Source organism: Croceitalea dokdonensis DOKDO 023, from assembly GCF_001306415.1.
Taxonomy (GTDB): domain Bacteria; phylum Bacteroidota; class Bacteroidia; order Flavobacteriales; family Flavobacteriaceae; genus Croceitalea; species Croceitalea dokdonensis.
This window is the reverse complement of sequence record NZ_LDJX01000007.1, coordinates 1-57,671: the sequence shown is the minus strand read 5'-3', so window position 1 is coordinate 57,671 and position 57,671 is coordinate 1. Positions and strand designations below refer to the sequence as shown.

50 protein-coding genes, 2 tRNA genes and 1 other RNA gene (1 of these 53 running past the window's edge) are annotated in these 57,671 nt (G+C 42.3%); 29 read left to right on the top strand and 24 right to left on the bottom strand.

The features are described from left to right. Both I595_RS14370 and truA read right to left on the bottom strand, forming a co-directional pair. Positions 1-648 carry the start of an ABC transporter ATP-binding protein gene (locus tag I595_RS14370; protein ID WP_054560145.1) on the bottom strand. It extends 1,125 nt beyond the left edge of the window, so 648 of the gene's 1,773 nt are visible here — the first part of the coding sequence; its start codon is at positions 646-648; the stop codon falls past the left edge of the window. Then, positions 645-1,388 (bottom strand): tRNA pseudouridine(38-40) synthase TruA, encoded by a 744-nt coding sequence (truA, locus tag I595_RS14365; RefSeq protein ID WP_054560144.1) that lies wholly within the window; start codon positions 1,386-1,388, stop codon positions 645-647. The genes I595_RS14370 and truA overlap by 4 nt, the downstream gene beginning before the upstream one ends. An 85-nt stretch (positions 1,389-1,473) precedes the next feature. Here truA and I595_RS14360 point away from each other — a divergent pair, with 85 nt between their 5' ends. Further along, complete coding sequence (locus I595_RS14360) at positions 1,474-1,968, top strand: metallophosphoesterase family protein (RefSeq protein ID WP_054560143.1); 495 nt, start codon at positions 1,474-1,476, stop codon at positions 1,966-1,968. Positions 1,969-1,972: 4 nt separating this feature from the next. Then, entirely contained in the window at positions 1,973-2,899 is a 927-nt protein-coding gene (locus I595_RS14355; RefSeq protein ID WP_083467620.1) for an MBL fold metallo-hydrolase, read from the top strand. An 87-nt stretch (positions 2,900-2,986) separates the two neighbouring features. On the opposite strand, the gene I595_RS14350 is transcribed toward I595_RS14355, so the two are convergent. Further along, positions 2,987-3,397, bottom strand: coding sequence for a DUF4293 family protein (locus I595_RS14350; protein WP_054560141.1), 411 nt, complete (start codon positions 3,395-3,397; stop codon positions 2,987-2,989). A 188-nt stretch (positions 3,398-3,585) separates the two neighbouring features. Between I595_RS14350 and rho the strand changes: the two genes are divergently transcribed. The 4 genes from rho to I595_RS14330 all read left to right on the top strand — a co-directional run bounded on the left by rho (position 3,586) and on the right by I595_RS14330 (position 9,215). Continuing rightward, positions 3,586-5,190, top strand: coding sequence for a transcription termination factor Rho (rho, locus tag I595_RS14345; RefSeq protein WP_054560140.1), 1,605 nt, complete (start codon positions 3,586-3,588; stop codon positions 5,188-5,190). Between the two features lie 265 nt (positions 5,191-5,455). After that, a complete protein-coding gene (locus tag I595_RS14340; RefSeq protein ID WP_157449758.1) occupies positions 5,456-5,986 on the top strand; it encodes a hypothetical protein in 531 nt (176 codons plus the stop codon). Positions 5,987-6,088: 102 nt separating this feature from the next. Next, a complete protein-coding gene (locus tag I595_RS14335; RefSeq protein ID WP_054560138.1) occupies positions 6,089-6,763 on the top strand; it encodes a hypothetical protein in 675 nt (224 codons plus the stop codon). Between the two features lie 373 nt (positions 6,764-7,136). Further along, positions 7,137-9,215 carry an LruC domain-containing protein gene (locus tag I595_RS14330; protein ID WP_054560137.1) on the top strand — a complete coding sequence of 693 codons (2,079 nt, stop codon included), beginning with the start codon at positions 7,137-7,139 and terminating at the stop codon, positions 9,213-9,215. Positions 9,216-9,268: 53 nt separating this feature from the next. Here I595_RS14330 and rpsT read toward each other — a convergent pair whose 3' ends face one another. From rpsT to proS, 4 genes are all read right to left on the bottom strand, one after another. Then, positions 9,269-9,520 carry a 30S ribosomal protein S20 gene (rpsT, locus tag I595_RS14325; protein WP_054560270.1) on the bottom strand — a complete coding sequence of 84 codons (252 nt, stop codon included), beginning with the start codon at positions 9,518-9,520 and terminating at the stop codon, positions 9,269-9,271. A gap of 53 nt (positions 9,521-9,573) precedes the next feature. Then, positions 9,574-9,645 (bottom strand) — tRNA-Glu (locus I595_RS14320). 48 nt (positions 9,646-9,693) lie between these two features. Continuing rightward, a tRNA-Glu gene (locus I595_RS14315) sits at positions 9,694-9,765 on the bottom strand. A 79-nt stretch (positions 9,766-9,844) separates the two neighbouring features. Beyond that, complete coding sequence (proS, locus tag I595_RS14310; RefSeq protein ID WP_054560136.1) at positions 9,845-11,320, bottom strand: proline--tRNA ligase; 1,476 nt, start codon at positions 11,318-11,320, stop codon at positions 9,845-9,847. Between the two features lie 94 nt (positions 11,321-11,414). Between proS and I595_RS14305 the strand changes: the two genes are divergently transcribed. Together I595_RS14305 and I595_RS14300 are read left to right on the top strand one after the other, a co-directional pair. After that, positions 11,415-12,812, top strand: coding sequence for a hypothetical protein (locus I595_RS14305; protein ID WP_157449757.1), 1,398 nt, complete (start codon positions 11,415-11,417; stop codon positions 12,810-12,812). Positions 12,813-12,848: 36 nt separating this feature from the next. Next, the gene (locus I595_RS14300; protein ID WP_054560134.1) at positions 12,849-14,348 is read left to right on the top strand and encodes an OmpP1/FadL family transporter; all 1,500 of its coding nucleotides are present in this window, start codon (positions 12,849-12,851) and stop codon (positions 14,346-14,348) included. 71 nt (positions 14,349-14,419) lie between these two features. On the opposite strand, the gene I595_RS14295 is transcribed toward I595_RS14300, so the two are convergent. Continuing rightward, a complete protein-coding gene (locus I595_RS14295) occupies positions 14,420-15,871 on the bottom strand; it encodes a T9SS type B sorting domain-containing protein (protein ID WP_083467619.1) in 1,452 nt (483 codons plus the stop codon). 237 nt (positions 15,872-16,108) lie between these two features. On the opposite strand from I595_RS14295, the gene folE reads away from it, so the two are divergent. From folE to I595_RS14260, 7 genes are all read left to right on the top strand, one after another. Further along, complete coding sequence (gene folE / locus I595_RS14290; protein ID WP_054560133.1) at positions 16,109-16,789, top strand: GTP cyclohydrolase I FolE; 681 nt, start codon at positions 16,109-16,111, stop codon at positions 16,787-16,789. Beyond that, positions 16,789-18,270: a cysteine--tRNA ligase gene (gene cysS / locus I595_RS14285; RefSeq protein WP_054560132.1), complete on the top strand. Its 1,482-nt coding sequence runs from the start codon at positions 16,789-16,791 to the stop codon at positions 18,268-18,270. The genes folE and cysS overlap by 1 nt, the downstream gene beginning before the upstream one ends. A 19-nt stretch (positions 18,271-18,289) precedes the next feature. Further along, positions 18,290-18,511: a membrane protein insertion efficiency factor YidD gene (gene yidD, locus I595_RS17215; RefSeq protein ID WP_083467618.1), complete on the top strand. Its 222-nt coding sequence runs from the start codon at positions 18,290-18,292 to the stop codon at positions 18,509-18,511. 285 nt (positions 18,512-18,796) lie between these two features. After that, positions 18,797-19,732: a prolipoprotein diacylglyceryl transferase gene (gene lgt, locus I595_RS14275; protein ID WP_054560130.1), complete on the top strand. Its 936-nt coding sequence runs from the start codon at positions 18,797-18,799 to the stop codon at positions 19,730-19,732. Positions 19,733-19,736: 4 nt separating this feature from the next. Then, a complete protein-coding gene (locus I595_RS14270) occupies positions 19,737-20,213 on the top strand; it encodes a DUF192 domain-containing protein (protein ID WP_054560129.1) in 477 nt (158 codons plus the stop codon). After that, positions 20,214-20,738 (top strand): GNAT family N-acetyltransferase, encoded by a 525-nt coding sequence (locus I595_RS14265; protein ID WP_054560128.1) that lies wholly within the window; start codon positions 20,214-20,216, stop codon positions 20,736-20,738. 61 nt (positions 20,739-20,799) lie between these two features. Further along, positions 20,800-22,044 carry an ATP-binding cassette domain-containing protein gene (locus tag I595_RS14260; protein ID WP_054560127.1) on the top strand — a complete coding sequence of 415 codons (1,245 nt, stop codon included), beginning with the start codon at positions 20,800-20,802 and terminating at the stop codon, positions 22,042-22,044. A gap of 407 nt (positions 22,045-22,451) precedes the next feature. Here the strand turns inward: I595_RS14260 and secDF are convergent, their stop codons facing one another. Both secDF and mdh read right to left on the bottom strand, forming a co-directional pair. Next, positions 22,452-25,415 (bottom strand): protein translocase subunit SecDF, encoded by a 2,964-nt coding sequence (gene secDF / locus I595_RS14255; protein ID WP_054560126.1) that lies wholly within the window; start codon positions 25,413-25,415, stop codon positions 22,452-22,454. 191 nt (positions 25,416-25,606) lie between these two features. Then, positions 25,607-26,533, bottom strand: a complete 927-nt coding sequence (gene mdh / locus I595_RS14250; protein ID WP_054560125.1) for a malate dehydrogenase — start codon at positions 26,531-26,533, stop codon at positions 25,607-25,609. 361 nt (positions 26,534-26,894) lie between these two features. Between mdh and I595_RS14245 the strand changes: the two genes are divergently transcribed. Continuing rightward, positions 26,895-27,263, top strand: a complete 369-nt coding sequence (locus I595_RS14245; protein WP_054560124.1) for a hypothetical protein — start codon at positions 26,895-26,897, stop codon at positions 27,261-27,263. A gap of 131 nt (positions 27,264-27,394) precedes the next feature. On the opposite strand, the gene I595_RS14240 is transcribed toward I595_RS14245, so the two are convergent. The 3 genes from I595_RS14240 to asnB form a co-directional block, all read right to left on the bottom strand. After that, positions 27,395-28,399 (bottom strand): DUF6588 family protein, encoded by a 1,005-nt coding sequence (locus I595_RS14240; RefSeq protein WP_054560123.1) that lies wholly within the window; start codon positions 28,397-28,399, stop codon positions 27,395-27,397. An 86-nt stretch (positions 28,400-28,485) separates the two neighbouring features. After that, positions 28,486-30,426, bottom strand: a complete 1,941-nt coding sequence (gyrB, locus tag I595_RS14235) for a DNA topoisomerase (ATP-hydrolyzing) subunit B (RefSeq protein WP_054560122.1) — start codon at positions 30,424-30,426, stop codon at positions 28,486-28,488. 319 nt (positions 30,427-30,745) lie between these two features. Beyond that, positions 30,746-32,416 carry an asparagine synthase B gene (gene asnB / locus I595_RS14230; protein ID WP_054560121.1) on the bottom strand — a complete coding sequence of 557 codons (1,671 nt, stop codon included), beginning with the start codon at positions 32,414-32,416 and terminating at the stop codon, positions 30,746-30,748. A gap of 237 nt (positions 32,417-32,653) precedes the next feature. Between asnB and I595_RS14225 the strand changes: the two genes are divergently transcribed. Then, positions 32,654-33,193, top strand: a complete 540-nt coding sequence (locus I595_RS14225; RefSeq protein ID WP_054560120.1) for a DUF2911 domain-containing protein — start codon at positions 32,654-32,656, stop codon at positions 33,191-33,193. A 102-nt stretch (positions 33,194-33,295) separates the two neighbouring features. Here the strand turns inward: I595_RS14225 and I595_RS14220 are convergent, their stop codons facing one another. Then, entirely contained in the window at positions 33,296-35,113 is a 1,818-nt protein-coding gene (locus I595_RS14220; RefSeq protein ID WP_083467617.1) for a DUF885 domain-containing protein, read from the bottom strand. Between the two features lie 387 nt (positions 35,114-35,500). Further along, positions 35,501-36,589 carry an OmpA family protein gene (locus I595_RS14215; protein WP_083467616.1) on the bottom strand — a complete coding sequence of 363 codons (1,089 nt, stop codon included), beginning with the start codon at positions 36,587-36,589 and terminating at the stop codon, positions 35,501-35,503. 137 nt (positions 36,590-36,726) lie between these two features. On the opposite strand from I595_RS14215, the gene I595_RS14210 reads away from it, so the two are divergent. After that, the gene (locus I595_RS14210; protein WP_157449756.1) at positions 36,727-37,179 is read left to right on the top strand and encodes a carboxypeptidase-like regulatory domain-containing protein; all 453 of its coding nucleotides are present in this window, start codon (positions 36,727-36,729) and stop codon (positions 37,177-37,179) included. On the opposite strand, the gene I595_RS14205 is transcribed toward I595_RS14210, so the two are convergent. The 3 genes from I595_RS14205 to I595_RS14195 form a co-directional block, all read right to left on the bottom strand. Beyond that, the gene (locus I595_RS14205; RefSeq protein ID WP_054560116.1) at positions 37,153-38,238 is read right to left on the bottom strand and encodes an OmpA family protein; all 1,086 of its coding nucleotides are present in this window, start codon (positions 38,236-38,238) and stop codon (positions 37,153-37,155) included. The genes I595_RS14210 and I595_RS14205 overlap by 27 nt on opposite strands. 72 nt (positions 38,239-38,310) lie before the next feature. After that, on the bottom strand, positions 38,311-40,059 hold the full coding sequence (locus I595_RS14200; RefSeq protein ID WP_054560115.1) for a TonB-dependent receptor: 1,749 nt from the start codon (positions 40,057-40,059) through the stop codon (positions 38,311-38,313). Positions 40,060-40,069: 10 nt separating this feature from the next. Continuing rightward, positions 40,070-43,090, bottom strand: a complete 3,021-nt coding sequence (locus I595_RS14195) for a tetratricopeptide repeat protein (protein ID WP_054560114.1) — start codon at positions 43,088-43,090, stop codon at positions 40,070-40,072. Positions 43,091-43,191: 101 nt separating this feature from the next. Here I595_RS14195 and I595_RS14190 point away from each other — a divergent pair, with 101 nt between their 5' ends. The 3 genes from I595_RS14190 (at position 43,192) to ppgK (ending at position 45,144) form a co-directional block, all read left to right on the top strand. After that, positions 43,192-43,875 (top strand): cell division ATP-binding protein FtsE, encoded by a 684-nt coding sequence (locus I595_RS14190; protein ID WP_054560113.1) that lies wholly within the window; start codon positions 43,192-43,194, stop codon positions 43,873-43,875. An 11-nt stretch (positions 43,876-43,886) separates the two neighbouring features. Further along, positions 43,887-44,312: a hypothetical protein gene (locus tag I595_RS14185; protein ID WP_054560112.1), complete on the top strand. Its 426-nt coding sequence runs from the start codon at positions 43,887-43,889 to the stop codon at positions 44,310-44,312. Positions 44,313-44,382: 70 nt separating this feature from the next. Then, the gene (gene ppgK / locus I595_RS14180) at positions 44,383-45,144 is read left to right on the top strand and encodes a polyphosphate--glucose phosphotransferase (RefSeq protein WP_054560111.1); all 762 of its coding nucleotides are present in this window, start codon (positions 44,383-44,385) and stop codon (positions 45,142-45,144) included. Positions 45,145-45,213: 69 nt separating this feature from the next. Here ppgK and typA read toward each other — a convergent pair whose 3' ends face one another. From typA to I595_RS14160, 4 genes are all read right to left on the bottom strand, one after another. Next, positions 45,214-47,013 carry a translational GTPase TypA gene (typA, locus tag I595_RS14175; protein WP_054560110.1) on the bottom strand — a complete coding sequence of 600 codons (1,800 nt, stop codon included), beginning with the start codon at positions 47,011-47,013 and terminating at the stop codon, positions 45,214-45,216. A gap of 90 nt (positions 47,014-47,103) precedes the next feature. Then, a complete protein-coding gene (locus I595_RS14170; RefSeq protein ID WP_054560268.1) occupies positions 47,104-47,637 on the bottom strand; it encodes a hypothetical protein in 534 nt (177 codons plus the stop codon). A gap of 66 nt (positions 47,638-47,703) precedes the next feature. Then, positions 47,704-48,279 (bottom strand): hypothetical protein, encoded by a 576-nt coding sequence (locus I595_RS14165; RefSeq protein WP_054560109.1) that lies wholly within the window; start codon positions 48,277-48,279, stop codon positions 47,704-47,706. Positions 48,280-48,480: 201 nt separating this feature from the next. After that, positions 48,481-49,038 carry a hypothetical protein gene (locus I595_RS14160; RefSeq protein WP_054560108.1) on the bottom strand — a complete coding sequence of 186 codons (558 nt, stop codon included), beginning with the start codon at positions 49,036-49,038 and terminating at the stop codon, positions 48,481-48,483. A 71-nt stretch (positions 49,039-49,109) separates the two neighbouring features. Between I595_RS14160 and kdsA the strand changes: the two genes are divergently transcribed. Further along, entirely contained in the window at positions 49,110-49,928 is an 819-nt protein-coding gene (gene kdsA / locus I595_RS14155) for a 3-deoxy-8-phosphooctulonate synthase (RefSeq protein WP_054560107.1), read from the top strand. Between the two features lie 18 nt (positions 49,929-49,946). Further along, a complete protein-coding gene (locus I595_RS14150) occupies positions 49,947-51,902 on the top strand; it encodes a DUF3857 domain-containing protein (RefSeq protein WP_054560106.1) in 1,956 nt (651 codons plus the stop codon). 3 nt (positions 51,903-51,905) lie between these two features. On the opposite strand, the gene I595_RS14145 is transcribed toward I595_RS14150, so the two are convergent. After that, positions 51,906-52,274, bottom strand: a complete 369-nt coding sequence (locus tag I595_RS14145) for a DUF1801 domain-containing protein (protein WP_054560105.1) — start codon at positions 52,272-52,274, stop codon at positions 51,906-51,908. Positions 52,275-52,368: 94 nt separating this feature from the next. Between I595_RS14145 and I595_RS14140 the strand changes: the two genes are divergently transcribed. From I595_RS14140 to I595_RS14120, 5 genes are read left to right on the top strand one after another with little or no spacing between them, the layout of a single operon-like run. After that, complete coding sequence (locus I595_RS14140; RefSeq protein WP_054560267.1) at positions 52,369-52,977, top strand: hypothetical protein; 609 nt, start codon at positions 52,369-52,371, stop codon at positions 52,975-52,977. A 1-nt stretch (position 52,978) separates the two neighbouring features. Next, positions 52,979-53,275 (top strand): winged helix-turn-helix domain-containing protein, encoded by a 297-nt coding sequence (locus tag I595_RS14135; RefSeq protein WP_054560104.1) that lies wholly within the window; start codon positions 52,979-52,981, stop codon positions 53,273-53,275. Positions 53,276-53,323: 48 nt separating this feature from the next. Then, positions 53,324-54,706, top strand: coding sequence for a cell envelope integrity protein CreD (gene creD, locus I595_RS14130; RefSeq protein WP_054560103.1), 1,383 nt, complete (start codon positions 53,324-53,326; stop codon positions 54,704-54,706). A 56-nt stretch (positions 54,707-54,762) separates the two neighbouring features. After that, positions 54,763-55,077, top strand: a complete 315-nt coding sequence (locus I595_RS14125) for a hypothetical protein (RefSeq protein WP_054560102.1) — start codon at positions 54,763-54,765, stop codon at positions 55,075-55,077. Further along, positions 55,067-55,726, top strand: a complete 660-nt coding sequence (locus I595_RS14120; protein ID WP_054560101.1) for a DUF1361 domain-containing protein — start codon at positions 55,067-55,069, stop codon at positions 55,724-55,726. Before I595_RS14125 ends, I595_RS14120 begins: the two co-directional genes overlap by 11 nt. A gap of 51 nt (positions 55,727-55,777) precedes the next feature. Here I595_RS14120 and I595_RS14115 read toward each other — a convergent pair whose 3' ends face one another. Further along, a complete protein-coding gene (locus I595_RS14115) occupies positions 55,778-56,977 on the bottom strand; it encodes an NAD(P)-dependent oxidoreductase (RefSeq protein WP_054560100.1) in 1,200 nt (399 codons plus the stop codon). Positions 56,978-57,263: 286 nt separating this feature from the next. On the opposite strand from I595_RS14115, the gene ssrA reads away from it, so the two are divergent. Further along, positions 57,264-57,662: a transfer-messenger RNA gene (gene ssrA / locus I595_RS17210) on the top strand. Positions 57,663-57,671 lie beyond the last annotated feature (9 nt).

The following is a 57,671-nucleotide window of genomic DNA, read 5'->3' as shown; positions in this document are numbered from 1 at the left end:
TCCCGTTAGCCGCTCCTGCACAAAGGAATTAAGGTTGGAGACTTGGGCACGAACCTCTATAAATGCCACCTTCATGGCTTTTTGGAAAAGACGGGTAGCCACAAGGATAATGGGCAAGATGGCAAATACGATAAATGCCAGTTTCCAGTTAAAAACAATCATGGCCAGCGCCCCCGCAACCATTTTAAGCAAATCTGATACAATGACAAAAAAACCTTGGCTAAAAATTTCTCCTATCCGCTGCATATCGGCCACGGCGCGGGTGACCAAAACCCCTATGGAAGAATTATCAAAATAGGTCATCTTAAAACCCATCATTTTCTGAAAAAGCTTTACCCTAAGGTCTTTAATGACCGATTCTCCCAAAAGATTCGCAAAATAATTAAAGGTCAACTGCAGGATTACCTGACCTAAAAGTGCAGCCAGCATAAGCCAGACCATGAACACCAAAGATTCACGATCATTGTTTGGCAAGGACTCATTAATGATGGTCTTCACCAAAAAGGGGGTAAAAACAGCAAATGCCGCCAAAAAAATAGCCACAAAAGCAACCAACCAAAAGATACCACGGTAAGGGGTAGTGAACGCAAAGACACGCTTAAAAAGTCCAAAATCAAATGCCCTTCCTGCCTCGTCTTTCTTGCTCATGATCTAATGTTTTCAGGATAGTTTACCTCAGTCAAATATAATCCTTTTGCGGGGGCGGATGCACCTGCCATGCCACGGTCTTTACTTTCTATGACCTTGCGCATCTGTTCAACAGGGAACTTTCCCAGACCAATGGGTAGCAGGGTCCCTACAATGGCACGCACCATATTGCGCAAAAACCTGTTGGCGGTAATCGTAAAGACCAGACGTTCTGGCTCATGTTTCCACTGCGCATGGGTAACATGGCACAAAAAGGTCTTTACATCGGTCTGTGAGCGCGAAAAACACTCAAAATCCGTATACTCCAATAGGATGGACGCCGCCTGGTTCATGGCATCCACATCTAATGGAGTCCAAAGAAAATGGGCAAAATCTGATAAAAATGGATTCTTTTTCTGGGTGATATGATATTCATAGGTTCTAGAAATTGCGTCAAAACGGGCGTGTGCTTCTGGCCCAACCTCAAAGATTTGCTGCACAGCGATGTCCGCGGGTAAAAAGCTGTTTAATTTCTGGACGGTTTCTTTGATGCAGAGCCTGTTTGAGACATCAAAATGAGCAAAAAGCTGCTTGGCATGCACACCGGTATCCGTTCTACCAGCACCTACCAATTTAATATCTGCCCGCAGCAACGTGGACATAGTTTCCTGCAATACCTGCTGCACGGTAAGCGCGTTAGGCTGTACTTGCCACCCGTGGTAGGCTTTTCCAAAAAATGAAAACTGGATAAAATATCTCAAACTAAAAGGCTATTTTTAGCGGAACAAAGATACTGGAATCACAGAAAGCATCGCTCCCAGGTTTCTTTTTAGGATTACTTTAGCAATGACCAGAATTCTGTTACTATCGGACACCCATGGGCATATGGACGATACCATCTTAAAGTACGCCAAACAGGCCGATGAAATCTGGCATGCTGGTGATATTGGCAATTTAAAGGTCACCGACAGTCTTAGCGCACTAAAGCCCTTACGCGCCGTTTATGGAAATATTGATGACCATTTAATGCAACAAGAATTTCCAGAAAACAATCGTTTTTATTGTGAAGAGGTAGACGTTCTTATGACGCATATAGGGGGATATCCACCAAAATACAATCAAAGAACACGGGACAAAATAAGGGCTAATCCACCAAAACTATTTATCTGCGGACACTCTCATATTTTAAAGGTTATGAACGATAAAAACTTAGGGGTACTGCATATGAATCCAGGGGCCTGCGGCAGACATGGTTTTCACCAAGTACGCACCATGTTGCGTTTTGTCATCGATAAAACGGATATTCGGGATTTAGAGGTTATTGAACTTGGCAAAAAATAGCGTAATGAGGCTACTTTATCTATTTTTAGGCATTCTAAGCTTTTTACAACCTTGTGCCCAGGAAAAAACAGGGGTTTCGCTCATCGTATTAGGTACGGCACAGGATGGCGGAAGTCCACACATAGGCTGCACCAAAAGCTGTTGTGCCAGTTTATTTAAAACTCCGGACCACAGCAGAAAAGTTGTGGCGTTGGGAATAATAGATTATGATGCCAAACAAAGCTTTCTTTTTGAGGCAACGCCAGACATGCCAGCGCAACTGCAACTGCTGCAACAGCAAGTGGCAGGTACGGACAACATTCCAAATGCCATTTTTCTCACCCATGCCCATATAGGTCACTATACAGGGCTCATGTATTTGGGAAGGGAAGCCCTGGGCGCTAAGCAGGCACCTGTGTACGCGATGCCCAAAATGGCAGATTTCCTGCAAACCAACGGACCTTGGAGCCAGTTGGTAACCGTTGGGAACATTAAGCTGCTACCGCTAGAGAAGCAGACTGGGATAGCACTTACCAAAAACGTGGAGGTTACCCCCATTACAGTTCCCCATAGGGATGAATATTCAGAAACCGTTGGCTTTAAAATCATGGGGCCAAATGCCTCCGTATTGTTCATTCCTGATATTGATAAATGGGCAAAATGGCAATCTTCCATAATCTCACAAATTAAAGAAGTAGACTATGCTTTTTTGGATGCAACGTTTTATAACGGAGAGGAAATCAATAATAGGGATATTTCAGAAATTCCACATCCGTTTGTCATTGAGAGCATGGAGCTGTTTGCTGCGCTGCCCCGTAGTGAAAAATCAAAAATCCACTTTATCCACCTTAACCATACCAACCCGCTTTGGGACACCAAAAGTGATGCCTACAAAAAAGTAGTGTCAGAAGGATACCGTATTGCCCAATATTTAGAGGAAATTAAACTATAAACTAAGGATATCGTTGTTGGCATGGCACAAAAAATCCCGGAGATAAACTCCCCGGGATTACGCACTAATACTACTAAGATGTTAGGTTCAACGCAAACGATCTACAGATTTTACAAGATCCTCATCCTTTTTGATGGCCCTGTTGGCCAGGACCAATAAAACGATAGAAAATACAGGAATCAACATCCCAATACCCTTCTCAGAAACCGCCGTCTCTCCGGATAAGTTTAGTGATCGGTAAACGAAAAATCCTAGTAAAAAAAGGTTTAGTATCATGTTCAGTCGGTTTACCACGAACTGATTCTTTCTATTTTTATACAGGGTGATGGCAATCACGGCCAATACTGCTGCGGCGTAAAAACAAACGGAAATCAACATATCATTCTTCGCAAACACCCTCCCGTCTTCCGTCGTCACCCACAAGTGGGTAAAAAAGGGAAGCACTGCCGTTAACAACGCTACTAACAACAAATAAATTGTTTGTATCCTTTGTATCATTTTAACCGTACTCTAGAAAGCAAAAATAGGGGTCTTTTGACTAAATCACATAAGTTCTTGAAAATAATTCGTATCATTGCAGGGTTATTATGACACTTACCCCGGGATTCTTTTCCCAACTGTAATATCCAACGATAACAGATACTTCATAAAAAAACCGAATTCAAGTTTAACTTATTGATTATTTAATGTTCGAGATTTCAGATCTAAAAGCAAAAAAGCTACCTGAGCTTCAGGAAATTGCCAAGGAATTAAACATTCCAAAATTCAAATCCATCAAAAAGCTGGATTTGGTTTACCAAATATTGGACGTACAAGCTTCCAATCCCAAAGCTGTAAAGGAAACCTCAACGGATGAGGCAGAAAAAAAGAGTTCCCCACAGCCCCGCAGGCAGCGAGCCGAAAGAAAAGAAGTTACTAAAAAAGCGGTTGTAGCTAAAGAACAGCCCCAGGTAGAAACCAAAGCTGAGGCAGACCAAAAGCCGAAAGAGGAAAAATCTCCGGCCAAAAGGGAGCCCAAGCATAACCAGAAGCGAGACAACCAAAAGCAGGGGCATCCGCACAAAAATCAAAATCAGGGTCGAAAAAATGTGCCCAACCCCAGAGCTCCCCAAGAGAAAAAGAGCAGCAATTTTGATAAAGACCTAAAAAACAGGTATAAAGAACCAGAATTTGAGTTTGATAGCATTATTGCCAGTGAAGGTGTATTAGACATCATGCAAGATGGTTACGGATTCTTAAGGAGTTCTGATTACAATTACCTATCGTCCCCCGATGACATTTATGTATCGCAATCACAGATTCGCCTATTTGGTCTTAAAACAGGGGATACGGTTTTAGGAAATGTAAGGCCTCCCAAAGAAGGAGAAAAATATTTTCCATTGATTAAAGTAAGTAAAATCAATGGTATTGACCCACAGGTGGTTAGAGACCGTGTCTCTTTTGAGCACCTTACCCCTTTATTTCCGCAAGAGCGATTTAAATTGGCAGAGAGACAATCTTCCATTTCTACCCGTATTATTGACCTTTTCTCTCCTATTGGGAAAGGACAACGCGGTATGATCGTATCGCAGCCTAAAACTGGTAAGACCATGTTGCTAAAGGACATCGCCAACGGCATCGCTGCCAACCATCCAGAGGTTTATCAAATTATCCTACTGATTGATGAACGTCCGGAAGAAGTAACTGATATGCAACGCAACGTGCGTGGCGAAGTGGTTGCCTCTACCTTTGACAAGGAAGCGACAGAACATGTTAGGGTTGCCAACATTGTGTTGGAAAAAGCCAAGCGACTCGTAGAATGTGGACATGATGTGGTTATTTTACTAGACTCCATCACCCGTTTGGCCAGGGCCTATAACACGGTACAACCTGCCTCCGGTAAAGTATTGAGCGGTGGTGTTGATGCCAACGCCCTCCATAAACCAAAACGATTCTTTGGGGCGGCCCGTAATATTGAGGGGGGCGGCTCTCTTTCCATAATTGCCACGGCACTTACGGAGACCGGCTCCAAAATGGACGAAGTTATCTTTGAAGAATTCAAAGGAACTGGAAATATGGAACTTCAGTTAGATCGCAAGATTGCCAACCGAAGGATTTTCCCTGCCATTGACCTTACGTCTTCAAGTACAAGACGTGATGATTTGCTGTTGGACGAAACCACTATTCAACGCATGTGGATCATGCGTAAGTACCTCGCAGATATGAACCCGGTTGAAGCCATGGAATTCATTGAGCAACGTTTTAAACAAACAAAAAGTAACGAAGAATTCTTAATGACCATGAACCAATAGCCCGTCTTATAAAAAATATTCTGGTTAAAAACCCTGATGGTACTTCCCATTGGGGTTTTTTATTCGCCGTATTGTAATAAAACCATATCTTTAAGAAGAATTCCCCCACATATTTAACCGTAACCACATAATTTTTATGAAAAGAAGGCCATTTAAATTTTGTAAAGAAGGCATTCCAATGTTTGTTTGCCTATTTTTTGGGTTGTTATCCTGCAATCAGCAGCCCAAACCAACCGATAGAAATAGCCCTGAAACCACCAAAACGGTGGAAACACCCAAGGGGATTATTTCCAAAACACAAGCGCAAGAGCTATTTGATAATTACAGTAATTTTAGGGTTCCGGCGATAGATTCCCTGGAGCAGCAAAGGATGCCCAAAGAAAACTTTAAGGCAACCCGCTTTCTGAGTATTGAATATCAACGCTTAAAAGATTACATCGCTTATGTGGAAAATGAAGCACAACTAGCGAACGTTCCCATCACAAATTTTAGGATTTACTTGGCAACCTATCCAGAAAAGGCAAAGTTTCCAAGGCGCAACACCCTGTTTATTTTACCTACCACTACCAAAAATGGAGCGGAATTTGGTTTTTTTACGCTACCGGGTGAAGGGGATTCAAGGACCGCTGTACCCATAAACGCATCCCTTACGAAAGACCTTGGACTTGCCAGCGGCTTAATGGATAGAAACGAAGCTGGGATAATACCCTCATTAAATTCCAATGTATTGCAAGGTGGCAATAGCCTAATTCTGAATGACATGGGGAATTCACCACCACCTAAATCCGATTTCTAAGTAAGGTAAAACGATGATTCCTTCAATTCAATAGGCCATGGGGCAAAATGGGCATGGAAAAATAGCCTAAGGCTTTGACCAACCTAAAAATTCATTTTTTTGATGACCTGGGATTTTTTAAAACAGAATTATTTTTTAGTTGTCTACGGACTCAGTTTTTTAATGTCCCTTAAAAGTTATCGCCATTATTTTGATAGGCCACTGCGCTTTTTTCCCATGATTCTTGCGTATACTTTTTTTAACGAGCTTTTGGGTACGCTGGTCACTTATTCGCAAGATTTCCAACTCGTATTTAGCACGCAAGACCATTTTAGGACCTCTATCATCTATAACGTCTATCATCTCATTTTCTTTGCCTACTTTTATTGGGTCATTATACAGACCTTTAAACCACACTTAAAAAATAAGTGGCTGTATACCTCCTTGGGGATTTTGTTCTTAGCCAACATCATCAATCCCTTTTACCAGGATTACTTTATTTATTCACAGGTGTACGCCTATATAACAGGTGCCGCGGTTCTTTTAGTACTTTGCGCAGTTTACATGGCAGATTTACTTGGACGAAAAAATTATTCACCAAAGCATAACCTCCTTTTTTGGACTGTCTTGGGCCTGTTTATTTTTCATCTTTTATATATACCAATCAAAATTTGTAAGGAATTTTTCACCAGCATCTATGTGCTACAACTGCGAAACTTTCATGTTTTTTTGGTCCTGGCCATGCATCTGCTATTCTGCGTAGGGTTTGCACGTTCTAGACGTAATGCATATAAATAAAAAACATTACCATTCAGGCTCAAACGATCAGCATACTGCTTCAAAACGGATATAAATAAAGAAAAAATTCTTTCCACGCTTTTTACGTTTCACCACGATTACCTTGTCTTTTACAACATTACAACGTAGTTCATCGATATAATTCATTTAAATTGTAGTCTTTTTCCTTCATTTGTAAGGTAAATAATAACATTCAGGTTTCCCAAATGGAATTCCAGATTGAGATAGTGCAGTCAATATCATTTATGTTTTTAAACTCAAAAATCAAATGAACTATGGAAGACAACCATTGGTCTTTTAGTTTTGAATAGTTATCGAACTGCTATCCAATTCCTATTTAAAAAAAAGAATTTTATCCTAAATCAAACCTACAATGCAACTTTTTAAAACTTCAAAAAACATTATTTCCATTATCGTTCTATTATCCATGTTTTCATGTATCAAGGACAATTTGGACAACAGTGTTTCAGATACTGAAAATGGCGAACAACCAACAGAAGAAACACTCTCGCTCGTTGAACTTCAATTTCCGGAAGGATTCAACTTTGAAACCGCTAAGCAAGTCACAATCACTGTAAACGACCTTAGTACTGATGCCGTCTATACGCTTTGGGCCTATAATGACATGCCATTTAATGCGCAAGAAGTAAATATGCTAACGGATGAGGGCACCATGGAAACTGTCAGTAATTTTGTGACCGATGAATTTAACCAGGTACTATTTACCGGTAAATCTGAGGGTGGAACAACAACGATAAACACAACCATACCCTCATATTACAACAAAATCTATCTAAGAAGAAAAGAGGGTAATTCCTTTGATTCCCAAATTATTGACATCGTAGAAAATAATGCCACTTATACCTACACAATTTCTTCAAATTCTAGAAGAATGAATACGGTAAAGACTTACAAATCCAACAAACAGCTAGAGAGATCACGCGCCAATCGCAACGTTTCAATAGATTCTTTGTATGCGGTTAACGGATCTGGACAATTATTTACCATAAATCCCTTAACCGGTAATATGACCGATCGGGCCGCAATGCCACAAGGAAGCTATACTGCCGCTGTAGACCAAACAAACCAGTACTTATACAGTATTGGTAGGAGCAACCCCTATCCTTTGATGAGATATGACATGATAAATGATACGTGGACCACTATTGGCAATGTTGGCATGGGCGGACCACGATTGGATTATAGAGAAGAAGATGGTTTGCTATATTTTTCTTCTGGCGCCAAAGTGTACACCATTGACGCTAGTAATGCTTCGGTTATTGCTACTTGGGACATCAACAACCTAGACGTAACCGGTGGCGGGGATTTGGCATTCGCAGCGGATGGGACTTTATTTTTAAGCAGCTTTGGTGGTCTGTACCGTTTAGATTTAGATGAGAACAACAGTTATTGGGCAACCCGTATCAGTGCGGACAACCTACCCTTTAACCCTACCTCCATGACATTTGATTCCAACAACGAGTTATGGTTGGCTAGCAACGGTGCTAGCTCCAACTTAATCATCATGGATACGGTTACAGGAGGCTGGGAATATGTATACGGTCCAAATTCTACCTCTGGAATTGACTTTGGCAGAACCATTAATGATTTAACCACGTTTACTTTTGTAGACGAAGACGTAATTGACCCGGACACGGATGGGGATGGTATTACGGACAGTAACGATAGTTTCCCAGATGATGCCGATAAAGCATTTGAACAATTTACACCTAGCAAATATGGCTGGGGAACGATTGCTTTTGAAGATTTGTGGCCTTTCCGGGGTGATTATGATTTTAATGATACCGCAGTAAACTACCGAGTGGTAGCTGTTCTGAACTCTGAGAACGAGGCAGTGCAGCTGGATATATATTACGAAGTAACTTCAGATGGCGCCGGTCTTACCAATGGCTTTGGTATTTCATTGGAAAATGTAAGCCCTGAGAAGATAACATTGGTGACAGGAACTAAACTTACCGAAAACTATATTAATATTGGCCCCAACGGTTTAGAGGAAAATCAAACCGATGCCGTGGTAGTCCTTTTTGATGATCATGAGGGACTCCTCAACGTTCCGGGACTGGTTTCCATAAGCTTTGACCCTCCTATTACCACAGATGAATTGGGCCTGGCCCCTTTTAATCCATTCTTGATTGTTGGAAAGAATAGAGCCCATGAGATTCATTTGCCCAATCAACCTAGAACAGACTTGGGTACTACCATGGAAGGTCTTCCCGGGGTAAACCAAGATGTGGATGGTGATTTTAAAACAGATTCAGGATTACCGTGGGCTATCAGTATTATCCATGATTTTAAGGTTCCAGAAGAACGCGTACCTGTAAACCAAGCTTATAATTTTTTCGAGGAATGGGCAACCTCTGGTGGTAATAATTTTGCGGACTGGTATAAGGATAATCTAGGCTATAGGAACAGCGCCCTGATAAAAGATTAAGCACAAAAAAACCCTTCTAATTGAAGGGTTTTTTGTATAAGGTGTTTTTGTTTTTATAAACCTGCAACTTGAATAGTCAACTTACTTTTTAAGTTAGCGGCCTTGTTAGCGTGTATGATTTTTCTCTTGGCAAGTTTATCAATCATACTAATAACAGATGGCAGCATGGTTTCAGCAGCTTTCTTATCTTCCTCGGAACGTAACTTTTTAATTGCATTACGCACCGTTTTGTGCTGATACCTGTTCCTTAAACGAACAGCCTCATTTCTTCTAATTCTTTTTAATGCTGACTTATGATTCGCCATAATCTCTATCTTAACTTTTATTGGTTGGAAACCAACCCTCATTATTTTTACTGTAGCCCGTAGGGGAATCGAACCCCTGTTACCAGGATGAAAACCTGGCGTCCTAACCCCTAGACGAACGGGCCAAAACAAAACCATAAAAACACAAATGTTTATGGTTCCAAAGAACTTTGTAGCCCGTAGGGGAATCGAACCCCTGTTACCAGGATGAAAACCTGGCGTCCTAACCCCTAGACGAACGGGCCAATAATGGTCGCATTAATGCGGATGCAAAAATACAACTATTTTTAAGTATTGCAAGAGCAAGATATTTTTTTTTATATGCTAGTATGCTTTTGCAAAAAGTACACGATACTTAGACGGTTTTCCCGTGACCATACAGCTTCCCAATTCTTCTTCAACATCAATAGGTATGCATCGTATGGTAGCTTTAGTCTCTTCCTTGATTCTATTTTCCGTTTCTGGGGTACCGTCCCAATGGGCAGCGACAAAGCCACCTTTTTCGGCGATTACCTTCTTAAAATCCCCATAGGAATCTACTTTCGTAATGTGTTGTTGTTGGTGATTTTTTGCCCTTTGATACATAGCATTCTGAATTTCATCCAAAAGTCCCACCACCCTATCCACCACCTCATCAGCCGCAACAACCATCTTTTCCAAGGTATCCCTACGAGCTACTTCAAAAGTACCGTTCTCCATATCCCGCTGCCCAATGGCCAGCCTAATGGGTACGCCCTTTAGCTCATACTCATTAAACTTAAACCCAGGTTTGTGCGTATCCCTGTTATCATATTTCACCGAAACGCCTTTGGCCCGCAATTCTTTGACCAGCGGCCCTACCCTATCTGAAATAGCGCTCAATTGGTCTTCCCCTTTGTAAATGGGTACGATGACCACTTGGATTGGAGCTAATTTTGGAGGTATCACCAAGCCGTTGTCATCACTATGGGTCATGATAAGTGCCCCCATCAAACGGGTAGACACTCCCCAAGATGTGGCCCAAACATACTCCTGTTTTCCTTCCTTAGAGGCATATTTTACATCAAAGGCCTTGGCAAAATTCTGTCCTAAAAAATGGGAGGTTCCTGCTTGCAGTGCCTTTCCATCTTGCATGAGCGCCTCTATACAGTAGGTCTCATCTGCCCCTGCAAAGCGTTCACTTTCTGTCTTTGTGCCCTTGATTACGGGAACCGCCATATGGTTTTCCACAAAATCTGCGTACAGGTGCATGATCATCTTGGCTTCCTCCATGGCTTCCTTTTCGGTAGCATGTGCGGTATGGCCCTCTTGCCATAAAAACTCTGCTGTTCTTAAAAAAAGTCGCGTCCGCATTTCCCAACGCACCACATTGGCCCATTGGTTGATCAATAGCGGTAAATCCCGGTAAGATTGTATCCATTTTCTGTAGGTGTCCCATATAATGGTTTCGGAGGTGGGCCTAACGATTAACTCTTCCTCTAACTTGGCATCTTCATCCACCACAATACCACTGCCGTCCTCGGCATTCTTTAGTCTGTAATGTGTTACTACGGCACATTCCTTGGCGAAACCCTCTACATGACTGGCTTCTTTACTAAGATATGATTTAGGGATAAAAAGTGGGAAATAGGCATTTTGATGACCCGTTTCCTTAAACATCCGATCTAGTTCCGCCTGCATCTTTTCCCAAATGGCAAAACCGTAAGGTTTAATGACCATACAGCCCCTTACCCCAGAATTCTCAGCTAAATCTGCCTTGACCACCAGTTCATTGTACCATTTTGAATAATCTTCCGCTCTACTGGTTAACTTTTTTCCCATCTCATCGAGTTTGGCACAAAACTTGTGACTTGTTTAACAAAAATAAATGGTAAAACTAACTATTTTTACTATGTTCAACAATAAAAATAACGCTATGATACATTCATCACCCCTCCGCAAAATAAGGTTTGTTGCAACACTTGGGTTGGCAACCATTTTCTTGGCCTCCTGTGGGTCTTACCAGCAAGCCTCCTATTATGATGATGATGGCATTTACAATAATGGCAATCGGGAGGTCCTCAATGGAAATCGTGTGGCGGTGGTAGAAAAAAAATCCGAAGCAGCGGTACAGACTGAAGCCTTGGAAAATGATATCTACGGCGAGTACTTTGGAGAAAAGGCCAATCAGTATGATGATATCGTGAATGCAGAAGTGTTTACGGACGTGGACAGTTATTATAGCGGCGCACCAACGGACCAAGAGTCTATAGGTGAGCAAACCGATTATTTTGCCAATAACAACAATTACATTGGAAATCCAGGTTGGGGGGACAATCCTACGAACATTAATATCAACGTAATCGACAACGGCTGGGGCTGGAATAACCCATGGTTATGGGGCGGTGGTCTTGGTTGGGGCTGGGGCGGTGGCTTTGGCTGGGGCTGGAACAATCCTTGGAGATGGAATAGATTTGGCTGGGGCGGTGGTCTTGGCTGGGGCTGGGGCGGTGGCTTTGGTTGGGGGTGGAACGACCCTTTTCTATGGAACGGCGGCTGGGGCTGGGGCGGTGGCCTTGGCTGGAGAGGCGGCTGGGGTTGGAACAACTGGGGTTGGAACAACGGCTTTTATGGTAACAGAAATGTGGCATTCAATAGAACAAGAAGGGGAGCCACAAGAAATTCCTTGGCTACCACAGCACTCAGGGGACGCTCCAACGTATTTAACGACAGTAGGAGAACAACCTCCCGTTTACGCAATAATAGTGGGCGATCAAATCAAGGAAGGAGCTTGGCAACAAGGTCCTCTACCACCAGAAGCAATGCTGCCCGCAGTACAAGGTCTTATCGCAACAATAGTTCCATTTCCAGAAGGTCCATGGGCTCTGATGCCATAGCAAGGAATCAGGCGTATAGAACCAGCAGAAGTACTAGGGCGGTACCCAGATATGACGGTATCACCCGTAGCAACCCAACCGCAAGAAGTTCTTCTTCAAGAAGCGGAAGTACATACAACAGGGGTACCAGAAGCACGAGACCCAGTTATTCCGGTTCTGGACAACGCGCATCAAGGGGATACCAATCTTCTGCCCGGTCCGGCTCTTCTAGGAGCTCTGGATACAGAAGCTCTGGTAGCAGTTCCAGAAGCTCTGGCTATAGAAGCTCAAGGAGTAGTAGTTCCAGAAGCTCCGGTTACCGAAGTTCTGGCAGTAGTTCCAGAAGCTCTAGCTACAGTAGAAGTTCTGGTGGAGGCCGTTCTTACAGTAGTGGCCGCAGCTCGGGTGGCGGAAGATCGTCTGGAGGTGGCCGAAGCGGTGGTGTAAGAAGAAATTAATCCAACAACATTTTTAAGGACTTAAAATAGGAATATATGAAAGTAGCAATAACGTTCATCATGGGCTTGGTATGTATGGGCCTAAGTGCGCAGAACATCAATGATGTGCTACGCTATGGCGGTGAGGATTTACAGGGAACGGCAAGATTTCAGGCCATGGGTGGTGCTTTTGGTGCCCTAGGGGGAGATATGTCTTCCTTAAATATCAACCCTGCCGGTTCTGCCGTGTTCAACTATAGCCAGTTTACCATTACCGGTTCCAACTACAACAGGCTCAATGAGGCTACTTATGGCAATACGTTTACGGGAACCGATGTAAATAATCTTGAAATTAACCAAGCTGGTGGTGTATTTGTATTTAAATCCCCCAACAGTGCATGGAAAAAGCTTGCTTTGGGATTAAATTACGATTTGGCCCAAAATTTTGACGATGACATCTTTATCAACGGCACTACGACAGAAGGTATTGATAATTATTTTCTCAACTTTGCCCAAGGTGTGCCATTTGGGAGTTTAACATTGGCGCCAAACGAATTTATTGAAGATGCCTATTTAGACATAGGTGAACTTCAGGGATTTGGAGACCAACAGGCATTCTTAGGCTACTTTGGTGGGGTGATCAACCCGGTTGATGAAACGGACGGCAATACCAGTTACGTATCTAATGCTTCCTACAACAACCTAACCCAAAACTACAGACAACTTTCCACCGGTTTCAATAGCAAATTCACCGCAAACTTTTCTGGCCAATACCAGGACAATCTGTATATCGGGGCTTCTTTAAATTTCCATTCCATTTTTTACCAGCGAACTACGTTATTGGAGGAATCTGGTTTTAACCCCTCCTCCCCGGTACAAAACATTAGATTTGACAATTTCTTAAATACCGAAGGTGACGGCTTTTCATTTTCACTAGGTGCCATAGCCAAGTTAAATGAAAATATAAGAATTGGCGGTAGCTATCAATCCCCTACATGGTATCGTTTACTGGATGACACTTCCCAACGCATCAACTCCAATGAAGCGGATACGGACATCAACTTTATAGATTTTGATATTGTCAATTTGTTTGAGGAATATAGGATTCAGATACCCTCCAAACTAACGGGTAGCGTCGCAGTGGTCTTTGGAAAATCCGGGCTTATTAGTTTTGACTACAGTTATCAAGACATGTCCAATGCAGAACTCCGTCCGGTTAATGACCCAGTTTTTATCCAGGAGAATGATTTCATTGCCAATCAATTAGGTGTGGTTAACACCTTCCGTTTAGGAGGAGAGTACAGAATTGAGCGGTTTAGCCTCAGAGGTGGGTACCGTTTGGAGCAAAGTCCTTTTGCGAACACTGATCGTATTGGTGAACTTACGGGATATTCTGCCGGCCTTGGTTATGATTTTGGGGGCAGTAGGTTAGACCTTGCCTATGGCAGAACCAACAGGGAGGTAAATCAACTTTTGTTTGATTCTGGCGCAACAAACGCCGCCACGGTAAATAGGCAACTCACCAACATTAATCTATCCTATACTTTAAAGTTTTAAAAAATACCAAGCCATCATGATGACTAACGGAAAATAATACTCAAGGGGCTGGTATCGGCCCTTTTTTAAGCTTATCTAACCAAAGAAAAGTGATTTCTTACGGTTTTGGCCACCACCACCGATTGTTCGGTACGGTCATAATCCAATCTAAACCAATAATCGGATGCCGGTAATTGATTGCCATTATAAGTACCGTCCCAACCATTAATGTTATCCAGTTGCTTTAACAATTTGCCATAACGGTCAAAAATAAAGACTTGGGCATTGGTCAATTCCTCAATTCCCTTAACTTCCCAGGTGTTGTTAAAGGCATCACCATTGGGCGTAAAGAACTTTGGGTAACCAACTACCAAAAATTCAATAGGTTCCGTAATGCCACAGCCGTTTTTATCATTAATAATTACGGTATTAATTCCCGGTGGCACATCCAAGAAAACGGAATCGTCCTGAAAGTCACCGCCATTAATGGCATATTCATATTCGCCATCGCCATCTACCTCAAACTCCACTGCATATTGGTCTGGATCATTGGCATTGGTCAAATCTTCACGGATAATGATGCCATCTTCCCCTGCCAATAATGTGGGCACACCAAAAAAGGTTATGAGGATATCATCCGTTATCAATCCAAAACTGGTCTCAATTTCCACAAAATAACGGCCAGAGTTTGGACTGGTAACCGTGTATTCCGTGCCAGAGGGGGCCACAACCTCGTCAACCGTACCATCATCGTCCCTATCCAGGGACCATGTGATGGTCACAATGTCCGGTCCCGCTGGGGAATTCTGGGCACTAAGAATAATGTCTGGGTCATCTTCGCAAGCAATAATGTCCAAACCTAAAAACTCATCCCGCAAGGTACAGTCCAAAGCCGTGTTTTGGTTGGTATTGACCGAGTTGCCCGTAAACGTCAGTTCAAACGTTTCTGCGTCGCCATCAAAATTTGTATTAAAATTATTGATAAGTAGGTAGTATATCTCTCCTGCCCGTACGTTGATATACTCATCGTAGGTGTTTTGGCTTCCCGTTACGTTGGGGGCCCCAACTTGGCTATTTTCCGGATTAACGCCTATGCCCGTAAAGTTAGTGTCGTTAACTTCATAGTTACAGCGTATAGGCTCTGTGGTTCCGGTCCCGATTGCGGTACAAAAGTTTTCACCTGAGGTCTGATCAAAAGGACCGTACAGTGCAAAATCCCATTCTGCGGTAACCACACCTCCAGGATTCACTGGTAAAGCTTCTATATCAAAACCTATTTGCCCATCGGTACCAGCCCTAAAAACAAACCAGGCCGTATTATTCTCAATATTCGCCGAGGCCACACTTCCCTTTTCCAGACAACCGGTCTGGGTAATCACATCTGGGTCAAAATCGTCAATATCACCACTACCATCTACCACGGCGGTGATGGGGGCGTCTGCACAAACTGGTATTGCAGTTCTACAATCAGGACTGTTCTGTCCTAAAGCATATCCTGTGTAAAGTAAGCAACTGATAGCGAAAGATAGTGTTCGAATGCTCATCATGGGGCTATAAAAAGCTTTTAGATGTTATGATAACACGCTTCAATGGCCATTTAGTATACCTTAATCCGAAAAATTTGCACTTAATCGATGAAATACACTTTACAGACACCCTCCATAAATTTTGGAACGGGAAATAACCAAGCTATCCCCTTAAAGAAATAAAAAGCTTGGGATTCAAAAAAAAGTCCCAATACCCCATTAATGTCTATCTTTGTGCCTCTTTATAAAGAGCTCATGAAACTAAGGGAAACTTTGGACAGCAAAGACGACGCAAGAGGAGACGACCACGTAGGTTCCTCACATGACACACCCATGAGAAAGGATGCTTTTGTGCTTTCTGATATGGAAAAAATAGAGAAGATTCAAGGACACGTTCGTGACATTATGCACACCCTTGGACTGGACCTCAATGATGATAGTTTGCAAGGAACTCCCAGGCGTGTGGCCAAAATGTACGTTAATGAATTGTTTGGCGGCCTGCATCCAGACAAAAAACCTACCTCTTCCACTTTTGACAATAAGTACAAATACGGTGAAATGTTGGTAGAAAAAAATATCACCCTCTACTCCACCTGTGAGCACCACTTGCTGCCCATTGTGGGCAGGGCGCACATAGCCTATATTTCTAACGGAACGGTCGTGGGCTTGTCTAAAATGAACCGCATCGTGGACTATTATGCCAAAAGACCACAGGTACAGGAAAGGCTTAACATTCAAGTTGTGAAGGAACTACAGGCAGTTTTGGGAACAGAGGACGTTGCATGCGTTATGGATGCCAAACATTTATGCGTAAATTCTAGGGGCATACGTGATATTGAGAGTAGCACGGTGACCGCGGAATACGGTGGCAAGTTCAAGGAAGAATCAGTACGCCGGGAATTTTTGGATTATATCAACCTCGACACAGAATTCTAATGCAACCCTTTAAACAGCAAACCTTACGCATTTCCAATTCCCTAACCGGAAAAAAAGAAGTGTTCCAGCCCCTAAAAGAAGGATATGTGGGCATGTATGTATGCGGCCCCACCGTATACAGTAACGTACATCTTGGAAACTGTAGGACCTTTATGTCCTTTGACATGATTTTTAGGTATTTTAAGCACCTAGGCTATAAAGTGAGGTACGTACGGAACATTACGGATGCAGGGCATTTGGAAAACGATGCTGATGATGGCGAGGATAAAATTGCCAAAAAAGCCAAGCTGGAACAAATAGAACCCATGGAAGTAGTGCAACGCTACACAGTAGATTTTCATGAAACACTGCAAAAATTAAATCTGCTTCCGCCAAGCATAGAACCTACGGCAACCGGCCACATTATTGAACAGATAGAGATCATCAAAGAAATATTGGACAAAGGCTTTGCCTACCAAATCAATGGTTCTGTTTATTTTGATGTGGTACATTTTAACAAAACACATGATTACGGAAAGCTTAGTGGCAGAAAGCTGGAGGATATGATCACTAATACCAGGGCGTTGGCGGCGCAGGATGAAAAAAGAAATCCACAAGATTTTGCCCTTTGGAAAAAAGCGGAACCGCAACATATTATGCGTTGGCCCTCCCCATGGGGAGATGGTTTCCCCGGATGGCATTTGGAATGCACGGCAATGAGCACTAAATACCTTGGTGAAACTTTTGATATACACGGCGGTGGCATGGACCTTAAATTCCCACATCATGAATGTGAGATAGCCCAAGCGGAAGCCAGCAATGGAAACTCACCCGTAAATTATTGGTTGCATGCCAATATGCTGACGTTGAACGGAAAAAAAATGTCCAAATCTACGGACAATAATATTTATCCTAATGAAATATTCAGCGGGGAAAACAACATTTTAAGTAAGGCTTTTCAACCATCTGTGGTACGGTTTTTTATGCTTCAGGCCCATTACACCAGTATTTTGGATTTGAGCAATGACGCACTCCTAGCTTCCGAGAAAGGATATTATCGATTAATGGATGGTGTCCGTCTTATTGGCGACCTGCCCACTGGTGCCATCACGCACTTTGATATTACATCTTGGCAGCAGAAATGCTATGATGCGATGAACGATGATTTTAATACTCCTATCTTAATTTCGCATCTTTTTGAGGGAGTAAAGCATATAAACCTCATCAAAGAAGGTAGGGAACAAATAACAGTAGAGGATAAAGTAACCCTAAAAACCATTTTCAGTGCCTTTATCTTTGATGTCTTGGGGCTTGAAGACCAGCAGGGGACGGATAATGACTCCGACACTTTACACGGAGTAGTGAACCTTTTGATTCACCTGCGCAATCAAGCTAGGGCCAATAAAGATTATGCCACTTCTGACCAAATCAGGGATGAATTGATGGCCATGGGCATACAGTTAAAGGATGGAAAGGACGGAACCACCTTTAGTTTAAATTAACTTTCAAAAAGAAAATGTTGTGAGAAATATACTGATTGCCCCTTTCGTTTTTTTGATTCGGGCATATCAGCTTTTTATTTCACCCTACACGCCCGCAACCTGCAGGTACTCCCCCACTTGTTCCGCTTATACCTTGGAAGCGTTGAAAAAACATGGTATTTTCAAAGGGGGTTGGCTTTCCATTAAACGTATCTTTAGCTGTAATCCTTGGGGTGGAAAAGGTTATGATCCCGTTCCTTAAGCCTACCTATGACCTTTGGTTTAAAACCATACTCCGGCGTAATCCTTGGAACAAACTAGCTTTTAAGCGCATGGAATCTACTCCAGCCGCAAGGTATTGGGGCAAATGCATATCCTTTATTATTCCAGTTACCTACCACCAGTGCGCTGATTAACACCCAAGCCTAAAAACTACTTGAATCTTATGCCCTGCTACCAACTGCAAACTATGTCCTCTTAAAAATCACTTTGTAAAAATAAAGCCTGTCTTCCGGCTAATTCTATATCTTAGCCAAAAATAGTTTTTATGCATTTTTTAGGTTTTAATTGGAATCCCGATGGCACCCTTTTTGAACTTGGCTTTCTACAGATCAAATACTACAACCTGCTTTGGATTTTAGCCTTTGTCGCTGGTCTATTTATCATGAAAAAGATTTTTACCAGGGAGAACAAGTCCATGGAAAAGCTGGACTCCTTGTTTATGTACTGTGTAATTTCCATCATGTTGGGAGCGCGTCTGGGACATGTCATCTTTTACCAATCAGAACTCATTACCCAAGATCCATTATCCATACTATTGCCCATACGTACCGTTCCTGAATTTGAATTTACGGGGTTTACGGGGCTTGCCAGCCATGGTGCCACCATTGCGGCTTTTCTTGCGCTCTATCTTTTTTCTAGAAAATATAAGGACATGAAGTTTTTATGGCTGCTGGACAGGGTAGCCGTGGTGAGTTCCATTGGTACCGCTTTTGTTAGGCTCGGAAATTTTTTCAACTCTGAAATCAATGGAAAAATTGTGGACAAATCTTTTGCCTTAGCCACGCGGTTTATACGTGATTCCGATGATATGCCCTCGTATAAGGCCATACAGCTAACCAAAGAAAAAACAGCAAGCGCTGCATATAAGGCCATTGAAACAAAACCAGAGTTTGCTTCCATTCTTGAGAGTATCCCGTACAGGCACCCTGCACAGCTGTACGAAGCGTTCTTGTACTTTATCTTATTTGGCTTGCTTTATTTTACCTACTGGAAAACGGACAAACGGAATAAATCTGGATTCTTGTTCGGTTTATTTATGGTTGGACTATGGACCTCCCGCTTTGTGGTGGAATATTTTAAAAAGAGCCAGGGAGGATTTGAAGACACTTGGGGCACTTTTACCACTGGACAGTGGCTAAGCCTTCCCATGATCCTAGTGGGGCTATACTTTATGTTCCGGCCTAGCTCCAACAAAACCTAAAGACATGAAAATAGGCACCTTTGTTTTGAGCTTTATCCTATTTGTTACCCTTGGCTGCAAAGAAACTCCCAAGCAGGAAATTAAAACGGAATCCATAGGTTTTAAAAAAGAAGGGGAACTCCAAATTTACCAAAGCGATAGTTTATTGGTGGATTTGGACATTGAGCTTGCAGAAACAGCATACGAAATCCAAACTGGTTTAATGTATCGAAGCTCCATGGAAAAAAAACAGGGAATGCTGTTTATTTTTGACGCTCCGGAACCACGTTCCTTTTACATGAAGAATACCGAAATTCCCTTGGATATTATCTACATCAGCGATTCCCTGCGCATTGTGAGCTTCCAAAAAAATGCAAAGCCTTTGGATGAAAAGGGGCTACCCTCTAAACAAGCAGCGCAATATGTACTGGAAATCAATGGTGGTCTGTCAGACTTATGGAACCTACAAATAGGGGATAGTATTTCCTATTCCAAGAATTAAATGTCACGCTATCTTTTAACTGGGGAAACCACGGAACGCCTCATCTTTAGAAACGTTAGGCCAGCAGATTTTGATCATTGGTTGCCCTTTTACCAAAATCCTGCATCTACCCAATACTGGACAGGTATCCCCAGTAACCCCAAATTGGCCTGCACCCAGCAATTTAAAGCTATCTTTAATAGATACGAAAAGAATCTCGGTGGACTTAACGCCCTGATCCACAAGAATACCAAAACATTGATTGGAATGTGTGGCCTACTTCTGCAAGTAGTAGATGATGTTGAAGAGCTTGAAATTGGGTATTCCATACTTCCAACATATTGGCGTAATGGCTATGCCCTTGAGGCCGCACAAAAATGCAAAAGGTTTGCTTTTGGAAACCAACTAGGCAAAACCCTTATTTCCATTATCCATGTAGACAATATTCCCTCGCAAAAAGTAGCACTTAAAAATGGGATGGAAATAGAGAAAACCACAACCTATAAATCCAATCCGGTTGAAATTTGGCGTGTGGGATGCCAGTAACCCAATGTTGAATCTCAAATAGTTGGTATCTTTAACATACATCCTACACTTTTTTATTTTAATGGCCACATTACCCCAAATTACTATTTATAGACCGCTAGAAACCTCACCAGATGATTGGGTAGCATCCCTCATGGCAAAAAATCCCCCCGAGGGTTTCCATTTTCTCCACCAAAAGAAAGGATGTGTGTTCTCCATGGCAACACTGGATAAATATATTGATAACGAGGAGCGTTACGGAATTCAACCGTTGGAGACCCCAAACGATCAGGCCCTAAAAACCATGAGCAGCGGAGAGCAAAAAAAAGCGCTGTTGACACACCTATTACAAATGGAACCGGATTTTATGGTATTGGTAGACCCTTATGATAATTTAGACACCATAAGTACAGAAAGACTTAAACGTTATTTTCATGAGCTTTCCAAGACCATGATATTAATACAAATCATCAGCCGTATTACAGCCGCATTCCACTTTAGTACTCAATTTTATGCATTTCACCATACGCTACTGCAGCCGTTTACATCGGTACAGGAGCTACATCACTACGTATTATCTACTAAAAACATCCAAGCAATTACGATACCTGACCCTTTATTTAGTCCTAAAACCCTAGGTGAGGAGCTGGTATCCTTCCATAAAGTATCCGTAAGTTTTGGCAACAAAAAAGTGCTGCATCAGGTAGACTGGACCGTAAAACATGGTGAATTCTGGCATCTGGTTGGGCCAAACGGTAGCGGGAAATCAACGTTGCTACAGATGATTACCGGAGACAGTACCAAAGCGTATGGCCAAGAGATATATCTGTTTAACAAACAAAAAGGCACAGGTGAAAGTGTTTGGGAGATTAAAAAGCATTTAGGGTACTTTACCGCGTCCATGACCACCACGTTTAGGGGCTATGACAATCTTATCCATATGCTCATTGCGGGTCTGCACGATGCCATTGGCCTTTACGTAAAACCGACTGAAACAGAAATACGGCTAGCCATGTCTTGGCTAAGAACCATTGGCCTATATCCTAAAAGAGAGCAACAATTTAGACAACTGAACGAGGGTGAAAAGCGTTTATTAATGACGGCTAGGGCAATGATAAAACACCCGCCTTTATTAATTTTGGATGAGCCGGCCATTGGCTTGGATGATAGGTATACAAAACTACTTGTGGACTTAATAAACACCTTCGCAGAAAAAAGCAAATCTGCCCTTATTTATGTTTCCCACAAACAAGAAAAGGGCTTAACCCCAAAATATAGGCTTACATTAACTCCAACACCGCAAGGCTCTAAAGCCAAAGTAGGTTAAGCAGCTAAAAACGTTAGATTAAAACCCTTAAACCGAGTGTTGGGGCTAACCATGCCATGGTTGTACCTAAGGCAAAAGTGCATCTATATCTAAAAGGATGCCATTGTTTTAATTGATGGTTTAAGTACTGAATCAATATGCTTAGAACCGGGTATTACCAATGCATCAAAAAGTTTCAATAATAAGCTTTATCCCTTCTGAGGACACAACTTTATAATTGTTAATACCCCATTCTTTAGGTGGTGGTTAGGCCATGACTATCCCAAGAACCTGATAATTCCAACTTCTACGGATGATATTATCAAGTCTGTAAAAAATACCAAAACAGCTTGTTTGTCAGCCTTAATAAAAAAGCCGTCCAATTTATTCTTGAACGGCTATTAGTAATTGAGTTAGTGTATGTGCTGTTATTCCTTGTCGGAACCTATTCTTTTCTTCAAGGAATCGAACATAATAGGGGTTGCAATGAACACAGATGAGTAGGTACCTACAAGCACGCCCACGATCATAGCGAACATGAAGCCTCGTAAAGATTCCCCACCAAAAACAAAGATGGCCAGTAATACGATCAAGGTGGTCAATGAGGTATTTAACGTTCTACTTAACGTACTGTTGAGGGCCTCATTCACGTTGTTTCCATTATTCCACCCTTTTAAACCTATGATTTCCCGGATACGGTCAAACACAACCACGGTATCATTTAATGAATATCCAATTACCGTAAGGATTGCTGCAATAAATGCTTGATCAATTTCCATGTTAAAGGGCATGATGGCACCTGTCAAAGAGAAGATACCCAAGACGATCAGTACATCGTGGAATACCGCCATTACGGCACCTAGGGAAAACTGCCATTTTCTAAATCGGAAAAGGATATACAAGAAAACCACGGCCAATGAACCTAATATGGCCAAAAAGGCATTCTTTTTAATATCATCCGCAATGGTAGGACCTACCTTTACGGACTGCATGATGCCAATGGCCTTATCTGATGCACCCACCGTAAAATCTTCAAAAGAAGTTCCGTCTGGCAAATACTTTAACAAAGCATTGTACAATTTGTCTTGGATTTCCGCATCAACCTCAATCCCTTCAACATCTACCTTGTAAGGCGTGGTAATCTTTATTTGATTAGCGTCCCCAAAGGTCTTTACATTGGTTCCACTGCCAAAAACCGTATTCAACTCCGATGCAATTTCTGAAGGACTTACCGCCTGTTCAAAACGAACCTGGTAAGAACGCCCCCCTACAAAGTCAACCCCTTGTTGCAATCCTGTGGTAAACAAGGAGACAACACCGACGGTAACCAATATTCCTGAAATGACATAGGCAATTTTGCGTTTTCCCAAAAAGTTTATGTTCATGTTCTTGAACAAGCCTTTTGTTGCAGCTGTAGAGAATTGCAAGTCCCTACCCTTTTTAGAAATGTACCAGTCTACCAACAGTCTGGTAATGAAGATAGCGGTAAACAATGAGGTAACGATACCTATCAATAAAGTGGTTGCGAAACCTTTGATGGGTCCTGACCCAAAAATAAACAGAATTATCGCTGTAAGACCTGTGGTAATGTTAGCATCTAAAATAGAGGACAGTGCATTGCTAAAACCATCTGCCACCGCTTGGGCCTTACCTTTACCTCTATCTAATTCTTCCTTGATTCTTTCAAAAATAAGGACATTGGCATCTACGGACATACCTATGGTCAAAACGATACCGGCAATACCGGGCAGGGTCAATACCGCACCCAAACTTGTAAGTACCCCAAAAATCAGGATAATGTTCAACACCAAGGCAATATCTGCAAAAGCACCTGCCTTACCGTAGTAAAAAATCATCCAGACCAAAACAAAGGCCATAGCAATCATAAAAGACATAAAGCCACTATCAATAGCTTCTTGGCCCAATGATGGCCCCACCACCTCTGATTGGATGATTTCTGCCGATGCGGGAAGTTTACCTGCACGTAGTACGTTGGCAATATCTTTAGTCTCGTTTATGGTAAAGGATCCTGTAATTTCAGAACGGCCTCCAGAGATTGGTCCTGTTGAAACGCCAGGTGCGGTGTACACTTTATTGTCCAAGACAATGGCAATCCCAGTTTGGTTATTGAAGGCATCACCGGTCAACTTTTCCCAAAGTTTGGCACCGCGGGTGTTCATGGTCATGCTTACCGCAGGTTTATTAAACTGATCAAACACGTCTTGTGCATCGGAAACGACATCACCGCTAATTCTCGGTGTATTGTCCCTATTGGATTTAAGGGCATACAACTCTGCGACTTCTGCATCCTTTGGTGGTTTTTCAAAAGCAAATTTGGTAAACTGCACATCCGCGGGCAACAGTCTTCTAATCTCAGGCATTTTTAAATATGCGCCAACCTCCGCAGTATCTGTTACCGCAACAACGGCAATTGCGTTACTTCCGGGTGAAGCCGGAATAATTTTTCCCAATAATGGATTGGACTGTGGTGCTGTATCAATAGAATCTTGGGCTACATCGGAAAGTAAGGAATCTATCTCGGACTCTGGCTTTGTTTCCACTTCAGCCTCTTCTTCCGGCTCCAATATTTCCTTTAGCTTTTCATTGGCATCAAAGAAAAATCTTCCTAGACTTTGGTTGCTTTGGGGATAGGTTTCCCAGAATTCCAATTGTGCGGTGCTGGACAACAACTCTTGTGCCCTTGCTACGTCCTTGGCACCGGGGAGCTCTACCAAAATACGGCCAGAATTCCCCTCACGCTGAATGTTGGGCTGGGTGACCCCAAAACCGTCTATACGCTTTCTTAATACCTCAAAGGCGGAGACGATGGACTCATCTATTTTTGTACGGATAATGGGTTTCACCTGGTCATCAGTCATTTGGAAGTTAATGACATCACTCAGCCCCTTGTTCGCAAAAATATCAGGTGAGGCCAGTTTGGTATCGCCCTTTATCGCATCAAAAGCATCAAAGAAAAGATTTAAATAGGTCTCATCACTGCTTTTAGAAGCCTCCTCTGCATCTGCCAATGCCTTATTAAAAACAGGGTTTTTGGTGTTGTTGGCCAGTCCTTTTAAAATATCCTTTACAGAAATCTGTAAGGTAACGTTGATACCTCCCTTTAGGTCAAGCCCCTTGTTCAGTTCCTTGGTTTTTGCATCCTCATAGCTGGTATATCCTAAGATAGGATTGCCTCCAATGGAATCAAGATAAGAAGCTTCTAAAGCTTCTCTTTTGGCCACATAATCTTCCTCGGCCTCGCTTATTTGGGTGATGGCAAACTTTTCTGCGTCACTTTCTACTTTAGCGGTAATGAACGTGTAGGAAAGTTGATAAATGCTCACCAAACCAAACAGCAGTGCAAAAAGCTTTATAAGTCCTTTATTTTGCATGGATTACAGTATTTTTCTTAAACAGCGTGCAAATATATCATTTCAAATAAGATTTGCCAATCTATTTGGTCTAATTATCCATGGTACGCGCTTAAAATAAAAAACCACCGTCACCATTTCCTTGATGGCACCTCCTCTTCACAGAGGCAACATCCAAAATAGGGACAGTGGGTATAAACTTCTAAGTGCTCTTACAGTTCCAGTAAACCGTTGGTCTTGGAAACCCCTTCCGCACTTTCTTTAAGTTTGGCCTTTTCGGCATCGCTGAGTTCAATTTCCACGATACGTTCAATTCCGTTTTTGCCCAAGACTACGGGAACACCAATACAAAGATCGGAAAGGCCATACTCCCCTTCCAACAAGGTAGAGCAAGGATAGATTTTCTTTAAGTCACAAGCAATGGCCTGCACCAGACCGGACACTGCGGCCCCCGGGGCATACCAAGCACTGGTTCCCAACAATTTGGTAAGGGTGGCACCACCTACCTTGGTGTCTTCCACTACCTGTTGCATACGTTCCTCACTCAAAAACTCAGAAACCTTTACACTGTTCCTTGCGGCATGGCCAATCAATGGCACCATACCTTTATCACTGTGGCCGCCAATCACCATACCATCAACATCCGAAATTGGGGCACCCAAAGCCTCTGCCAAACGGTATTTAAAACGTGCAGAATCCAACGCTCCGCCCATACCAATGATTCTGTGTTTTGGAAGGTTGGTGGATTTATGGACCAAATACGTCATGGTATCCATGGGGTTGCTCACCACAATAATGATGGTATTTGGTGAATGTTCTATCAAATTCTTTGAAACCGTTTTTACAATTCCAGCGTTGATGCCTATAAGTTCCTCACGCGTCATCCCAGGTTTTCTGGGGATGCCAGAGGTAATTACTGCAATATCGCTATGGGCAGTTTTTGAATAATCATTGGTGCTCCCAGTTATTTTTGTATCAAAACCGTTCAAAGAAGCAGTCTGCATTAAATCCATGGCCTTGCCCTCTGCATAGCCCTCTTTGATATCCAACAATACCACTTCTGAGGCAAAGTTTTTTATAGCGATATATTCCGCACAACTTGCACCTACAGCTCCGGCTCCTACTACTGTTACTTTCATATTATCCTTAATTTATCAGTTTTAATTAAATCCGCTCAAAAATAGGGATTTTTTACCCCAATGTTTTATGAAAAATATCATGTTCTGAGCCAACATTTTATTAGTGCCGCCACAAGGTTTTAATGTGATTGGGCTGGTCCTATTATCTTAGGCAATTCTTACCTCTTATTCTGGATGATACGGCCCTTGGGTTTTCTTGAATGAAGTTCTGGGATTTGTGGTCCCTTCTGCATTAAATGTTAAAGAAAAGGGACGTTCAACGAAGTTCCTCGATACCTTATGCCATACATCGAATAATTACAATCTTTCCTTTTTTACCAACGTTATCCTTATCCCAAATCGAGTTTAAAATAACCTACTTATGAAAAAGCTATTATCCTTAATGGCGGTCATGGTATTGATTGCGGTGAGCAACTGCACCCAAATACCAGAAAACAACGATCCAATCTTAGGCATATGGTCTAAACTTCCAACCTCCATCATTGAGAAACAAGAGAACATAGAACGGGAAGAATGGATTTTTAATGATGTGTATCTTGGCCGGTACAGGAGGTATTCCCAACAACAGGTTTCTTTGGAAACCGACTTTAAATGGTCTAAGGAAGATGGATTGTACACCTTGGATTACACTGCACCAGAAATGCCAGTACACCTTGTAAAATTAAACAGGGATGGAACTCCCGAAAAACTCGAGGAAGTCACCGGGGCTATCTTTGCCATACGTGAATAATCTTTTTTTATCCGTCTTAATTACTAATGAGTTTTGCCTAGAAACGGTTTTGCATGCATTTTATAGCAACAAAAAAGCCATGAAACTAAACAAACTCATGGCTTTTTTTGATGTTGGAATATCCTCCTATTTTATCTAAAACCAAAATTTACACCTGCTGTAAGAGTGTTGAACTCTCCCATATTATAGTCTACATTGATTCTAAAAAAGCCCAATTTTAATTTAGTGCCCAAGGTAGCCACAACGCCATTGACATCATTGACCAAAGAAAAAGGATCCGTATAGGTTTGTTGAAATGGGCCAGATGTTACTCTATAGGTTCCCAAAACATCAATATTGGAAGTTCCGGTAACATAGCCCAAAGCCCCGTAAAAATTAATCACCGGGATGTTTCTTGTGGACACTACAGCACTAAAATTCCATGTATTAAAGTTGGTTTCCAACCGCTGGTTCTCTCCGTCAACCACATTGGTATCATTAAGGTTAAAATCCCCCGTTAGAGAGGTATAGCCAACAACAGCGGAGATGGCCACGGGCAGCAGTTTGTCTGCCGGAAGCAATTTTGTGAAATCATACTGAAGCCCGGCCCCTAAAAGACCAATGGCAACATCATCATTTTTAACTTTAGGCAGAAAACGGGCTTTTACCTCCAAGCCTTTAAACAATCCAACACTACCTTGGATAAACCCGGACGGCACAAAATCAATACCCTCTGCCGATAGCCCTGCTGGAAGCTCAAACGGTTCACTGAATAAACCATTGCTATCCTCTACAAGAATTTCTACGCCCTCAATATCGCCAAGGGCAGTGGATACTTGTTTGGATTGACTACCATCGGAAAACCTAATATTCTCATAATCGGCAACATTCAGGGTAAAGCTTCTTTTATCCTCTTTATTCTTAAACCCTGTGAAGTTACCAATGACGGATATTTCAAACCCGCCCAGTGGTTTAGCGTCCGCACTGTTATACCATCCACTGGACAGCCCATAAATTACCGCTTCCGTTGCCGGTGCCGTATATGCATTGGCAAAGCGTTCTGCATCATTTAGACCGGATGTCAATAAATCACCTAGGTTTTGTGCACTTACGCTTAGTGTTGTCACCAACAATACTGCGCTAAAAATAGTTTTCATGATTTTCTCTGTTTCATCCAAAACTAAAAAACTCGCCTTTTAAGGGCGAGTTTTTGTTGTGAAATTGTCATTATCAATAGGTTAACCTACACATCAATGTTGGCATAGACTGCATTCTTCTCTATGAACTCCCGTCTTGGTGGTACCTCATCGCCCATCAACATGGAGAAAATACGGTCAGATTCCGTTGCATTGTCAATGGTCACTTGGCGCAGGGTGCGGAATTCAGGATTCATGGTGGTATCCCATAACTGTTCCGCATTCATCTCCCCCAAACCTTTATATCGTTGAATACCAGCGGCCCCTCCCATGGACTCTACAATCGCATCCCGCTCTTCATCATTCCATGCATATCTTTTTTTGGCTCCCTTTTTAACCAGATAGAGCGGTGGAGTGGCAATATACACATGTCCCCCTTCAATGAGCTCCCGCATGTATCGGAAGAAAAACGTCAAAATCAAGGTTTCAATATGGCTTCCATCCACATCGGCATCACACATGATCACTACCTTGTGATAGCGTAATTTTTCCAAATTCAAGGCCTTACTGTCCTCCTCGGTCCCAATTGTGACGCCCAAGGCAGTATAGATATTCTTAATCTCTTCATTTTCAAAAACCTTGTGCTGCATGGCCTTCTCTACATTCAGTATTTTTCCGCGCAGTGGCAAAATGGCCTGAAAATTACGATCACGCCCTTGTTTTGCCGTACCGCCTGCCGAGTCACCCTCCACCAAGAACACCTCACATTTGGTAGGATCCTGTTCCGAACAGTCCGACAATTTCCCAGGTAGGCCGCCTACGCTCATGGGGTTCTTACGTTGCACCATTTCACGCGCTTTGGCAGCAGCATGCCTCGCCTGTGCCGCCAGTTTCACTTTTTCCACAATCTGCTTGGCATCATCTGGATGTTCTTCCAGATAATCACTCAACATCTCTGACACGGCCTGGCTTACGGCACTGGTGACCTCGCGGTTCCCTAATTTGGTCTTAGTCTGCCCTTCAAACTGCGGCTCAGCTACTTTTACGGATACTATGGCCGTTAATCCTTCCCTAAAATCATCTCCCGCAATCTCAAACTTTAACTTGTCCAATAAACCGGAATTATCGGCATATTTCTTTAAGGTACTGGTCAATCCCCTTCTAAAACCGGATAGATGGGTACCTCCCTCGTGGGTGTTGATATTATTCACATACGAATGTAAATTCTCTGAATACCCTGTATTGTAAATCATGGCTACCTCTACGGGTATCCCATTTTTCTCCCCTTCCATGGCGATGACCGACTGGATAAGTGGATCACGGGTCTCATCCAAGAACCTAATAAACTCTTTTAAGCCTTCCTCTGAGTGGAAGGTTTCGCCCACAAATTCACCTTTATCATCCTTGTTCCTTCTATCGGTTAGGGTGATGGTGATTCCTTTGTTCAAATAGGCCAACTCCCGCATTCTGTTGGCCAAGGTTTCATAATTGTATTCTTGGGTCTGGGTAAAAATGACATCATCTGGCGTAAAGGTGACCAATGTTCCGTTTTCTTTGCTTTCACCAACGCTTTTTACGGGATACTGGGCCTTACCGCGCACATATTCCTGCTCCCAGATCTTACCTTCACGAAAAACAGTGGCCTTTAAGTGGCTGGATAGGGCATTTACACAGGAAACCCCTACACCATGGAGTCCTCCGGATACTTTGTAAGAATCTTTATCAAACTTACCCCCGGCACCAATTTTGGTCATGACCACCTCTAGGGCAGAAACACCTTCTTTTTGGTGCATGCCCACCGGAATACCCCTACCGTTATCACGCACGGTGATGGAGTTATTTTCATTTATAATAACGTCTATCGCATCGCAATAGCCACCCATGGCCTCATCAATGGAATTATCTACCACCTCATACACCAAATGGTGCAATCCCCTGACCCCAACATCACCAATATACATGGAAGGACGCATCCTCACATGTTCCATACCTTCAAGGGCTTGGATACTGTCTGCGGAATACTGATTTTTCTTTGCTTCTTCGCTCATAGTTTTTGACTAGGTTACCTTGAAAATTTCAAATCTTACAAATATAACCAAAAGCCAATAGAATTAAGGCTTTACACCATATTGAACAGGCAAGTTATCAACAATATAATGTGGAAAAAATTGCTGTCAAAAGTCTTGAATGGAAGCCCTCTTTGATGCCCAAATTTTAAGGTAGCAACTTAAGCGCATTTAAATGGCTATGGCAAGATACCCTTTAACCAACACCAACCTTTAAAAAAAGCAAAAACCCCTCTTTGGGGAAGGGTTTTTATGGGAGATTATGGTTTACTTAGTCCATCCAAACAACAGATGCTTTTGATTAACTAACATACGCATCATCATGCACATTGGCCACAGCCCTTCCGGATGGGTCGTTCATGTTCTTAAAGGCCTCATCCCACTCTAGCGCAATTTTGGTGCTACATGCCACGGAAGGCTCCTGTGGAACGCTTAACGCAGCGGCATCGGAGGGAAAATGTTCCTCAAAAATGGTCCGGTAATAATATTCTTCTTTTGAGGTTGGGGTCTGTATGGGAAACCTAAAGTTCGCACTTTTTAGTTGCTCATCTGTCACCGCATCTGCAACTACTTCCTTTAATGTATCTATCCAACTGTAGCCAACACCGTCTGAAAATTGTTCTTTTTGCCTCCAAGCGACACTTTGGGGCAGGTAGGCCTCAAAGGCTTTTCTTACCACCCATTTCTCCATGCGTTCCCCATTGATCATTTTATCTTGCGGGTTAATGCGCATGGCCACATCCATAAACTCTTTGTCCAAAAACGGAACCCTGCCCTCTATACCCCAGGCCGCTAAGGATTTGTTGGCACGCAAGCAGTCGTACATATGCAACTTATCCAGCTTACGAACGGTTTCCTCATGAAATTCCCTGGCGTTTGGCGCTTTGTGAAAATAAAGGTATCCACCAAAAAGCTCATCTGCCCCTTCACCGGAAAGCACCATTTTAATGCCCATGGATTTAATGACCCTTGCCATGAGGTACATGGGGGTGGATGCACGTATGGTAGTAATATCATAGGTCTCCAAATTGTAGATGACATCCTTAATGGCATCCAACCCTTCTTGGATGGTAAACTTGATCTCATGGTGCACCGTTCCAATATGGTCTGCCACTTTTTGGGCGGCAGCTAGATCGGGAGAACCTTCCAACCCCACCGAAAAGGAATGCAGTTGTGGCCACCAAGCGTCCGCAGTTCCACCGGACTCCACTCTTTTTTGGGCAAATTTTTTGGCAAGGGCAGATGTAACAGAGGAGTCCAATCCTCCGGAAAGCAGTACTCCATAGGGCACATCGGACATCAATTGTCTTTTGACAGCGGCCTCCAAGGCATCATGTATGGCTTTAATACTGGTTTCATTATCCTTTACGGCCTCATACTCCATCCAATCGCGCTGGTACCAACGTACAAATTCACCGTTGCTACTATGCATATAGTGTCCCGGAGGAAACAACTCAATTTTGGTACAAACACCTTCCAATGCCTTTAATTCTGAGGCTACATAAAAGGTGCCCTGTTTGTCCCATCCAATATACAGGGGAATTATCCCCATATGGTCCCTTGCAATAAAATACTCGTCCTTTTCACTATCATAGATGGCAAAGCCAAAAATGCCATTGAGTTCATCAATGAACTCCACTCCTTTTTCCTTGTACAGGGCTAAAATGACCTCACAATCCGATGCTGTCTGGAATACATAGGAATCTTTAAACTGCTCCCTAAGTTCTTTATGGTTATAAATTTCCCCGTTGGCCGCCAAGACCAATTGACCATCTTTACTGAACAGCGGCTGTTTTCCAGAGGCTGGGTCTACGATAGCCAGGCGTTCATGGGCCAAAATAGCATTTTTATTGGCATAGATTCCGCTCCAATCCGGTCCGCGATGCCTTATTTTTTTTGACATCTCCAAGAGCTGTGGCCTTAAAACCTCACTAGATTCCTTTATATCGAAAGCACATACAATTCCGCACATATTTTTTTGATTTAAAACTTAGGGTCAAAAATGCGTTACTTCTAACAATTATCAAACAATAATTTGAAAAGTGATTTCAAATTAAAACTTTTTTATCTATTTTAATTCGCATATCAACAAATTATTGGATATCATGCTCACTTTTTATCAAATCTGAAAGTTTCCTAAATTTTAACGACTGTTAACAAACTAAAAGGAGCTGGTACCGCTACTTTTGATAACACTAAAAATTTAACGATGAAAAAAATAGTATTACCCTTATGCTTTGCCTTTATGATGGTACTTAGCACCCAGGCAACCGCCCAGAAATTTAGCGGATTGGACAAAAGTCCCGCAGACATTGCATCTTATCCTACCAGTTACCGGGAGTCTAACAAAACCATGCGAATAATCTACAGTCGTCCTCAGTTAAAGGGACGATCATTGGAAGAATTGGCGCCTGCCGGTAAAGTATGGAGAACCGGAGCCAATGAAGCACCCGAGGTCACCTTTTACAAGGACGTAACCTTTGGTGGGGAAAAGATTGCCGCTGGAACCTACTCTTTGTTTACCATTCCTGGAGATGGGGAATGGACGGTGATTTTAAATAAAAACCTCAACCAATGGGGAGCCTATACCTACGATCAAGAGGCAGACGTTGTACGGGTAACTTCGCAGGCAAGTACGGACAATGAATCATTGGAAGCCTTTTCTTTGGCCTATAAAGATGTGGAAGGCGGCGTACATTTAATCATGGGATGGGGAACCACTAGGGTTGCCACACCCATAATGTTTTAAACCCATTATTGCATATTAAAAACCCCTAGGGCCATTGCCTTAGGGGTTTTTTGTTTTTAAGTTAAACGGGGCAAGCCGGGTATGCGCTATTGCCCTGATTCATCAATTTTCTTTTTGTTTAGCTACCCAAGCTTTAATCTTCCGCTCCAATAACGTTAAGGGCAAACTACCAGAATTTAATATTTGGTCATGAAAATTAGCCACATCAAAATCCTTTCCCAAGGATGCTGCCGCCATATTTCTTAATTCCTGAATCTTAAGTTGCCCAATTTTATAGGACAGTGCCTGGCCAGGCGTGGCCATGTACCGCTCTATCTCAGCGGTTATACCCTCTACCGAATCTGCCTCATTATCCAAGGAATATTGAATAGCCTCTTCACGGGTCCATCCTTTGGCGTGTATACCGGTGTCCACGACCAACCGGATGGCACGGTGCATTTCCATACTTAACATGCCAAAATATTGAAGTGGGTCTCCATAAAGCCCCAACTCCTTTCCTAAGGATTCTGAGTAAAGGGCCCAGCCTTCCACAAAAACACCCAAACTTTCTGGGTGCAAAAACTTGGGCAAATCTTTGTTCTCTTGTTGTAGCGAAAGTTGAAAATGGTGGCCGGGTACTGCTTCATGTAAAAATAAGGCCTCACTAGTCAACAAGTTAAATGCCTTTACATCAGGTATTGGAATGTAAAAAACTCCTGGTCTGCTACCATCTTTTGAACCCGGAACATACTCTGCGCTGGCAGAGGCCTCACGGAAAGCCTCAGTCCTCCTAACCTCAAAACCAGCATTGGGCATTAGATGGAACATCTCACCGATGCTCTTGTTTACTCTGGCTTCGATGGATTTATAATGTTGGATAACCGCTTCTGGGTTTTGAAAGGGCATTAGTTCCGAGTTATTCCTTACATGGTCAAAAAAAGCTTTTAAGTCCCCTTTAAACCCCAAAGCCTCCTTTGCCCTAACCATTTCCCCCTGAATGCGTCGTACTTCCCTCTTTCCCAATTCATGGATTTCATCTGCGGTCATATCCGTACTGGTATGCAAACGGACCAAATAATCATATACCGCCTTACCTCCCGGCAAAGCACCTATGCCCGCAGTATCGCGACCTGCAGGAAGGTAAACTTCTTCTAAAAACAAGGTAAGCTCTTGATATTTAGGTATGATTTTAGTCTGGATAATTTGTTTAAAAGCGCTCCTTAACCCTTCTTTCTCTTGATTGGAAAAATGTTTGGGCAAGTTATGTATAGGACGATAAAACAAATGTTGCTCCGCAGCGCCTTTTCCAAATTCCGCCACCTGGGGAATCATTTTAACAATTAGGGATTTAGGCAATACCAATCCCGAATCTACCCCTTTTTCCATGATGGACAAGCTTGTATCCAAAAATTGGATATAATCCTCAAGTCTATGTAGCCAGTCTTCATAATCCTTGGGAGTGCTGAACGGATGTACACTTTCGCCCCCAGCCAATTGTGCCACATATAAGTGTAAGGACTGGATTTGCCCCAGCGGAAATTGCACCAAAGTGGGCAAGTTGTATATTGGGGAGGTTACCACTGGCAGCTTTTGTTCCAGGCCCTGCGCCTTTATCCTACATTCCCATTCCATGGTTCTTAAGGCGAGCTGCCTAGTCTGGCTTAAGCCTGTGGTATCTATTTGCTGTATTCGCTCGCTAAACATCGCATAGTTTTTGGACAAATGCGCCAAATAATTTGTGGATACATAATCGGTAATGGTATCATTTAACTGTGCATATCCAGCTTTGGTGGCTTCAATGGGATTAATGGCCAGCTTAAACTCATTGTAATCTTTGAACAACCCTTCCAATAGGGCCTTATTATCCGGTGTTTTTACACGCGGTTCACAAGAAATCATCAAGCAAAAACAAACCAGGGTACACAGAAGAAATTTAGACATGCTAAAGACGTTTAAACAAAAATAAACAACTTCCAAGCAAGTTTTAGGTGATAAGCATGTGTAATGGATTCATCGGGCTAATCCAAGGAATGATTAACGCTCTTCCATTATATCATCACAAAGGGCAGCCTACAGTTACGGGCTTTGGTGTCTTTAATCAAAGTCAACCAGAGTACTCCTAAAAACTTCTATTGAAGACTTATTTTTAGAAATAAAATCACCCTCAGAGAGAGCTAAGAAAATGCAAAAACAATAGTGTACCATAGATATGAGCTAAGGATAAGGATTTATCCAAAATCCATGTACTAAAGTTGTTTTTTGTTACCGTGCTATCAACCTTAAAAAATATAGGTACTGGCTAAATTTTTGTGAAATTTTGGAGCCTAATTATTCTTTAACATCCGTCATAACAAACTCCACCCTACGGTTGCGCAGGCGTTCATCCTTAACCTTGCCGTTCCTTAGGGGCTTGGAATTGCCAACACCTTCCCAAACGATACGGTCATCCTCCACACCCAATTTTTTAAGGTATAGGGCAACCGCCCTAGCGCGCAAAGAGGACACAAATTTATTGTACTCTGCATTTCCCACATCATCTGAATGTCCGGTAATTTTCATTTGCACATCCGCATTCTCCTTTAGAAACTTAAATATCTTTTTTACCTGTGCTACCGCCTCATCATCCAAGTCATAACCTTTAGGTTCAAAAGGCTTACGTTCCAATACGTAAATCTTATCCTTTTCATAGTTGATTCTGGGAAGTTCTTCCAATTCAAAGGCATCAACAAAGTAGTAGGAAAAGTCACTAGAAGTTACCGCCTTGGTTGGCCGTAAGAGCTCAGTTGCTTTATTCTCTTTAAAATTACCTATGAGAAAATGGTTTTCAAATCCCTTGGCATCAAATTCGGCGGTCAGGGTTACCCAACCATCGGTTTCTGACAATGAACCATTGGCCTTTAAGGGAACCTCATGTAATTGGATATCTGGTTGCAGGTCCAAGCGTGATGCTGTCAATACCTTACTGTTGGGCACACGTATTTTTTTACTGGTCATTACCAATGACATATTTTTTAAGGCAATGGTAGAGGCTTCTGCCAAGCTTACCTTAAAACTCAGTTTATGGGGGTGTTTTGCCCTTAGGGTCCTGGCCGCGTCCAATTGTAGGTATTCCCTGTAATCGTTAAGGGCGTAATAATATAAACCGGCATATCCCTTTCCATCGGCGGGCTCCTGTCCTCCCTTAAAATTATTGTCGGTATTAAAGTCCCCGGATGCGCAGGTATTGAAATAATCCCCTGAACTTGAGGTAGGCAAGCTTACATTGTCCAACAGGGCATCAAAACTAGAAATGTTGGAAGGACATTCCTTATACTCTTCAAAACTTGCATTTAAAATGAGATTTTGGCCTTGCGCCGTAAACAGGCTTCCCATTAGGGCGGCAAAATAAAATGTACAACGAGTAACCTTTACTAACATAAGCAATTTGGTATTTTAGGTTCTCGTAAAGCATTTAACGCATCTTAACGCATAATATTGCAGTTTAAGGTAGAAAACGAACCATTGGTCGAGAATTGGAATAATTTCATACTAGCGGCCATCCTAAGACGTTCTTAGTGTCCAAATCTTTTGTTATGCGCATGACCGTGGTTTTGCTCATACTTTGCCTAAGTCCGATATTGGTTGTTTCCCAAAACACCATTTCAGGTGAGGTTATTGACGAACTAGGACTACCCATCTACGCGGCCGCAATTTCCATTGTTGGCACTGAGACTACTGTATACACCAATTTTGAGGGAGAATTTACCCTGAACAGCGACAAGAAGTTCCATTGGAAAATCAATATAAGTTCCAAAGGTTACGAGGAAGAAGCATTTTTTGTATTGGATGGGGGTAAAACGGAACCCATTGTCTTACAATATGATGCCGCCATGCGAAAAATGATAGAGGGTAAGGCCTATCTTAGAAAACCCTGGACAACACCCCCTTTGTTTCCAAGCTTGCCTCTGGAGCTTACCTACCACTACAATACCCAACTGCCCCTATTGGCCAGAGGTGGTTTTGAATAAAAATTCCACCCGCCTATTTTTTGCACGTCCCCCTTCTGTTTGGTTAGACGAGATTGGTTTGGAAGCCCCATGACCAAAGCAGCTTATCCTGCTTTTATCAATACCCCACCGGATTAAATGATTTGCAAGGTTTACGGCTCTTTGGTAAGATAATCGTTGGTTGTAGTCTTCTCCACCTTTTGCATCCGTATGGCCATGGATTTCAAGCTGCAGCTCTGGATGGTCCTTAAGTTCCATAAAAACCCGCCTCAGCTCTTTGGTTCCCAAGTTGGAAAGTTGGATATCGTCAAACCCAAAGGTAATCGCCTTGAAAACATACAGACTATCACGCTGCATGGGCGGAATTTGGCTCAGGTTGCTATCCAATGCTTGCAGGCTCACCATATCTATGTAATAATAGGCACCCTTCTTGGTCTCTTTCCTTTTAGTCTGTATTTTTTTGGTCCGTTTATTGTCCCTTAGGTTGCCCAACACCAAAAAACGCTCAAAACCTTGGGCCGTAAACTCCAGGGTTACCTGTAGCCAGTCTGTTTTATCTTCATGGAAAGTGGGATGGTTTACCTCATGTACCGTAACCTTATTGCCGCCTGCACCAAACAGATGTTTTTTGGACAGCACCCGTTTGGTATTTACCCTAAGGGCTTTTTTAGCCATTACTACACCAAAATCCTTCACTGCAAAATCTGAACCTTCGGCCAGGCTTATGAAAAAACTCAGTTTGTAATTTTCATTCTGGCGCAATGGCATTTCCAATGGCACTTGTATGTACTCCCTGTAATCTCCCGGGGCATAAAAATAAAGTCCAGCATAGGCATTGCCAAAACTTGGTTGTTGAATACCATTAAAGTTCTCCGGGGCACCCATGCGCTTGCTGCAGGTATTGAAGTAATCCGTAGTGCCCAATGTTGGGGTGGACCAATAACGCACATCCTCATTAAAACTGCCCAAAATCTCAGGGCAAGCATCAAAGAGCTCAAAACTAGGATTCTTCACTAGATTTTGTGCGGTGAGCAACCCTACTGAAAACAGCAAGCAATAACTTATGTTGAATTTGAGCATACTCCCCTAATTATCGCCTCTCCAAGATAGGGATTTAAAGAGAATAGCTCACTATTCCGGGACTGGGGTGGGTTACATATCAAACTTATAAGACACCCCTGCCAATGCTTGAAAGCCCTGAACCCTAAAATTATACCATTGCTGGTAGTTGGTATTTGCTATGTTGGAAAAACGGGCAAACACGGAAAGTTGTTCGTTCAAATTATACCCCAACTGAAAATTAGCATCAAAAAAACCTTCTAAATCAACAATTTCCGAAGGAAAAAGGTTGGCCGGTACGTTAGGTTGTGCCGTGGCAAGCAGGTCTTGGCGTTCCCCAACAAAGAAAAAGTTTGCCCTGGCATACCATTGTTTGTTGATTTGATAATCCATAAAAAGGTTGGCCTCTACCTCTGGTAAGTTCCATGCTGGATTGTTGGTTTCCGTATTGTAATTGTTGTATTGCCCATTTAGTCCCAACGTAAAGTTTCTATTGATGTCCACGTTGATTTCCGCGAAGACGCCCAGTGTCTTAATATCGTCATAAAACACCTGAAAAGAATTACCAATGGTGTAACCCTGCGCATCGGTGCGTGCGGTATTGACCGGATTCAATAAAAATAGCGGTCTCCTATTCTCCGCATTGTAAGACGCCCTTAGCTTGTATCCCAAATTGGACCAAAGTTGTCCTTTGATTCCTAGGTACCCCTCATACTGCCGGTCTGTAGGCTGTATAAACAAGGTTGGGGAGACAAATGGGTTATCACCCACAAAACCATGATAGGAGTTTTGTTCCAAATCTCCCTCCAAGCCCCCAAAAGCGATTACCTGGTCATCCAATAGACGGTAAGATGCCGTTACGGCAGGGTAGATAAAAAAATTGCCCTCCCTGGCCTCAACGTCCCTACCATACACAAAGTTGGCCCCTAAATTAATTTTTAACCCATCCCTGAGAATCACTATACTGGGATTCACACCTACCTGTACATGGCCATATTCACGGCCCATGGTATTTTCTGTTAGATTTAGGTCCGCATTTTGAAAACTACCGCCAACATAATCTACCTTGGCATTGATATCCACCATCTCGGTGGTAATTGGCACTTCTACACCCAGCTCTAGTTTGGCCCTGTTTTCTGCTGAACTTGTGGCATCCCAAAAATGGCGGGCCAAGACCGAAGCATTCTTAAAAAAAGAGTCCTCCACGTGGATACTGGCATCTGCCTGTACATTAAAATAATTCTGCCGTTCATTGATGCCCGCAATCTGTCCTTCCGTAAACGCCCCACTTTCCAGACCGTACCAATGGTATAGTTGGTGTTGGGCCCCCAATGCGGCACGCCAATTGTAATCCCTAGCTTTTTGGGAGTAAGAAACATCCACCTTACTGTCGTAAAAATCCGTATCCAAGGGAGTACTATCTATATCCCCGCGTGAGGAAAAATGTGTAAAGCCCACATCAAACAAATCTTCATCGCGGCCCACTTCCCTGCTGGAATAAAAATCGACCAGGGCATTGTTAAAATTTCCGAGGCCAACAGATGCGTAGGTATTGTACAAGATGGGTGGCGGCAGTTTTTCCACTTTTGCCGCCTTAGCCTTTGCTGGGGTAAAAGTAGAGGCCACCGGAACGGAAAAAATGGTATACTTTACCTTTTTCTTCTGTAGGGCAATGGTATCATTGATAACAGGCAGGCTTTTTATTTTAAAGGCATCTGAGACCGTTGGGGCGTAAGGTTTCACTACGGTTACCTCCTCCGTGCCTATATCTTCCTTTTCCTGTGCCATACCCAAAGTTACCATGGCTGACCATAGTAGGGCAATTACCCATTTATTTCGCATAATGTTCTACTTAATTTCCATTAGGATTGACCGATGAATTTAACTGTGCTTGACGAGTTCTGATAATGGCGAGCTCCCCCTTGGCCTCTGCTACAATCTCTGGATATTCAGCAAAATTTTCCTGCACGCTCTCCAAAATATAGGTGGCCTGGAAAGCATCATCCAACTTGTAAAAATTCTTGGCCATGAGCACCAATCCTTTTCCTCCCCACTCTTTATAACTGGCAAAATCCTTGACCAATTTTTGCACGGAAACGTTAGATGCTGCAAAGTCCCCATTTTTATTTTTAAAATACGCATCGTAATACCATGCTTCGGCCGCAGCTTCACCCGTAGCTATTTTTCTAACCTCTGCAAAAGCTTCCTCAGCTATAGCCTCATTGCCAGTTTCAATGGCAGAACGGGCTATCATAATTTGCGCATCACCTTTAATGCGGTCATCAATGCTTTTTACGGCCAAAACTTTTTCTGCATAAGAGATGGTCTTCTGGTAATTTTTGCGTTGGTAATATCCCTTCATTAAGTTAGACTGGGCAAACGTCCTGTTCTGTTCAATTTCTGCCGTAGCCTCCAACCTTTCTAAAAATGGAATGGCCTTACCGTACTCTTCTTTGCCCACATAAATCTCACAGACACGGGTCAGCGCTTGTTCACTATATTCACTGGTAGCGTTGTCTGCGACCGCAGTATAAAAAGGCAATGCTCTTTCTTTTTGTCCTTGGGAGAAATACAATTGTGCCAAGGAAAAACGCACTTGGTTGGTATTAAGTCCGTTCGGGAAATCCTTAAGGTAGTTTTCAAAGGCTTTAATGGCTACATCGGTTTTGCCCTGTTGATATTTTCGGTCGGCGGCCTCAAAACTGGCATTATCCAATTCGGCATCCGATACATCTACAAAGTCCAAGGTTTTGGTCCACTCCGCATATTCACTCACCCTGCCCAGGTCTACATAGACCAATTTTGCCGTAGCAACCGCTTGCACGGCTTCTTGGCTTTTGGGATAATCTGCCACCACCCGCTTCATCTTTTTCAGGGCCTCTTCATTTCTTCCGGCATTGTAATGCACCAATCCTTGCCGCAGCATACCCTGTGAAGCAAACTTGCTATTCGGAAAATCCCGCAACAACCTATCATAGGTGCTAAGACCTTTTTCTTCTTGGCCATCTTTTACATAAGTATTGGCCAATTCAAAGAGGGAATCGTCCCTTAGGGCAGATTTAGGATGTTCTGCAACAAACGCTTCCAAATCACGTATTTTACTTGCGGTGTTTCCCAAAAACCCTTGGCACATCGCAGTTTGAAAAGCAGCGTAGTCCTGTTCTGGACCTTGTAAATTTGCACCCCTTTCATAAGCTGCCAAGGCATCCCTATAGTTGCTGGTCACAAAATAGCTATCTGCAAGGCGCATGAGGCCGTCAACGGTTTCTAGCATTGCCACATCCGCTCCACTTACCATTTTAAAATAAACTATGGCCTTTGCGTATTGTTTTAACTTAAAATGCGCATACCCTAGATTATAGGGTAATCTTTTAAATTCCTCGGTGTTTGGTGCGCTACCGTTGTTTTCAAAAGTGGAAAAGCCCAAAAGGGCATCATCAAACCTATTGAGCCGATAATTTGCCTCGGCTTGCCAAAACTGTGCTTTGGCACGATAGATTGCATTTTCCGCATTTTTTAAAGAGGTGGAAAAACGCTCCAAGGCCAATTCATAATCACCGTCCACAAATTTGGTCACTCCACTGAAATAGGCCACTTTTTGCAAGGTTTCCTTTGATGCGTAACTAGAGTTCTTTTCCAACAGCACCATGGCGCCTTCAAAGTTCTTGGAACTAATATAGGAATCCACTAGAAGTGCCTGCAACTCTGCTTGGTTGGCATCATTGGGGTACTTTTCCAAATATCCCGAGATGACCGCTGGAACAGGCTCGTAACCATTACCAATCTCATAGCTGAGCCTAGCATAATTAAGCAGCGCATCACGCTCAATATCCGTATTGAAGGTCATTTCAGACGCATTTCTAAACGCATTTAGCGCCTCTGATTTTTTATCCAGTTTAAGGTAACACTCCGCCAAATGGTAATAGGCGTTCTGGGCCACACTATTGGAACCATCAATAATGCGATTGAACTGCCCAACGGCAGCTTCATAATCTCCCATTTTGTAATGGCTATAGCCTAAGAGGTAAAAATCGGTATTGCTCCAACGTCCACGGTTACCCTTGTATTTCTCAAGATAAGGTATGGCCTCACCGTATTGTTCCAAATTAAAATAGCTTTCTCCGATGATCTTGTTCAATTCGGATACTTCTTTCCTGTTGGCCTTTGGAAGTTCTTTTTTGGCCATGGCAATGGCCTTTTCAAAATTCCCCAGTTTAAAGTTAAGGTCCGCCTGGTAATAGGCTAACTTTTCTTCCAGAACGGTTGGGTCCGAGATTTCATCAAAACGTTCGTTGGCCCCTTCATAGTCGTCCTGTTCATAAGCGATATATCCCAAATAATACTTGGCTTGCGCCCCATATTTAGCAGAGTTTACCACCTTGTTAAGGTACTGTTCCGCAGCCTTTGGCCTGTTGCTGGCATAATAGGAATACCCCATATTAAAATGAAACCGCTCCCTATCATTTTTTGCCATAGCAGCTTGGTCTACCTTTTTGTACCATTTTAAGGCGTAGGGGTATTTACCGGTTTCAAAATAATAATCGGCCACATCCATAAACGCAGAATTTCTTTTGGTAGAAGTAGGATAGTTTTCAACAAAATCCTCCATGAGCTTGTCTGCGCCTCTTTGGTTGAGCCGTACTGCGGCGTTGGCCACGTAATAAGCACTATTGGCCTTGGTCTCTTGGTCCGTGGTGCTTTTCCCAACAGATTCAAAAAGAACCTGTGCGGCCTGGTATTGTTGCTTGTTGTACAGGGCAAGGGCATCTTGAAACTGCTTTTGTTCGTGGGTGTACAACTGGGTTTGCTGGGACAGCCCAAGGAAACTAAAAACGGTAGAAAAAAGTAAAAATATAGTGGTGGTTCGATTCATAGTGTTCTACGCTCATCTCGATTAATGTATGCATAACGTCAAAATTCAAGCCAAAGTATATAACTTGCACCACATAACGCCAAAACAACATTGGAATTATTATGCCCGAAACCATTTTAAAATTACAGGATGTTGCCATTTTCCAGAAGGAAAACCTGATTTTGAACCATGTGACCCTTGAAGTAAAAAAAGGGGAATTTGTGTATGTAATAGGCAAGACCGGAAGCGGTAAAAGTAGCTTTATGAAAACCCTTTATGGCGATTTACCCATTAATTCCGGAGAAGGTTCCATTGTAGATTTTAACCTTAAGACCCTAAAAGAAAAGGACATTCCTTATTTACGAAGAAAGCTAGGTATTGTCTTTCAGGATTTTAAGCTACTGCCAGACAGAAATATTAACAACAATCTAAAATTTGTATTAAAGGCTACCGGTTGGAAAGATAGTGTAAAGATGGACGCTAAAATTGAAGAAGTCCTATCCAAAGTGGGTATGAAGACAAAAGGGTTTAAATTCCCCCATGAACTTTCTGGGGGGGAACAGCAACGGATCGCCATAGCACGTGCACTTTTAAACGACCCTGAACTTATTTTGGCAGACGAGCCCACGGGAAACTTAGATCCACAGACCAGCGTGGAAATCATGAAGGTACTACAGGATATTAATGAAAATGGGCGTACCATCATCATGGCCACACATGACTATGCGCTCATTCTAAAATACCCTCACAAAACTTTAAAATGCGATAACAGCAAGGTATTTGAGGTCATTCAAAAGGCAATTTAAAACCATTTCCCATGCAAATTTCCCATAAAGAACGTGGACAAAAAGACGCAAAGGCCAAGCCATTAATTGGCCTATTGTTGTTTCTAATTTCCATAGTGCTATTGGTGGTGACAGGACCCATTGGCTTTCTCTTTGGATTATTTCAACAGCTCTTTTTAAGAGGATTAACCGGGCTTGGGGCGTACTTCCTGGAGCTGGCCATCTCTGTGGACCAGTTGGGCAACGTGCTCATGCAGCACCTCTTTAATTGGCTTTGGATCACCAAGCAAGGTTACGCTTTTGGGAATAGGGATGAGACCATTTCCAGTGCACTGGGAAAGAACAAGCAACTGGGTACGCTGACCCCCATGGGCAAGGCCATTGATCACCTATTGGACATCATAGACCCCAACCACTCCTTGAATTCCATTGATTACTATGTACAACCAGACTCCTAAAATCCAAGTTCTTTCATGCACCCAAAAGAATTTTGTTTCTTTGTCCAACAATTAACGTTTTTATCCTTGTATGGAACTTCTTGGAATTGATATTGGCGGCTCTGGAATAAAAGGCGCTTTGGTAAATGCGGAAACCGGTGAAATGCTTACAGAAAGGTACCGGATACCCACACCTCCCTCTAGAAAACCCGAAGAGATGGCCAATGTCATCAAACAAATTGTTGACCATTTTGAGTATACCGGTCCCGTTGGATGCGGATTCCCTTCCATAGTTAAAAATGGCATCTGTATGTCCCAGGGCAACTTGCACAAAAGTTGGGTAGGAGTTAATGTGGATGAACTTTTTACCCAAACTACAGGCCATGTATTTACAGTAATCAATGACGCGGATGCCGCTGGCTATGCCTCCATTAATTATGGGGTAGGCCGCGGGAAACAAGGTTTGGTAATTATGGTGACCGTGGGCACGGGCCTAGGGAGTGGGGCCTTCTTTAACGGGCAACTGATTCCCAATTTTGAGTTGGGACAAATACCCTACAAAAAGTATGAAAAAATAGAACACTATGCAGCAGACTCCATTAGGGAAAAAGAGGGGCTTTCCTATGAAAAATGGGGCAAACGCTTTAACAAATTTTTACGCTATGTTGAAATTATCGTGAGCCCGGACCTCATTATTGTCGGTGGCGGCATTTCCAAAAAATGGAAGCAGTACGGGCATATCATTGATATTGAAACAGAGGTCGTAAAAGCAGAACTTATGAACCACGCAGGAATCATTGGTGCTGCTGTGTCCTGTTTAAGGGAGCAACACCATGGTCATTTAACCACCTAAACTCACTCAAAAGCTACCAAAAAAACCAGCCATTAGGGCTGGTTTTTTTAGCTGCAAGACATCACCACACTAGGTGATTTTGTTTCTTTTTCTATCCACTTCCTTTAAATAGATTTTCCTTAGCCGTAGATGGTTTGGGGTAACCTCTACATACTCATCTTTTTGAATGTATTCCAATGCTTCCTCCAAAGAAAACTTAATTGCAGGTACTATTTTGGCCTTGTCATCCGCACCGGCGGAGCGCACATTGGAGAGTTTTTTGGTCTTGGTGACATTCACCGTCATATCGTCTTGGCGAGAGTTTTCCCCAATGACCTGACCCTCATAAATATCCTCTCCAGGATTAATAAAGAACTTACCCCGATCTTGAAGCTTGTCTATGGAATACGGAATTGCAGAGCCGTTTTCCATAGATACCAAGGAGCCGTTTAACCGTTGTGCAATCTCACCTTTTAAAGGCTGATATTCCAAAAATCTGTGTGCCATAATGGCCTCTCCCGCTGTGGCGGTAAGCAATTGGTTCCGCAACCCAATGATGCCCCTTGATGGAATGATAAACTCGCATAACATGCGGGAGCCCTTAGCTTCCATACTCGTCATTTCGCCTTTACGGATAGACACCATTTCCACTGCCTTGCCCGATACCTCCTCTGGCAGGTCAATGGTAAGATGCTCTACAGGTTCGCATTTTACCCCATCAATTTCTTTGATGATTACCTGCGGCTGTCCTATTTGGAGCTCATACCCTTCACGTCTCATGGTCTCTATCAACACGGAAAGGTGCAATACCCCACGGCCAAATACCATAAATTTATCGGCACTATCCGTTTCTTCTACCCTAAGAGCCAAATTCTTTTCCAGTTCTTTTTCTAGGCGTTCCTTGATATGCCTAGAGGTCACAAATTTGCCATCCTTGCCAAAAAATGGACTGTCGTTTATGGTAAACAGCATACTCATGGTAGGTTCATCAATAGCAATGGTCTTAAGCCGTTCCGGGCTTTCAATATCTGCGACCGTATCGCCAATTTCAAAACCTTCCATTCCTACAATGGCACAGATATCCCCTGTTTTCACTTCTTTCACTTTTATGCGGCCCAAACCTTCAAAAGTGAACAGTTCCTTAATTTTTGATTTCACGATGCTACCGTCACGCTTCACCAAAGAAATCTGTTGCCCTTCCTTTAAGCTGCCCCTAGTTAACCTTCCAATGGCAATTCTCCCGGTAAAGGAGGAAAAGTCAAGCGACGTAATGAGCATTTGGGTATTTCCAACAGCTGGCTTAAATTCCGGCACATGTTCAATGACCATATCTAAGAGTGGTTCTATGTTTTCCGTCTCGTTTTGCCAATCGTCACTCATCCAGTTGTTCTTTGCCGAACCATAGACCGTGGGAAAATCTAACTGCCATTCTTCCGCACCAAGTTCAAACATTAAATCGAACACCTTCTCGTGCACCTCATCCGGGGTACAGTTTTCTTTATCCACCTTGTTGATGACCACACAGGGCTTAAGGCCCAAATCAATGGCCTTTTGTAGCACAAAACGGGTCTGTGGCATGGGACCTTCAAAGGCATCAACCAATAGCAACACCCCATCTGCCATGTTCAATACACGTTCTACTTCACCACCAAAATCCGCGTGACCAGGGGTATCAATAATATTGATCTTGGTGTCCTTATATACTACCGAAACGTTTTTAGAGGTAATGGTAATGCCACGCTCACGCTCTAGGTCATTGTTATCTAAAATCAGATCGCCCTTGTTTTCATTCTCCCGAAACAGCTGGCAATGATACATAATCTTATCTACCAAGGTGGTCTTACCGTGGTCAACGTGGGCAATTATTGCAATATTCTTGATGTTAGACATAACCTAGATTTTAAGCGCGCAAAGATACTGCTATTTTCTACGGAAATGCGTTTCTGGACATTATTTTTATCTTATTGATTTTGAGGGAGTTCAACGATTATATCCCAAGACAAATCCTAATTTAAAATCAAGAAAAATTCCAAATTCCGTTCCAAAATCGTCCCTGTATACAGAAGGACCTACATTAAAGTTCCATTGAAATCCTTTTTTTCCCGTGCGTTGGATACCGTAAACCGCAGCTAAACCTACCAGGTTTGTAGCTTCCAGATTACCGATAATTGGATTACCGCCTTGTACGAATATCGTTGGAGCCAAATAATTCCCGGTATTTCCCTTAATTCGCTTATCCCGATCTAAGCGTCTTTGAAAATTATAGTAGTACCTGTATTGGCCAACAATGATAGGGTAGACCCCATAGCCGCTTTCAAAAAACGCCGACTCCCGATACGCAAAACCTAAAGCTCCGGAAAGGGAAATCGTTGAGTTTTCGGCGATTCCCATTTCATAGCTGGCCCCTGGCAAAAAAACATCAAGGGTAAACTGGGAAGCCTCTACGCGTTTGTCTTTTTGGGCATGGACGGCAATGATAAAAAAAGTTGAAAAAAGTAGCCATTTGAATTTCATAAAACCAAAGTTTGTTTTAAAGCGAATTAAACTCATTGAGCCAAATTAAAAATAGTTGAGTACTTACTAGTTTCCATTAAAATAATTGTCTTTTTTCTTTCGTTTGGTCAACACCCATCCCAAGGTGAAATTGAGCATAGGACCATAGCCATCACTCACAGTATCCCCTTGGTAATACCCAAAACCTACCTCAGCGTTAAAATTAAAACCGTTCCGGTAGGTACGTTGTAACCCGTAGAGCCCACCAAAAAACTCAATGGCAAACTGGTTGTCGTTTCTAAGGTTTTGGCTAAGCTGTAGGGGGCCCCAGAAGACACTGCGCCCAAGAGCTAGGTAATCCGCAGAATTCCCAATGACATTTTTATTGATATCCAAGCGTTCCTCTATATTGTGGTAGTACCGTACCCTTGTGTTCCAGGCCAAACCACCGGTATACCCCTCTTGATAAAAGGCCACACCTGGTGTTAAACTTGTGGAGGCGCTTACATTTTTAAACAAACCCAGCTCATACCTAAACCCCGTTCCCAAAGTGACCTGGTGCCGTTCTAAATGAATGAGCCCAAACCCTTTTTCTTTCATTCGCTGGGCGTGTGCCGTAGCAAAAAGTAGGAATATCATCCCTACAATCGATAGTTTTTTCATAAAAATAAAAGCTTGTGTTGCTACTCAAACTTAACACAAACAGTTCAATTCCTTCTTGGTTTTGTGATTGTTTAACGCCAGACCATAGAAGACCCAACCCTTGCCAATTCCTCCAATAGGGTCCAAAGAACCCTTGTACCTTTTAAATCCCTTCTATTTTTTCCGGTGTCCTTTTACAATGCAGCACGGGCTAGGGCATGGCTACCTCCCTACACACCAGCGTTTTTCACTAACGATCCAGCCCAAACTGAAGTTGACGACGGGGTAGATACCATTTTCAAAAGGTCCCACATAATAGGCGGCACCGGCATCCACGGAAAAACTAAAACCAGAGTTATAACTGCGTTGTAAGCCATAGACAAGCCCGCCATATCCATGAACTCCATCTACCAGCTCACCCGCAATAAGACGAGCATCAGGGGAGAACAGGGCAATGGTAGGTGCCATATAATTTGCTGAATTTCCATAAATCTGCCTTCCATTTCGCCCCCTTTGTTCAAAATTGTGGTAAAATCTGGTCTGTAGGGTTAGTGCTGGAAAAAAAGTAAGTTCCTCATAGGGATTTTGCAATACCGGGTCCAGAGCCAACTGCCAGGCCACCCTGACATTTAGGGTCTGGTTTACACCAATACCCAGCTCATACTCAAGTCCAGGATTCACTAGGTTGATTTTCCACTGCCTCAACTCACAATTCTTGCCAAATTGGGCATGAAGGCCAAAGGAGGCCAAACAAAGAAAACTTATGAAAAGGTGCCGCATAAGACTGGAAATTGGGTGTATTGATAACAGAACCCTATTGAAAATAGTATTTTTGCGGTAAACTAATTAGCATGCAACTTTCCAACATACCCCAAATTAAACATACCAATAGTGGGCAATTCTTTTTATTGGCCGGTCCATGTGCCATAGAAGGTGAAGATATGGCTTTGCGCATTGCAGAAGAGGTGGTTGCCATTACCGATGAACTTCAAATTCCCTATGTGTTTAAAGGGAGCTTTAAAAAGGCCAATAGAAGCAGATTGGATTCTTTTACAGGAATTGGGGACGAGAAGGCCTTAAAAATATTGAGAAAGGTGTCCGAAACCTTTAAGATACCTACCATAACCGACATACATACAGAACAAGATGCTACCATGGCGGCGGGATATGTTGATGTTCTTCAAATACCTGCGTTTTTGGCCCGCCAGACCGATTTGGTGGTGGCCGCCGCAGAAACGGGCAAGACGGTTAATGTAAAGAAAGGGCAATTCATGAGTCCAGAAAGTATGAAGCATGCCGTGACCAAGGTTACGGAAACGGGCAACGACAATGTATGGATAACGGACCGGGGCACCATGTTTGGCTACCATGATATGATAGTAGATTTTAGGGGTGTTCCTACCATGCAACAGTACGCACCGGTAGTGTTGGACGTAACCCACTCTTTACAACAACCCAACCAATCCTCTGGGGTCACTGGGGGAAGGCCCGCACTCATAGGCACCATGGCCAGGGCGGGCATTGCAGCGGGTGTGGACGGATTGTTTATGGAAACCCATTTTGACCCTTCCAACGCCAAAAGTGATGGGGCCAATATGCTTGATTTGGGTTTGTTGAAAAAACTATTGAGCGATTTAGTGGCAATACGCCAAGTTGTTAATCGTTTATAAGCTCCCAACCTTTTTTTAATGCGATTTTATCATTTTCCCTTCTTTATCCTTTTTGGCTTTCTAGCCTATTCCCAAAACAATCACCCCAAAGTAACGCAGGCAGATATTGACCTAAAAATTTATGAACAAGATACGACCGCCCATGCGGTAGTGCTCTATGAAAAAGGCTATTTTGATTTTCAATTGTTAAACCGGCAAATTTACTTAGTCAAATCCTACGAAATTAAAGTCAAAATATTTGATGACCAGGGCTTTGAAGAAGCGAATATTGAGATACCGCTTTATCACAATGAAAATGCAAAGGAGACGGCATACGATATTAAGGGAATGACCCATAATGGTATGGTTAAAACAAGTCTAAACCAAAATGACATTTTCCAAGAGGATAACAGTGAAAACTGGTCTTATCAAAAGTTTTCGCTTCCTAATATTAAAGCGGGATCTATAATTACATATTCTTACAAGGTCAAATCACCTTTCTTTTTCAATTTAAATGGCTGGAATTTTCAGTCCAACATCCCAAAAATGTATAGTGAGTTCAATGCTGTAATTCCGGGCATGTATTTTTATAATCGAAGTCTCTATGGTGGGCTTCCTTTGGCTATCAAGGAGACTAGTATTAAAAAGTCATGTTTTAACCCTGGGCCAGGATACCCTGTTGTTGATTGTGAAGTTATTAAATATGCGATGAAAGATATTCCCGCATTCTATGACAAGGAGCAGTATATGTTGGCGCCATCAAATTATATAGGACGATTAGATTTTGAACTTGCCACCCATTACCGCTTAAACGGATCTAAGAAACACTACACAAAAAGTTGGAAATCTGTGGACTCTGAGTTTAGAAAAGATAAGGACATTGGGCGGCAGTTAGCTAAAAGTACTTTTTTTGAAAAGCAACTTCAAGAAAATAATTTACAACATGCCAATGAACTTGAAAGCGCTAAAAATATCTTCAACTTCGTTAAAAAGCATTTCACTTGGAATGGCAAGTTTGGGATTTACAAAAACATTAGGGTTAAAGAAGCGTTCAACAAAAAGATTGGAAATATTGGGGAAATAAATATTTCACTGATAAATATGTTGAATGCTGCAGATATAAAGGCCAATCTTATGATGATATCTACGCGTGAACATGGGCTACCCAAAAAATCACAACCTGTGATTACAGACTTTAACTATATCATTGCCAAGGCAGATATTAATGGCAAAACGTATCTTTTGGATGCGAGCGATACATTTACCGCTTTTGGCTTTTTACCCTTTAGATCCTTAAACCACTACGGCAGGGTTATGGATTTTAAAGAGGATAGTTATTGGTTTGATATTCAACCCCAAACCAAGAACAAGGTTGTAATTAGAGGCAATGCTAGCTTGTATCCGGAACTTGGTGAAATAAGAGGAAAAATCAGGGAAATTAATCAAGGGTATAAGGCCATTGCAAAATATAAATTCCTAAAAGGAAAATCGGAATCTGAATATTTAGACCAAATTGAGGAATCTTCAATCTCGGACTTTTATATTGAAAATTATACCCTTGAAAAAGAAAGAAGTAACGAGAAACTGCTAATGCAATCCTATGATTTCGTTATAGAAAATGCCCTAAAAGATGGCACTATATACCTTAACCCAATACTTCTAAAGTTTTTTAAAAAAAATCCTTTTTTAAAGGACAATCGAAATTTCCCCATAGACTTTGGCTACCCTTATAGTTATGAATACAATTTAATCATTGAAATTCCTGAGAAATACAAGTTAATATCCCTTCCAGAAAATAAGGCTATGGCATTGCCAAATTATAATGGAATGCTTGAATTTACTTGTTCGGAAAGTGCGGGGCAGCTAAATGTTCGGTTTATATTTCAATTAAAAAACCACTATTTTGAATCCGAGGATTATAAAGCGATAAAAACGTTTTTCAATGAAGCGGTAAATATTGAAAAGAACTCAGTGGTTACCATTAAAAAAATTTAGGACTCAATTTTTATAAAAGCCCTCATGTCTTACGGAATAGGCGTCACGTAAAACGGCAATAAGGATAGTATCATCAATGTCTTCCAATGTAAGATATCTTAGGGATTTAACCACTTTTCTTTTTTCCGTGACCATGTTATCCAAATGTTTGGTCAAATGTGCTGAGTTCCAAAAACCAACATCAACATAATTCTTTCTGGGCGGTACGTTCAAATAACAAATAGGTGATTTGCCCACATAAAAACATGGAATTCGCCATTTGTATTTTAATTCCGCACTGGGAATGGTCTGCATAATCACCGCCTGTACGTGCAAGAGGATACTCCGATAAGGTTCATTCTTAGAGAGGATGTATTCTTCTGCTGGATTCATGGGTGATGTATTTGCAAACCATTATAAAACTCTTGTTAAAAATAGCAAACCATTTAAAATAATATTTAACTTTGTATTTCAAAGTACTCTTATGATGGACGAAAATAAATATCTGGAAGACATCGGTCAAATCAAGGATTTGATGAATCGTTCTTCACGGTTTCTCTCCTTAAGCGGCTTATCAGGCATCATGGCTGGCCTTTATGCCTTATCTGGTGCTGCTGTCACCTATCTTTTTCTTTTACCGCAACCCGGCTCATACATCACCCTACATAGCTGGAACTTTAAACTGATCATTGCAATTTTATTGGCCGTGGCGGCCCTGAGCATCGTTACAGCATATCTTTTAAGCGCAAAAAAAGCCAAAAAGAACAACGAAAAATTATGGGACGGTACCACAAAGCGTCTATTGATAAGCTTTCTTATTCCGCTGGTTACCGGTGGTATTTATATTCTTATTAAACTCACCAGCCAACATTATGGGCTTACGGGTTCCCTTATGTTAATTTTCTACGGTCTGGCTTTGGTCAACGCCTCTAAATATACCCTTGGCAACATCCAATATTTAGGCTTTGCAGAAATTGCCCTAGGTTTAATGTGCGCTGCTTTACCTGGATACGGTTTTTGGTTTTGGGTGTTGGGGTTTGGTGTTTTACATATTGTTTATGGGGCATTTATGTATCTAAAGGAGCAAAAGAGATAGGATGGGGCTCATTGATGGCATCAATAAACTATTTGACCATAGGATTAGGCTAGGCATTATGTCTATTTTAATGGTGAATGAGCACGTGGACTTCAACCGTTTTAAGGAACTGTTGGAAGTTACGGACGGGAACTTAGCCAGCCATACCAAAACCTTGGAAAATGCCAATTACATACTCGTGGAAAAGTCGTTCATCGGGCGTAAGCCCAACACCAAATATAGGATTACCAAGGCAGGTAGAACAGCCTTTTCCAAACATATTGAAGCCTTGGAACACATCATTAAACAACAAAAATAATTTTTTTATCATTTTACTTTGTATTTCAAAGTACTTTAATTTTAATATATGGAAACACAGAAACTAAACAAAGGATTTGCCCATTGGGTAAGACAAAGTACCACGGCAAGAATGTTAATGATTGGTTTTATCATACTGGTTTTATTGGTTCCCTTACTCTTTATAAAGGACCTTATTAGGGAAAGATCGCTTAGGCAACAAGATGTGGTGACGGAGGTAAGCGGCCTGTGGGGCAAGGAAATCCTCTTTATGGGACCTATTTTAAAAATTCCCTACAATACCTATCAAGAGTCTACCAAAATCATAAAAGACGCTAAGAAAGTAATTACGGAACGTACCAAAAAAATCAACTACGCTTACTTTTTCCCATCTACCTTAGCCATAGACGCCAATGTGGATGCCGTTAAAAAAGACAGAGGTCTGTACGAAACTTCCGTTTTTACCAGTGAAATGAATTTTAAGGGAGCTTTTGAAATGCCCGATTTTGGGTCCAAGGATATTTCAGCAGACGATGTTTTGTGGGACAAAGCATCAATTCTAATGAAAACCAGTAACCTTAAGGGCATAAAGAACCAAATTACCATGCAATTTGGTGAAAGACCGTTGGTATTTTTACCTAAATACCAAGAAAACAACAAGGATATCTACGGAGTGGACGAGCTTGTACTCCATGAGCTACATAGCGGTACCATTAAAGGGTTTACCTCCAGTACCACCCAACTCTCTTTCACTACCCAAATGACGGTTAACGGAAGCCAAAAAATACGATTTGTCCCCATTGGGGAGAAGACCACCCTAACCATGGAAAGCAATTGGGGAGACCCCAGCTTTACCGGAAGTTTTCTTCCAGAGGAAAATGGGCAAGAAAATGTGACCCCAAAAGGCTTTAAGGCACACTGGAAGGTGCTGCAGATCAATAGACAATTTGAGCAGGCTTTCTTTGGCCATTTGCCAGACCTAAGGGAGTTTTCCTTTGGTACCGAACTCTTGGTGCCCGTTGATGAATACCAAAAAAGTGAACGTTCTGCCAAGTATGGGTATTTGGTCATTACATTAACCTTTTTGGTGTTCTTTCTGATACAAACCATCAGCACTATTCAAATACACCCCTTTCAATACTTAATGATTGGGTTAGCCTTGGTGATGTTCTATACCTTATTGATCTCTATTTCTGAACATCAAAACTTTCTAAAGGCCTATACCATTGCCAGTGTTTCCGTGGTGGGACTTATTAGCCTGTATTCCAGAAGCATCCTAAAAAACCGCAAATTTGTGGTGTTGGTCTTCACGTCCTTAACGGCCTTGTACCTTTTTATTTTTGTGATCATACAATTGGAAAGCTATGCCCTATTGGTAGGTAGCATTGGATTGTTTGCCATTCTGGCCACGGTCATGTTTGCCAGTAGAAAAATTGATTGGAACCAATCTTGACCTAAATACCAAAATCTGGCCTCGTCTTACGGGAGTGGCCTCTAAAGACCTTTTATATGGAATTGACCAATGATTTAAGCTCAAGAATTTGCTTTGGGGCTTATACGGTATTACTGGGCTCCGCCATCATTGGAGGGCATTTAACGGCAACATACCTTCTATTTGACCCTAGCATCACCACCCTAAGGGTTTATCTAGGGACCGTTCTTGTAATTCTTGTTGTGAATGCCGTTTATTTTGCAGGTTGTTTGCTGTTGCAGCTTACATCCATCCCAAACAAGAATCAGCTTATTAGGGCTGCATTTAGCCTATTCCTAAATATTCCCGTGGTTATAATTTATCTTTTCATTGTCTTACAAAATGAGCTTTAAACAACTTATCAACCAAAATTTCACAGCAATAGGTGTGGTGACATTGGGAACACTGCTTAGCAGCGTGCTGCTAGCCTTACGTATTAAAGTCTTCCAAGATTTTTTCCTCTTATTCTTAGGATGGAACTTAATTCTGGCATTAACTCCGTTTGTAATTGCACTTGCAACCTACAAATATGTGGAAGCACTAGCCAGACCCTTTATACGGATTCCCATCTTTCTGATATGGCTCTTATTTTTGCCCAACGCTCCCTATCTTCTCACAGACTTTATCCACCTGCGACTTTCTGCAGCCACAACTGTAGTTTTTGACTTTGTTCTTATATTGAGTTTTTCCGTTACAGGATGTATGGCCGGCGTGTATGCTATAGGAATTATGAAACAATTTTTAAACTTGTTCTACAATCCCTTACAAGTTAAAGCCCTAGTGCTGATTTTTAGTTTGTTATGTGGATACGGGGTCTATTTGGGCAGAGTACTTAGGTTAAACAGTTGGGATGTATTTACCCGTCCTGGGACAACTATACCAAAGCTGCTCTCAGGGTTACAAGACCCATTGGCTTGGTTAATGACAATAGGCTGTGGTATCCTTATCTTTTTTGGCCAACGTTGCCTTATGGCAAAAAAGGAGGTTTTACCTCACTCTTAAATGAATGGCATGTAGCGCAATCTACAGCAGGGCTTCCAATTATTTTACCTATTACCCATCAATATAATCCTGGAGGTAGGCATAACGCTCCGTTAATTTGCCGTTATGGGTCATTCTTGCACGTTCTAGTATACCGTCTTTGTCCCCATTAAAAAAAGCAGGTATTACATGGGTAGAAAATGCTGTCCCAAAACCATCACTGGCATCCCGGGGCAATTCTGCCGGCAGGTTGTCCACTGCCATTACGGCAATGGCATTTTGGTCCTTGAAATCTATTTCACTTTCCGTAATGGGGTCATACCCATAAATGGGATCTGCAATGGTAGAAGGGCGTATGGTTGTAGCTACCGGACCATCTATATCACAACTGATATCGGCCACAAGTTTAATCTTAAAGTCTGGATGTTTTGCATCTTGGCGCGTATATAAAAAGGGGGCACCGTCACCATAAAAGTGGCCTGCGATGTAGAAATCCGTTACTCTTGCGAATCTAAAAAAATTGGACTCATACCGCTGCGGATGCTCAAAAAAGTCCGCTTTGTTTCCCCTGGTACCGTCTTTGCGTTTGTTATACTCAGAAGCATCTATTTGGCAATATACCGGTTCCTTAAAATCATCATTTAAGAATGCGGAGACGTTCACTTTTTTAAGGTGCATGGCATCCAGCATTTCTTTGGCACCATTGCCAACCCTTCCCCTACCTGTCAGCAATATCTTAATATTGGGTAATTGGACAGTGCGCAATGCTGTAATGAGCGCTTGTTGGTCTTTTAATTGTGCTGCTTTGGGGAGGTTAAACGCCCCATACTTTAAACCATATGCCCGTACCCCGTTGTACGCTCCCACAATACCGGCATAGCGGCCAAAGGCCACTAAACGTTGCCCTTTGGGATTGGTAATCACCTCATGGTCATATAACTCAATACGCTTGGCGAGAACGGCTCTTAACAAATCCCGATTGTACGATTGTTTTTTTATGGTATGGGAAAAGAAGAAGTATTTTTTGTTTGGAATTAATGCATTAATGGGTACTTCCTTTACCCCTAGCAGCACGTCACAAGATTCCATCCCATCAATAACTGGGATACCGGACTCCCTGTATTCATCATCGGAAAAAACCCTAAGCGGGGAAGGTTCCACAACTATCTGTGCCTTTGGGTACTTTTTTAGGACACTTTGGCAAAGTAAGGGTGACAATACCACACGTTTGTCAGGCGGATTTTTGCGCTCTCTGATAATTCCAATCCTCATAATTGCTTTGGTATAATTATTGACCTAAAATAAGGGGATTGCCAAGGGTACACAAACTTTTCTTTCTTAGGGGGATAAATTGTGTAACTTTGCCCACCTTTTATAAAGCGTTCTTTGAAAAAACAATGGGATAACCAAATTTTTTAAGGTGTTGAAAAATCTTTACATCTGTAACCTATATTTGACCTTTCACCTGGTGAAATCCAATAAAGTCTATTCGTAGAGCTTTGGATGTCACCAAAGTTGGATTTCAAAAATCAATTCTAAGAGGTATTATTCCAATAACGGGGCCGACCGGTTTTGACAGCGAGACCAATGGCGATGTAAGCATGTCGAGCGCTGGAACATAGCTCGTAAAACTCAGGTTTCACACTTTTAATTGGCGATAATAATTACGCTCTTGCCGCATAATCTGAATTATAGTAGGATTTGCCTCGTCCCTACCAGGTAGGGAAGCGAGATGTTCCTGAATAGCCCTTGTTGACGGCGATTCAATTAGGAGCACCAGAAAAGTCAATATAAGGCTGTTGTTCGCTTTGGCAGCAGCACTAAAATTCTAAGAAGCTAAGTGTACGATAGGCGGTTTTTGGTCGGTCGTATATCTAAAACCAAACAAAAACTAAGCATGTAGAAAGCATAATCATTGCTTGTTTGGACGAGGGTTCGAATCCCTCCGGCTCCACTTCAAAAACCA

Coding starts and splice junctions, on each gene's coding strand:
- I595_RS14360 (WP_054560143.1), top strand. CDS start 1,474: ATGACCAGAATTCTGTTACTATCGGACACCCATGGGCATATGGACGAT.
- I595_RS14355 (WP_083467620.1), top strand. CDS start 1,973: ATGAGGCTACTTTATCTATTTTTAGGCATTCTAAGCTTTTTACAACCT.
- I595_RS14350 (WP_054560141.1), bottom strand. CDS start 3,397: ATGATACAAAGGATACAAACAATTTATTTGTTGTTAGTAGCGTTGTTA.
- rho (WP_054560140.1), top strand. CDS start 3,586: ATGTTCGAGATTTCAGATCTAAAAGCAAAAAAGCTACCTGAGCTTCAG.
- I595_RS14335 (WP_054560138.1), top strand. CDS start 6,089: ATGACCTGGGATTTTTTAAAACAGAATTATTTTTTAGTTGTCTACGGA.
- I595_RS14330 (WP_054560137.1), top strand. CDS start 7,137: ATGCAACTTTTTAAAACTTCAAAAAACATTATTTCCATTATCGTTCTA.
- rpsT (WP_054560270.1), bottom strand. CDS start 9,520: ATGGCGAATCATAAGTCAGCATTAAAAAGAATTAGAAGAAATGAGGCT.
- proS (WP_054560136.1), bottom strand. CDS start 11,320: ATGGGAAAAAAGTTAACCAGTAGAGCGGAAGATTATTCAAAATGGTAC.
- I595_RS14305 (WP_157449757.1), top strand. CDS start 11,415: ATGATACATTCATCACCCCTCCGCAAAATAAGGTTTGTTGCAACACTT.
- I595_RS14300 (WP_054560134.1), top strand. CDS start 12,849: ATGAAAGTAGCAATAACGTTCATCATGGGCTTGGTATGTATGGGCCTA.
- I595_RS14295 (WP_083467619.1), bottom strand. CDS start 15,871: ATGAGCATTCGAACACTATCTTTCGCTATCAGTTGCTTACTTTACACA.
- folE (WP_054560133.1), top strand. CDS start 16,109: ATGAAACTAAGGGAAACTTTGGACAGCAAAGACGACGCAAGAGGAGAC.
- cysS (WP_054560132.1), top strand. CDS start 16,789: ATGCAACCCTTTAAACAGCAAACCTTACGCATTTCCAATTCCCTAACC.
- lgt (WP_054560130.1), top strand. CDS start 18,797: ATGCATTTTTTAGGTTTTAATTGGAATCCCGATGGCACCCTTTTTGAA.
- I595_RS14270 (WP_054560129.1), top strand. CDS start 19,737: ATGAAAATAGGCACCTTTGTTTTGAGCTTTATCCTATTTGTTACCCTT.
- I595_RS14265 (WP_054560128.1), top strand. CDS start 20,214: ATGTCACGCTATCTTTTAACTGGGGAAACCACGGAACGCCTCATCTTT.
- I595_RS14260 (WP_054560127.1), top strand. CDS start 20,800: ATGGCCACATTACCCCAAATTACTATTTATAGACCGCTAGAAACCTCA.
- secDF (WP_054560126.1), bottom strand. CDS start 25,415: ATGCAAAATAAAGGACTTATAAAGCTTTTTGCACTGCTGTTTGGTTTG.
- mdh (WP_054560125.1), bottom strand. CDS start 26,533: ATGAAAGTAACAGTAGTAGGAGCCGGAGCTGTAGGTGCAAGTTGTGCG.
- I595_RS14245 (WP_054560124.1), top strand. CDS start 26,895: ATGAAAAAGCTATTATCCTTAATGGCGGTCATGGTATTGATTGCGGTG.
- I595_RS14240 (WP_054560123.1), bottom strand. CDS start 28,399: ATGAAAACTATTTTTAGCGCAGTATTGTTGGTGACAACACTAAGCGTA.
- gyrB (WP_054560122.1), bottom strand. CDS start 30,426: ATGAGCGAAGAAGCAAAGAAAAATCAGTATTCCGCAGACAGTATCCAA.
- asnB (WP_054560121.1), bottom strand. CDS start 32,416: ATGTGCGGAATTGTATGTGCTTTCGATATAAAGGAATCTAGTGAGGTT.
- I595_RS14225 (WP_054560120.1), top strand. CDS start 32,654: ATGAAAAAAATAGTATTACCCTTATGCTTTGCCTTTATGATGGTACTT.
- I595_RS14220 (WP_083467617.1), bottom strand. CDS start 35,113: ATGTCTAAATTTCTTCTGTGTACCCTGGTTTGTTTTTGCTTGATGATT.
- I595_RS14215 (WP_083467616.1), bottom strand. CDS start 36,589: ATGTTAGTAAAGGTTACTCGTTGTACATTTTATTTTGCCGCCCTAATG.
- I595_RS14205 (WP_054560116.1), bottom strand. CDS start 38,238: ATGCTCAAATTCAACATAAGTTATTGCTTGCTGTTTTCAGTAGGGTTG.
- I595_RS14200 (WP_054560115.1), bottom strand. CDS start 40,059: ATGCGAAATAAATGGGTAATTGCCCTACTATGGTCAGCCATGGTAACT.
- I595_RS14195 (WP_054560114.1), bottom strand. CDS start 43,090: ATGAATCGAACCACCACTATATTTTTACTTTTTTCTACCGTTTTTAGT.
- I595_RS14190 (WP_054560113.1), top strand. CDS start 43,192: ATGCCCGAAACCATTTTAAAATTACAGGATGTTGCCATTTTCCAGAAG.
- I595_RS14185 (WP_054560112.1), top strand. CDS start 43,887: ATGCAAATTTCCCATAAAGAACGTGGACAAAAAGACGCAAAGGCCAAG.
- ppgK (WP_054560111.1), top strand. CDS start 44,383: ATGGAACTTCTTGGAATTGATATTGGCGGCTCTGGAATAAAAGGCGCT.
- typA (WP_054560110.1), bottom strand. CDS start 47,013: ATGTCTAACATCAAGAATATTGCAATAATTGCCCACGTTGACCACGGT.
- I595_RS14170 (WP_054560268.1), bottom strand. CDS start 47,637: ATGAAATTCAAATGGCTACTTTTTTCAACTTTTTTTATCATTGCCGTC.
- I595_RS14165 (WP_054560109.1), bottom strand. CDS start 48,279: ATGAAAAAACTATCGATTGTAGGGATGATATTCCTACTTTTTGCTACG.
- I595_RS14160 (WP_054560108.1), bottom strand. CDS start 49,038: ATGCGGCACCTTTTCATAAGTTTTCTTTGTTTGGCCTCCTTTGGCCTT.
- kdsA (WP_054560107.1), top strand. CDS start 49,110: ATGCAACTTTCCAACATACCCCAAATTAAACATACCAATAGTGGGCAA.
- I595_RS14150 (WP_054560106.1), top strand. CDS start 49,947: ATGCGATTTTATCATTTTCCCTTCTTTATCCTTTTTGGCTTTCTAGCC.
- I595_RS14145 (WP_054560105.1), bottom strand. CDS start 52,274: ATGAATCCAGCAGAAGAATACATCCTCTCTAAGAATGAACCTTATCGG.
- I595_RS14140 (WP_054560267.1), top strand. CDS start 52,369: ATGGACGAAAATAAATATCTGGAAGACATCGGTCAAATCAAGGATTTG.
- I595_RS14135 (WP_054560104.1), top strand. CDS start 52,979: ATGGGGCTCATTGATGGCATCAATAAACTATTTGACCATAGGATTAGG.
- creD (WP_054560103.1), top strand. CDS start 53,324: ATGGAAACACAGAAACTAAACAAAGGATTTGCCCATTGGGTAAGACAA.
- I595_RS14125 (WP_054560102.1), top strand. CDS start 54,763: ATGGAATTGACCAATGATTTAAGCTCAAGAATTTGCTTTGGGGCTTAT.
- I595_RS14120 (WP_054560101.1), top strand. CDS start 55,067: ATGAGCTTTAAACAACTTATCAACCAAAATTTCACAGCAATAGGTGTG.
- I595_RS14115 (WP_054560100.1), bottom strand. CDS start 56,977: ATGAGGATTGGAATTATCAGAGAGCGCAAAAATCCGCCTGACAAACGT.